Annotated in this window: 52 protein-coding genes and 1 tRNA gene (1 of these 53 cut by a window edge); 20 read left to right on the forward strand and 33 right to left on the reverse strand. The window is 66.0% G+C overall.

The window, feature by feature from the left end; translation table 11 throughout:
• The 6 genes from EAE28_RS16160 to EAE28_RS16185 all read right to left on the reverse strand — a co-directional run.
• On the reverse strand, positions 1–201 hold the beginning of the coding sequence (locus tag EAE28_RS16160; protein WP_127108118.1) for a PQQ-dependent sugar dehydrogenase. Its footprint begins 930 nt before the window's first position; 201 of the gene's 1,131 nt are visible here — the first part of the coding sequence; it begins with the start codon at positions 199–201; the stop codon falls past the left edge of the window.
• A gap of 207 nt (positions 202–408) precedes the next feature.
• The gene (locus tag EAE28_RS16165; RefSeq protein ID WP_127108235.1) at positions 409–2,289 is read right to left on the reverse strand and encodes a bifunctional sugar phosphate isomerase/epimerase/4-hydroxyphenylpyruvate dioxygenase family protein; all 1,881 of its coding nucleotides are present in this window, start codon (positions 2,287–2,289) and stop codon (positions 409–411) included.
• A gap of 6 nt (positions 2,290–2,295) precedes the next feature.
• Positions 2,296–3,591 (reverse strand): TRAP transporter large permease, encoded by a 1,296-nt coding sequence (locus EAE28_RS16170; protein WP_127108120.1) that lies wholly within the window; start codon positions 3,589–3,591, stop codon positions 2,296–2,298.
• Positions 3,584–4,114 carry a TRAP transporter small permease gene (locus tag EAE28_RS16175; RefSeq protein ID WP_127108122.1) on the reverse strand — a complete coding sequence of 177 codons (531 nt, stop codon included), beginning with the start codon at positions 4,112–4,114 and terminating at the stop codon, positions 3,584–3,586. Before EAE28_RS16175 ends, EAE28_RS16170 begins: the two co-directional genes overlap by 8 nt.
• Positions 4,115–4,189: 75 nt before the next feature.
• The gene (dctP, locus tag EAE28_RS16180) at positions 4,190–5,173 is read right to left on the reverse strand and encodes a TRAP transporter substrate-binding protein DctP (protein WP_127108124.1); all 984 of its coding nucleotides are present in this window, start codon (positions 5,171–5,173) and stop codon (positions 4,190–4,192) included.
• Positions 5,174–5,216: 43 nt separating this feature from the next.
• Positions 5,217–6,092 carry a shikimate dehydrogenase gene (locus tag EAE28_RS16185; RefSeq protein WP_127108126.1) on the reverse strand — a complete coding sequence of 292 codons (876 nt, stop codon included), beginning with the start codon at positions 6,090–6,092 and terminating at the stop codon, positions 5,217–5,219.
• Between the two features lie 111 nt (positions 6,093–6,203).
• Here EAE28_RS16185 and EAE28_RS16190 point away from each other — a divergent pair, with 111 nt between their 5' ends.
• Entirely contained in the window at positions 6,204–7,829 is a 1,626-nt protein-coding gene (locus tag EAE28_RS16190; protein ID WP_127108128.1) for an alpha/beta hydrolase fold domain-containing protein, read from the forward strand.
• A gap of 48 nt (positions 7,830–7,877) precedes the next feature.
• Here the strand turns inward: EAE28_RS16190 and EAE28_RS16195 are convergent, their stop codons facing one another.
• From EAE28_RS16195 to EAE28_RS16205, 3 genes are all read right to left on the reverse strand, one after another.
• Positions 7,878–9,851, reverse strand: coding sequence for a TRAP transporter permease (locus EAE28_RS16195; RefSeq protein ID WP_127108130.1), 1,974 nt, complete (start codon positions 9,849–9,851; stop codon positions 7,878–7,880).
• 29 nt (positions 9,852–9,880) lie between these two features.
• Positions 9,881–10,846: a TAXI family TRAP transporter solute-binding subunit gene (locus tag EAE28_RS16200; protein ID WP_127108132.1), complete on the reverse strand. Its 966-nt coding sequence runs from the start codon at positions 10,844–10,846 to the stop codon at positions 9,881–9,883.
• A gap of 179 nt (positions 10,847–11,025) precedes the next feature.
• A complete protein-coding gene (locus EAE28_RS16205) occupies positions 11,026–11,922 on the reverse strand; it encodes a LysR family transcriptional regulator (RefSeq protein WP_164736664.1) in 897 nt (298 codons plus the stop codon).
• A gap of 138 nt (positions 11,923–12,060) precedes the next feature.
• Here EAE28_RS16205 and EAE28_RS16210 point away from each other — a divergent pair, with 138 nt between their 5' ends.
• Complete coding sequence (locus EAE28_RS16210; protein ID WP_127108136.1) at positions 12,061–13,959, forward strand: AMP-binding protein; 1,899 nt, start codon at positions 12,061–12,063, stop codon at positions 13,957–13,959.
• On the opposite strand, the gene EAE28_RS23820 is transcribed toward EAE28_RS16210, so the two are convergent.
• On the reverse strand, positions 13,960–14,589 hold the full coding sequence (locus EAE28_RS23820) for a 2-hydroxychromene-2-carboxylate isomerase (protein ID WP_164736665.1): 630 nt from the start codon (positions 14,587–14,589) through the stop codon (positions 13,960–13,962).
• Between the two features lie 410 nt (positions 14,590–14,999).
• Here EAE28_RS23820 and EAE28_RS16220 point away from each other — a divergent pair, with 410 nt between their 5' ends.
• The 3 genes from EAE28_RS16220 to EAE28_RS16230 are packed head-to-tail and all read left to right on the forward strand — an operon-like array spanning position 15,000 to position 18,304.
• A complete protein-coding gene (locus EAE28_RS16220) occupies positions 15,000–16,841 on the forward strand; it encodes a beta-ketoacyl [acyl carrier protein] synthase domain-containing protein (RefSeq protein WP_127108140.1) in 1,842 nt (613 codons plus the stop codon).
• Positions 16,842–16,892: 51 nt separating this feature from the next.
• Positions 16,893–18,116, forward strand: a complete 1,224-nt coding sequence (locus EAE28_RS16225; protein ID WP_246022399.1) for a class I adenylate-forming enzyme family protein — start codon at positions 16,893–16,895, stop codon at positions 18,114–18,116.
• Positions 18,059–18,304, forward strand: a complete 246-nt coding sequence (locus EAE28_RS16230; protein ID WP_164736666.1) for an AMP-binding enzyme — start codon at positions 18,059–18,061, stop codon at positions 18,302–18,304. The genes EAE28_RS16225 and EAE28_RS16230 overlap by 58 nt, the downstream gene beginning before the upstream one ends.
• A 7-nt stretch (positions 18,305–18,311) precedes the next feature.
• Here the strand turns inward: EAE28_RS16230 and EAE28_RS16235 are convergent, their stop codons facing one another.
• From EAE28_RS16235 to EAE28_RS16250, 4 genes are all read right to left on the reverse strand, one after another.
• Positions 18,312–19,064, reverse strand: coding sequence for an SAM-dependent methyltransferase (locus EAE28_RS16235; RefSeq protein ID WP_164736667.1), 753 nt, complete (start codon positions 19,062–19,064; stop codon positions 18,312–18,314).
• 216 nt (positions 19,065–19,280) lie between these two features.
• Positions 19,281–19,356 (reverse strand) — tRNA-Thr (locus EAE28_RS16240).
• 79 nt (positions 19,357–19,435) lie between these two features.
• Positions 19,436–19,618 (reverse strand): hypothetical protein, encoded by a 183-nt coding sequence (locus EAE28_RS16245; protein WP_181954500.1) that lies wholly within the window; start codon positions 19,616–19,618, stop codon positions 19,436–19,438.
• 1 nt (position 19,619) lies between these two features.
• Positions 19,620–21,221 carry an FAD-dependent monooxygenase gene (locus EAE28_RS16250; RefSeq protein ID WP_127108146.1) on the reverse strand — a complete coding sequence of 534 codons (1,602 nt, stop codon included), beginning with the start codon at positions 21,219–21,221 and terminating at the stop codon, positions 19,620–19,622.
• A 73-nt stretch (positions 21,222–21,294) separates the two neighbouring features.
• Between EAE28_RS16250 and EAE28_RS16255 the strand changes: the two genes are divergently transcribed.
• Together EAE28_RS16255 and EAE28_RS16260 are read left to right on the forward strand one after the other, a co-directional pair.
• The gene (locus tag EAE28_RS16255; protein WP_127108148.1) at positions 21,295–21,975 is read left to right on the forward strand and encodes a helix-turn-helix transcriptional regulator; all 681 of its coding nucleotides are present in this window, start codon (positions 21,295–21,297) and stop codon (positions 21,973–21,975) included.
• Positions 21,976–21,983: 8 nt separating this feature from the next.
• Positions 21,984–22,574: a P-loop NTPase family protein gene (locus EAE28_RS16260; protein WP_220443950.1), complete on the forward strand. Its 591-nt coding sequence runs from the start codon at positions 21,984–21,986 to the stop codon at positions 22,572–22,574.
• 48 nt (positions 22,575–22,622) lie between these two features.
• Here EAE28_RS16260 and EAE28_RS16265 read toward each other — a convergent pair whose 3' ends face one another.
• The 3 genes from EAE28_RS16265 to EAE28_RS16275 all read right to left on the reverse strand — a co-directional run bounded on the left by EAE28_RS16265 (position 22,623) and on the right by EAE28_RS16275 (position 26,309).
• On the reverse strand, positions 22,623–24,185 hold the full coding sequence (locus EAE28_RS16265) for a heme biosynthesis protein HemY (RefSeq protein ID WP_127108152.1): 1,563 nt from the start codon (positions 24,183–24,185) through the stop codon (positions 22,623–22,625).
• Positions 24,186–24,188: 3 nt separating this feature from the next.
• On the reverse strand, positions 24,189–25,535 hold the full coding sequence (locus EAE28_RS16270) for a COG4223 family protein (RefSeq protein ID WP_127108154.1): 1,347 nt from the start codon (positions 25,533–25,535) through the stop codon (positions 24,189–24,191).
• Between the two features lie 72 nt (positions 25,536–25,607).
• A complete protein-coding gene (locus tag EAE28_RS16275; RefSeq protein ID WP_164736668.1) occupies positions 25,608–26,309 on the reverse strand; it encodes a uroporphyrinogen-III synthase in 702 nt (233 codons plus the stop codon).
• A gap of 91 nt (positions 26,310–26,400) precedes the next feature.
• Between EAE28_RS16275 and tsaD the strand changes: the two genes are divergently transcribed.
• The 5 genes from tsaD to EAE28_RS16300 are packed head-to-tail and all read left to right on the forward strand — an operon-like array spanning position 26,401 to position 29,101.
• Complete coding sequence (tsaD, locus tag EAE28_RS16280; protein WP_127108158.1) at positions 26,401–27,480, forward strand: tRNA (adenosine(37)-N6)-threonylcarbamoyltransferase complex transferase subunit TsaD; 1,080 nt, start codon at positions 26,401–26,403, stop codon at positions 27,478–27,480.
• 17 nt (positions 27,481–27,497) lie between these two features.
• A complete protein-coding gene (locus EAE28_RS16285; RefSeq protein ID WP_127108160.1) occupies positions 27,498–27,770 on the forward strand; it encodes a YciI family protein in 273 nt (90 codons plus the stop codon).
• Positions 27,770–28,192, forward strand: a complete 423-nt coding sequence (locus EAE28_RS16290; RefSeq protein WP_127108162.1) for an EVE domain-containing protein — start codon at positions 27,770–27,772, stop codon at positions 28,190–28,192. The genes EAE28_RS16285 and EAE28_RS16290 overlap by 1 nt, the downstream gene beginning before the upstream one ends.
• A gap of 59 nt (positions 28,193–28,251) precedes the next feature.
• A complete protein-coding gene (locus EAE28_RS16295) occupies positions 28,252–28,647 on the forward strand; it encodes a DUF1761 domain-containing protein (RefSeq protein WP_127108164.1) in 396 nt (131 codons plus the stop codon).
• A 19-nt stretch (positions 28,648–28,666) separates the two neighbouring features.
• Positions 28,667–29,101, forward strand: coding sequence for an EamA family transporter (locus tag EAE28_RS16300; protein WP_127108166.1), 435 nt, complete (start codon positions 28,667–28,669; stop codon positions 29,099–29,101).
• Here EAE28_RS16300 and EAE28_RS16305 read toward each other — a convergent pair.
• The 6 genes from EAE28_RS16305 to EAE28_RS23825 all read right to left on the reverse strand — a co-directional run bounded on the left by EAE28_RS16305 (position 29,085) and on the right by EAE28_RS23825 (position 34,532).
• Positions 29,085–29,798 (reverse strand): tryptophan-rich sensory protein, encoded by a 714-nt coding sequence (locus EAE28_RS16305; protein WP_127108168.1) that lies wholly within the window; start codon positions 29,796–29,798, stop codon positions 29,085–29,087. The genes EAE28_RS16300 and EAE28_RS16305 overlap by 17 nt on opposite strands.
• A gap of 42 nt (positions 29,799–29,840) precedes the next feature.
• A complete protein-coding gene (locus tag EAE28_RS16310; RefSeq protein WP_127108170.1) occupies positions 29,841–30,809 on the reverse strand; it encodes a ketopantoate reductase family protein in 969 nt (322 codons plus the stop codon).
• Between the two features lie 204 nt (positions 30,810–31,013).
• Positions 31,014–31,991 (reverse strand): quinone oxidoreductase family protein, encoded by a 978-nt coding sequence (locus EAE28_RS16315; protein ID WP_127108172.1) that lies wholly within the window; start codon positions 31,989–31,991, stop codon positions 31,014–31,016.
• Positions 31,992–32,040: 49 nt separating this feature from the next.
• Positions 32,041–32,613 (reverse strand): TetR/AcrR family transcriptional regulator, encoded by a 573-nt coding sequence (locus EAE28_RS16320; protein ID WP_127108174.1) that lies wholly within the window; start codon positions 32,611–32,613, stop codon positions 32,041–32,043.
• A gap of 195 nt (positions 32,614–32,808) precedes the next feature.
• On the reverse strand, positions 32,809–34,197 hold the full coding sequence (gene ahcY / locus EAE28_RS16325) for an adenosylhomocysteinase (protein ID WP_127108176.1): 1,389 nt from the start codon (positions 34,195–34,197) through the stop codon (positions 32,809–32,811).
• A gap of 158 nt (positions 34,198–34,355) precedes the next feature.
• Entirely contained in the window at positions 34,356–34,532 is a 177-nt protein-coding gene (locus tag EAE28_RS23825; protein WP_164736669.1) for a hypothetical protein, read from the reverse strand.
• Between the two features lie 103 nt (positions 34,533–34,635).
• On the opposite strand from EAE28_RS23825, the gene EAE28_RS16330 reads away from it, so the two are divergent.
• Positions 34,636–35,517 carry a LysR family transcriptional regulator gene (locus EAE28_RS16330; RefSeq protein WP_127108178.1) on the forward strand — a complete coding sequence of 294 codons (882 nt, stop codon included), beginning with the start codon at positions 34,636–34,638 and terminating at the stop codon, positions 35,515–35,517.
• Here the strand turns inward: EAE28_RS16330 and EAE28_RS16335 are convergent.
• The gene (locus EAE28_RS16335) at positions 35,514–36,734 is read right to left on the reverse strand and encodes an MFS transporter (protein WP_127108179.1); all 1,221 of its coding nucleotides are present in this window, start codon (positions 36,732–36,734) and stop codon (positions 35,514–35,516) included. The genes EAE28_RS16330 and EAE28_RS16335 overlap by 4 nt on opposite strands.
• Positions 36,735–36,994: 260 nt before the next feature.
• Between EAE28_RS16335 and EAE28_RS16340 the strand changes: the two genes are divergently transcribed.
• Entirely contained in the window at positions 36,995–38,797 is a 1,803-nt protein-coding gene (locus tag EAE28_RS16340; RefSeq protein WP_164736670.1) for an autotransporter assembly complex protein TamA, read from the forward strand.
• On the forward strand, positions 38,797–42,741 hold the full coding sequence (locus tag EAE28_RS16345) for a translocation/assembly module TamB domain-containing protein (protein ID WP_127108183.1): 3,945 nt from the start codon (positions 38,797–38,799) through the stop codon (positions 42,739–42,741). The genes EAE28_RS16340 and EAE28_RS16345 overlap by 1 nt, the downstream gene beginning before the upstream one ends.
• Here the strand turns inward: EAE28_RS16345 and EAE28_RS16350 are convergent.
• The 5 genes from EAE28_RS16350 to EAE28_RS16370 form a co-directional block, all read right to left on the reverse strand.
• Positions 42,738–43,340, reverse strand: a complete 603-nt coding sequence (locus tag EAE28_RS16350) for a glutathione S-transferase family protein (protein WP_127108185.1) — start codon at positions 43,338–43,340, stop codon at positions 42,738–42,740. The two genes, EAE28_RS16345 and EAE28_RS16350, sit on opposite strands and share 4 nt — an antisense overlap.
• 73 nt (positions 43,341–43,413) lie before the next feature.
• On the reverse strand, positions 43,414–44,439 hold the full coding sequence (gene holA / locus EAE28_RS16355; RefSeq protein WP_127108187.1) for a DNA polymerase III subunit delta: 1,026 nt from the start codon (positions 44,437–44,439) through the stop codon (positions 43,414–43,416).
• Complete coding sequence (locus tag EAE28_RS16360) at positions 44,436–44,933, reverse strand: hypothetical protein (protein ID WP_127108189.1); 498 nt, start codon at positions 44,931–44,933, stop codon at positions 44,436–44,438. Before EAE28_RS16360 ends, holA begins: the two co-directional genes overlap by 4 nt.
• Positions 44,920–47,493 (reverse strand): leucine--tRNA ligase, encoded by a 2,574-nt coding sequence (gene leuS, locus EAE28_RS16365; protein ID WP_127108191.1) that lies wholly within the window; start codon positions 47,491–47,493, stop codon positions 44,920–44,922. The genes EAE28_RS16360 and leuS overlap by 14 nt, the downstream gene beginning before the upstream one ends.
• Positions 47,494–47,618: 125 nt before the next feature.
• Complete coding sequence (locus EAE28_RS16370) at positions 47,619–48,113, reverse strand: DUF3576 domain-containing protein (RefSeq protein ID WP_127108193.1); 495 nt, start codon at positions 48,111–48,113, stop codon at positions 47,619–47,621.
• Positions 48,114–48,580: 467 nt separating this feature from the next.
• Here EAE28_RS16370 and EAE28_RS16375 point away from each other — a divergent pair, with 467 nt between their 5' ends.
• The 4 genes from EAE28_RS16375 to EAE28_RS16390 all read left to right on the forward strand — a co-directional run bounded on the left by EAE28_RS16375 (position 48,581) and on the right by EAE28_RS16390 (position 52,067).
• Positions 48,581–49,615: a porin gene (locus EAE28_RS16375; RefSeq protein ID WP_127108195.1), complete on the forward strand. Its 1,035-nt coding sequence runs from the start codon at positions 48,581–48,583 to the stop codon at positions 49,613–49,615.
• Positions 49,616–50,021: 406 nt separating this feature from the next.
• Positions 50,022–50,915, forward strand: coding sequence for a porin (locus tag EAE28_RS16380; protein ID WP_127108197.1), 894 nt, complete (start codon positions 50,022–50,024; stop codon positions 50,913–50,915).
• A 152-nt stretch (positions 50,916–51,067) separates the two neighbouring features.
• Complete coding sequence (locus EAE28_RS16385) at positions 51,068–51,355, forward strand: hypothetical protein (protein ID WP_127108199.1); 288 nt, start codon at positions 51,068–51,070, stop codon at positions 51,353–51,355.
• Between the two features lie 52 nt (positions 51,356–51,407).
• Positions 51,408–52,067, forward strand: coding sequence for a YggS family pyridoxal phosphate-dependent enzyme (locus EAE28_RS16390; RefSeq protein ID WP_127108201.1), 660 nt, complete (start codon positions 51,408–51,410; stop codon positions 52,065–52,067).
• A 108-nt stretch (positions 52,068–52,175) separates the two neighbouring features.
• On the opposite strand, the gene EAE28_RS16395 is transcribed toward EAE28_RS16390, so the two are convergent.
• From EAE28_RS16395 to ribA, 3 genes are read right to left on the reverse strand one after another with little or no spacing between them, the layout of a single operon-like run.
• Positions 52,176–52,679 (reverse strand): L,D-transpeptidase family protein, encoded by a 504-nt coding sequence (locus EAE28_RS16395; RefSeq protein ID WP_127108239.1) that lies wholly within the window; start codon positions 52,677–52,679, stop codon positions 52,176–52,178.
• The gene (locus tag EAE28_RS16400; protein ID WP_127108203.1) at positions 52,679–53,389 is read right to left on the reverse strand and encodes a hypothetical protein; all 711 of its coding nucleotides are present in this window, start codon (positions 53,387–53,389) and stop codon (positions 52,679–52,681) included. The genes EAE28_RS16395 and EAE28_RS16400 overlap by 1 nt, the downstream gene beginning before the upstream one ends.
• The gene (ribA, locus tag EAE28_RS16405; RefSeq protein WP_127108205.1) at positions 53,386–54,465 is read right to left on the reverse strand and encodes a GTP cyclohydrolase II; all 1,080 of its coding nucleotides are present in this window, start codon (positions 54,463–54,465) and stop codon (positions 53,386–53,388) included. The genes EAE28_RS16400 and ribA overlap by 4 nt, the downstream gene beginning before the upstream one ends.
• A gap of 171 nt (positions 54,466–54,636) precedes the next feature.
• Between ribA and EAE28_RS16410 the strand changes: the two genes are divergently transcribed.
• Positions 54,637–55,323, forward strand: a complete 687-nt coding sequence (locus tag EAE28_RS16410; protein WP_127108207.1) for a response regulator transcription factor — start codon at positions 54,637–54,639, stop codon at positions 55,321–55,323.
• 165 nt (positions 55,324–55,488) lie between these two features.
• Here the strand turns inward: EAE28_RS16410 and EAE28_RS16415 are convergent, their stop codons facing one another.
• Positions 55,489–55,947, reverse strand: a complete 459-nt coding sequence (locus tag EAE28_RS16415) for a hypothetical protein (RefSeq protein WP_127108209.1) — start codon at positions 55,945–55,947, stop codon at positions 55,489–55,491.
• Positions 55,948–55,960: the final 13 nt, after the last annotated feature.

Genomic DNA, 55,960 nt, shown 5'->3' on the forward strand with positions numbered 1-55,960 from the left:
TTCCGTCACCAGCATCCGCCCGTCCGGCAGCGCCGCAATCGCCCAAGGGGTGTCGAAATCGGCTACCGCCTGCACCGCGAAGGGTTGGGTCGGACTGTAGTCGCGTGCGCCGACTGTCCGGCCATTGGCGAGAATCGGCAGCACAGCAAGCGCGGTTCCGGCGATCAGGCCAGAAAGGATAAGAACGGAGCGCGGACGCATGGGGGTCTCCTGGTCAAAGGGCAGGCGCAGGGGGCCTTTGCCCTAATCTAGCGCGCAAGGGTGCCGGGGGCACGTCACCGCCCGCGCACGTTTTTGTCAGGAGCCACCGCGCGTTGCGCCCCCGGCACCCGTCCGCATCGCGCGCCGGGTTGCGCGCAACACAAAGGTGTCGGCGGGATGCGCTTGCAGGTCTGAAACGCCGGGCGGCTACAGCCGGGGCATCCCTTTGGGCCGGGACAACCGCTTTTGCGCTGCCACCCGGAACGGCGCATTCGCCGCGCCATAACCCTGATAGCCGCCGCGCCGTTCGATCAGTTCGATGAACATCGCACCGGCGAAATTGCGCGAATAGAGCTGAAAGAACTCGGCCTCGCCGTCGCGGTCATAGAGAATGTTATGCGCCTGCAAGCGGGCCAGAAACGCCGGGTCCAGCTCGAACCGGGCGGTCAAATCGGCATAGTAGTTGCCCGGCATCGGCAGCGGTTCAAAGCCCAGCACCGCCAACCGTTCGGCCGTGGCAAAGATGTCATCGCAGGCAAAGGCCACATGCTGCACGGCTGCACCAAAGCTGTCGGCCAGAAAGCCCCCGGCCAGTGTGCGGTGGTTCTCGGCCCCGTTCAGCGTCACCCGCAACCCGCCATCGGGCGAGGACAGCGCCTGACTGCGCACCAGCCCGTCGGGGTCGATGACGTCGACCATCGGCGTCTTGGTCATGCCGAACAACGAGGAATAGAACAGCGACCATGACAGCATCTCGTCATAGCTCATGGTCAGCGCAAGGTGATCAACCCGTGTCAGACCCGCGCCGGGGGCAGAGTTGCCAGTGCGCGTAAACTCCACCTGCCACACATCGCTGAACCCGTCGTCAACGAAATGCAGAACCGAGCCGCCGACGCCGCGGATGGCCGGGATCGGCAGTTCGCCGGCCTGACGCGGCTGGCTGAATGCCGCGGATCCCAGCGCGATTGCCCGGGCAACCGTGTCTGGGGCCGAGGCCACGCGCAGCCCGATATCGCAGATATTGGTGCGGTGGACGGTAAACGTGCTGCCCGCGTGGCCCTGCGTTTCGGCGTTCAGCAGAACGCGGATCGCGCCCTGTTGCCACAGGGTCAGATCCTTGGCGATGTGGCGGCCCGTCTCGGCAAAGCCCAGCGTGCGCAGCAGGGCGGCGATGCTTTCGGCCTCGGTCCCGCGGGTGGCGATCTCGATGAACTCGACCCCCTGCGCGGGCTTGGGTGCCGGGATCGGTGGCAGATCGACCGTCAGCGACGGCTCGGCCCGGCGCACGCTGTCCATCAGGTGGATCAGTGAGCGGTGGCCATCGCGGGCAATCGCGCGCGGCAAGCCGCCGCGAAACTGGTCGTTGAAGATTTCCAGACTGATCGGCCCGCTGTAGCCCGTCGCCATCACCGCGCGCATGAAGCCGGTGACGTCCAGATCGCCCTCGCCGGGCATGTTGCGAAAGTGGCGCGACCAGTAGAGCAGATCCATCGGGATCGCGGGCGCATCGGCCAGCTGGACAAAAAAGATCCGGTCGCCGGGAATGCGGCGGATGGTGTCGGGGTCGATCCCCCGGCCCAGCGTGTGAAAACTGTCCAGGATAAGTCCGACATTCGCATGATCGGCGCGGCGCACGATTTCCCACGCATCGCGGTGGTCATCGACATGCTTGCCCCATGCCAGCGCCTCGTACCCGACGCGCAACCCGCGCTTTGCCGCGCGCTCGCCCAGCTCGGCGAAATCCGCCGCTGCGCGGTCGACACCGCCCTGCGCCTGCGGATGCACGGACGAGCACACCAGCATCAGATCGCAGCCCAGTTCACCCATCAGATCGAACTTGCGCTCGGCGCGTTCAAAGGCCCGCCGCCGCAGGTCGCCCGGCAGCCCCTCGAAATCGCGGAACGGCTGGAACAGCATCAGATCAAGCCCCGCGTCCCGGATGCGGGTCGCCAGCGCGCGCGGGCTGCGGGCGTCGGCGATGAAATCCTGCTCAAAGATCTCGATCCCGTCGAATCCCGCCGCCGCGATCGCTTCGATCTTTTCTTCCAGATTTCCTGCGATGGAAACGCTGGCGATCCCGCATTTCAGCATGGCTTACCCCTGATATCCCAACACACGCGGCAGATAGAGCACGAAGTCCGGGCAGAAGGTGATCACCATCAAGGCCACGATCAGAATCGCAATGAACGGTGCCAGATCCTTGATGATCGGGATCAGCGGTTGCTTGGTGATCGCCGCGACGATGAACAACAGCAGGCCGTAAGGGGGCGTGATCAGCCCCAGCATCGCGTTGACCACCAGCACCACACCGAAATGCACCAGATCAATCCCCAGCGCCTGCGCAGCCGGGATCAGGATCGGCACCACGATCAGCAACAGCGCTCCGGCTTCCAGCACGCAGCCCAGCACCAGAAACAGGATGTTGACGGCGATCAGGAACCCGACAGGCCCCAGATCCATCGCGCTGAGCATCGCGGCGACCGAATCCGGCACATTTTCGCGCGTGACCACATAGTTGAAGGACAGCGCCCCGGCGATCAGAATGCCCACCGACGCCGTTGAGCGGGCCGAACCCAGCAGCGCCTGATACAGCCCCCGCGCGCTGACCGACCGGTACAGCACGACCGAGATCACCAGCGCATAGGCAGCGGCGACGGCGGCGGCCTCGGTCGGTGTCATCACCCCGCCATAGATACCGCCCAGCAGGATCACCGGCAGCATCAGCGCCGGGATCGCCTGCCATGTTGCGCCGGGCAGTTCGCGCAGCGGAATGCCGTCATCGACCGGGAACCCGCGCCGATGGGCGATCACGCCGTTGGTGACGGCCATCAGCAGCGCCATCAGCAGGCCGGGCAGGATACCGGCGGCGAACAGAAAGCCGACCGACTGGCCCGAGACCAGCGCATACAGCACCATCGGGATCGACGGCGGGATGATCGGGCCGACAATGGCCGTGGCGGCAGTGATCGCGGCGGCATAGCTGGGGGTGTATTTGCCGTCCTTGGTCATCATGGTGATGACGATCTTGCCCATGCCCACGGCGTCCGCCACGGCCGAGCCGGACATGCCCGAAAAGATCAGCGACGAGACCACGTTTACGTGCCCCAGCCCGCCCCGGAACCGACCCACCAATGCCTGCGCAAAGCGCAAGAGCTTGTCGGCCAGCGAGCCGATATTCATGATGTCAGCGGCCAGAATGAACAGCGGCACCGCCAGCAGCGTATAGCCGTTGAACAGACCCTGCATCATCGTCTCGGCGGCGATGGAGACGTCGTAGCCCTTGAGCATCAGGTAGACAAAACTGCCCACCAGCATCGAGATGCCGATGGACTGACCCATCAGCGCCAGCGCCGCGATCAGCACCATGGCCAGGGTGAACGGATCAGTCATAATCATGGCCCTCGGGATGGATCGGCGTCACATAGCGGCTGCCTGTCCCCCGGATCGCACCCCAGACGTTAAGCAGGCTGCGGATGATCACGGCGACGGCGAAGGCGATGTAGATCGCAAAGACATAATTGTAGGGGATGCGCAGGGCGGGCGTGCGCTCGATCCGCATGAACTGCACGTAGTCCCAGCACTTGGGCAGCGTATAGGCCAGGATCGCGGCGCAGATCAGGCCGGTGGCAACGTCGAGCACCCGGCGCGCGCCCAGCGGCAGGCCGTTGTAAACGATATCCAGACGGATGATGTCGCTGTCGCGCACGACAAAGGCATAGCCGAACAGGATGCCCCAGAGCCACGCGATCGAGACAAACTCGACCGTCCAGTTGGTGTAAGTCACCGGCAAGGCAAGGATATAGCGAAACAGGATCTGCAGCAGGAAGGTGAGAAACATCGCCGCCAGCATCAGCGCAATGAAATTCTCGGCGCGTCGCTGCAACCATCCAAGGATCGGCGCAAAGCGGGTCATGGCGTGTCTCCGTCAGGGCGGGCAGAGGCTGCGACGGCGACCGTACCGGGCCACCGTCGCGCGCTGGGCGCAGGCTTATTGGCCGACAGCGCCGATGGCATCGACCAGCCCGTCAGGCCAGTCCGCCGAATAGGGCGAGTTCATGTAAACCTCGGTCACATGCGCCTGAAACGCGGCGTTGTCAGGGACATAGACGTCGATGCCCTGCGCTTCGAATTCGGCTTGCAGGGTCGCTTCCTGATCCAGCGTGATCTGGTCAAGCGCCGCTTCGAACTGGTTGGCACACATCTGCACGCGCTCTTGCTGCTCGCCGGTCATCGCGTTCCACTTGGACATCGAGATGGTGAATTCGTTCGCCGCGATCAGGTGGTTGGTCAGCGCGATATGGGTCAGCAGCTCGTCGAAATGCATCGAGCGGGTGGCCGGAAAGCCGTTATCCTGCGCGTCGATGGCATGCGTTTGCAGCGCGGTGTAAACCTCGGTGAAGGCCACCGGCACCGGGCTTGCCCCCATCGCCTGACCGACGAACTGCCAACCCTCACCACCGGGCATCCGCAGACGGACACCGGCCAGATCCTCAGGCGTCATGTAGCGGTGGTCGCCGATATACGACAGGTGGCGCGCGCCGATATAGGGGAAGGACAGGAACTTGATGTTGGTCGCGTCCTCGACCTGCGCCCACAGATCATCCAGCACGTCGCTGTTATAGACCGCGCGCATGTGCTCATAGTCGCGGAACAGGAACGGCAGACCCAGGACCGAGGTCGCCGGGACCTGATTGTAAAAGTCAAAGATCGCCAGATTGGCCATGTCCAGATTGCCGCGCTGCATGGCGGTCAGCTCGGTGCCCTGCGCGAACAGAGTCGCGCCGTGATAGGCTTGGAAGTTGAACTCGTCGCCCAGACAATCGCCGAATTCCGTTTGCAGCAGCTGCGAGCGGATATCGGTGTCGGACACCGTGTCCGAATAGATCAGTTCGACCGTTGCCGAGGCGGCGCTGGCACTCAGGGTCGCAGCGGCGGTGCCGCAGGTCAGAAGAGTCTTCAGAGTCAAACGCATAATATCCTCCCAGTAGCGTTTGGTGCGCCCCGAAGGGTGCAGGTCAGGTGAAACTGTCGAATGTGGCGCGCATCCGCGCCGGGTCGGGCTTGCGCCCGGTGAACAGCTCGAACGCCAGAACCGCCTGAAAAACGGCCATGCCCGAGCCGTCGATGCCGTGACAGCCCTTGGCGCGGGCCTGTTGCAGGAACGCGGTTTCCAGCGGGAAGTAGACGATATCGGCAACCCAGTGGCGCGGCTCGACCAGCGCCATGTCCAGCGGCGTGCCGGGCAGTTTGGCCATGCCCACCGGCGTTGCGTTGACGATGCCGTCGGCCGCAGCGGCGGCAACGCGCAGATCAGCCGCCAGGCGCACCCGCCCGACCCCCAGCCGCGCGGTAATCGACCCGACCAGCGCCTGGGCGGCAGCGGCGTCCACGTCCTGCACGAACAGCAGCCCTACGCCCGAGTCGAGCAGCGCATTGGCCACCGCGCCCCCGGCACCGCCCGCGCCCAGCAGCAGCGCGCAACCATGCGCCTGCGCGCCGATGTCGCGGCGAAAGCCCTCGGCAAATCCGGCGTAATCGGTGTTGTGTGCCACGCGCCCGTCCGGCCCGAAAACCACGGTGTTGGTCGCGCCGACCGCCAGCGCCGAAGGCGCGATGCTGTCGACGTGGTCAAGCGCCGCGCGCTTGAACGGAAAGGTCACGTTCACCCCGGCCAGCCCGTCCGCCTGCGCCTGATCGAGCAGGGCGGCGATGTCGCGCGTCGCCAGCTGATCGGCGTCGATCAACTCATAGCCATAATCCAGCCCCAGCGCGCGGCCTTCCTCGATGTGCATGCGTGGCGTGCGCGATGCGCCGATACCGGCCCCGATCAACGCCGCACGCAAGCCCGGACCGGGCGACGCAAGGGTCACAGGTGATGGCGCTGCGGACATGCGGATCGATTCCTCCCTCGGCTCCTGCGGCTCAAATTGTACCGACAAGTTAATTGTGTCAATTGAAATGTTCCGCTAGGTTCATTTCCAACGGAAGAGGAGCACCACCCGATGGGCGAAGGCGTGATGGACGGCGGGCAGGGCCGGCAGCGATGGAAGCAAGATCCTGAGGGGGTTCGCCGCGCGATTCTGGATGCGGCGCAGGCTGAATTCGCCCGCCATGGCTATGCCTCGACACGGGTCGAGGATATCGCGGCGCAGACCGCGACCTCCAAGCGTATGATTTATTACTATTTCACCGACAAAGAGGGGCTTTACCTGCAAGCGCTTGAATCAGCCTATGCGCAGGTGCGTCAGGGCGAGGCGGCGCTGCGGCTGGACCACTTGCCGCCGGTGCAGGCGCTTAGAACATTGGTCGAATTCACCTTTGACCACCACCGCGCGCATCCTGATTTCATCCGGCTGGTGATGATCGAAAACGTCCATAACGCCGACAATCTGCGCGCTTCGGGTCTGATCGGGCGGGTCAACAAGGGGGCTATCGAGAAACTGGCCGATCTCTTGGCACGGGGGCAGGCGCAGGGCCTGTTCCGTCCCGATATCCTGCCGTTGGAACTGCACTGGCACATCTCGGCGCTGTCCTTCTTCAATGTTTCCAACCGGCCCAGCTTTACCGAAAGCTTCGGCGATTCCCTGTTCGCCGAAGCCGGTCAGGCCCGGCTCAAGGCGCAGGCGGTCGAGGCCGTCTTGCGCCTGGTTCAGGCCGGTGCCGACACCCCTACACCCACCCCGGAGCCCCCTATGCTGAACCCTGAACTCACTGGCTTTCTGACGGCATGGACCGAGAAATGGGCCGCGTTGCCCCCCGGTGCCTCGCCTGCTGACCGGCGCAAACGGTTCGAGGTGATCGCCGCCGAAATGCGCCTGCCGACGCCCGAGGATGTCGATTGCGAGACCGAGCACTGGATCGACTCCAAGGCCGGTCCGGTCCGCGTGCGGGTGTTTCGCCATCGCTCGGGCGGGACGCAGCCGTGCCTGATCTACATGCACGGCGGGGCGTGGATGCAGGGCTCGCCCGAGACGCATTGGGACATCACCAGCCGCATCGCCTCGACCAACAGGCAGACGGTGATCAGCGTCGATTACGCGCTGGCACCCGAGCATCCGTTCCCCGCCGCGCTGGATCAATGCGGGGCGGTGGCGCGCTGGGCGCATGCGACAGCGGGCAGTCTGGGCATCGATCCGGCGCGCATCGCGGTGGGCGGTGACAGCGCGGGCGGCAATCTGGCGGCAGCGCTGGCGCTGGATCTGCGCGGCTCCGAGGTGCCGCTGATCGCGCAATTGCTGATCTACCCGGCCTGCGATTTCGACAAATCCCGCCCCAGCTATAGCGAAAACGCCGAAGCGCCGCTGTTGCAGGTCAAGGGCATGGACATGGTCAACGCGATGTATTCACCCGACACCGCGCAGCTGCACACCAACCCCCGCGTCGCCCCGCTGGTGGCCGCATCGCACGCAGGCCTTCCCCCCGCGTTCATCGCCGTCGCGCAAAACGACCCGCTGCGCGATTCCGGGCTGGCCTATGCCGATGCGCTGCGCAGCGCGGGTGTGCCGGTCACGCAGGACGACGGCACCGGCCTGATCCACGGCTATCTGCGCGCGATGGAATATTGCGCCGCCAGCCGTACCGCGCTTGCGGCGATGACCGACTGGCTGGCACAGCAACAGACCGTCTGAGCCCCCAGTGGTGACCCGGCAGGCCTTTGGCTTGCCGGGTCGCCGCGCTCACTCCGGCGACTGGGCCAGCGCGTCTGCCAGCGCAATCCGCCGGGCCGCGCTGTAGCGGTGCCAGAACTCCCACCCCAGCAAGACGACGCCCAGCAGCACCCCGATGACATCGGTGTAATCCGCCCCGGCAAAGGCGTTATAGGGCACCAGCGCAAGGATGCCGGTGACAAAGAACACCAGCCGGTGCAGCGGGCCCAGCGGGCGCACCATGAACCCCACCATCCCGACCGAGCACAGGAACACCCCGAACACGGCGGTTGAGGTGGCCAGCACGATCTCAAGCGGCGCACCCTGCATCACCAGCGCTGGCGACGACACGAACAGGAACGGCACGATATACGCTGTCCATCCCAGCCGCATCGAATGCAGCGCCGTGCTCAGCGGATCGGCCTTGGCGATGGTCGCGGCGGCATAGGCGGCCACGGCGACCGGCGGCGTCAGAAAGGACAGCAGGCCGAAATACATCACATACAGATGGGCCGAAATCGGCAGGACTCCCAGCTCGACAATCGCCGGGGCAACCAGCGCGGCCAGCAACACATAGACCCCGACCGTCGGCAGACCCATGCCCAGAATGATGCACACCACCGCCGAGATCAGCAGCAGCAGGAACAGATTGCCTTCGCCGACGGAAACCAGCGTCAACGTCAGGCTGAAGCCCAGACCGGTCAGCGACAGCACGCCGATCACCATACCCGCCCCGGCGGTGATCACGATGATGTCCAGCGCGCCCAGCCCGGTGCGATAGATCGAGGCGAAAAGGTCAGCGATCTTTGGCCGCTTGCCCTTGTAGCCAAAGGCCAGCGCCGTCACCAACAGCGCGCCGATGGCGGCGACAACGGCCATCTGCGGCTGCCAGTTGAGTGAGAACAGCGCGTAGATCATCACCACGAAGGGCAGGAAGTAATGCCAGCCCGCCTTGAGCACCGCGCCCGCGCGGGGCAGCTCGGACGCCGGGATCGCCTTGATCCCGGCCTTGCCCGCGTCCAGATCAATGATGATGAACAGCGCCAGATAATACAGGATCGCCGGCACCAGCGCCGCCAGCAGCACCTGCGAGAACGGGATCTGCAGGAACTCGGCGATCAGAAAGGCCGAGGCCCCCATTACCGGCGGCATCAATTGCCCGCCGGTCGAGGCCACGGCCTCGATCCCCGCCGCGCGGGCGGGCGAATAGCCTGAGCGTTTCATCCACGGGATCGTAATCACCCCCGAGGCCACGACATTCGCCACCGCACTGCCTGACACCGAGCCGAACAGCAGCGAGGCCAGCACGGCGATCTTGGCCGGCCCGCCGCGATAGCGCCCCATCAGGGCCAGCGACAGGTCGGATAGGAACTCGGCCCCGCCGGTGGCCGACAACAGGCTGCCGAACAGCAGGAACGCGATGATCACGGTGCAGGCCACGATGATCGGCAGGCCCAGCATGCCGTTCACGTCGATTGCCAGATAGGCGGTCAGCCGCTCGATATCGGTGGCGCGGCCCTGCAACATGCCGGGCACGAAATCGCCAAACAGCCCGTAGAGCAGGAACAATACCACGATGATCGGCAGCGCCCAGCCGGTCGAGCGGCGCAGCGCCTCGATGCTCAGCACCAACAGCGCACCGCCCGCAATCACCCCGTCGCGCGGGCGCATCAGCACCAGATCCACCAGATTGGGAATCTCGACCGCCAGATAGAGGCCCGCAGCCAGACCGATGGCCGCCAGCACCCAGTCATGCGGCGGCACGTTGTTGCGCGTGCTGCCGCGCCGGAAGGGAAAATGCAGAAAGGTCAGGGCCAGACACAGCCCCAGCATGCCCGCAACGAATTGTTGGGTCAGGATATTCAGCCCGACACGGCGGAAAAGATCGGCCCCCCAAAGCAGCGCCGCAATCGTGATCGCCGAGGCGATCACGATCTTTGTATAACCCACAAAATCACGAGAGACCTGTACGTCACTGTCGCCCATGGTCGGCGTGTCCGCCATTTCGTGTCTCTCCTGACTCACCGTGTCGCTCACTCGGCTGCGGGCATGATGCCGACTTCGTTAAAGAAGCGGACGGCGCCGGGGTGGTATTCGATGGGAGAAAGCGGTCGCGCCATCATCGCCGGGTCAAAGCCGCGGAACGCCGGGAAGGTGGCAATCAGCTCGTCCCGGTGCTCGTAAATCGCCTGCGTGACATCGTGGACAATATCGTCCGAGGTGCTGGCGCTGGCGAACATGATCGCGTCGATGGCCAGAATGGTCGTCGGCTCGGTCACGCCGGGCGCGCCCGGCCGCGGGTCGAACTGGCGGAAATAGGCTTGCGGCAGGAATTCACGGATCGCGGCCAGTTCCTCGTCCGTGCCGCCAAAGGGCAGCACACGGACGCCACCGACGGCCGCGTCAACTTCGCTGACCTTGGCAGCACCAAGCGCAAAGAAGAACGCATCCACGCGCCCGGCGGCAAAATCATCCGCGCCGCCGACGGTATTGGCGACCGTGACGCTTTCCACGTCAGCCTCGGTCATGCCGACGCTGGCATAGATCGCCTCCATCATCGTCGCGGCGATCTGCTGGCTGCTGTAGCCGCCCGGTACGGTGTGGCCGCGCAGATCGGCGATCGAGTGGATGTCCGAATCCGCCCGTACGAACATGCCGAACTGCAACGGGAACATCACCCCCAGGGCGCGCAGGCCTTCTTGCGGACGGCCCTCGAAATGCTCGCGCCCCTCCAGCGCGACCCCCACTTCATGCGCGGTGCCGACGCCGAAGTCGATGTCGCCCTCACTGATCGCCGGGATATAGACATTGGCGCTGGCGAAGGGCTGCAGAATGGCCCGGATGCCCGCTTCGTCGTTGATGATCTTGGCAACCGCCGTGCCCGCCGAGTGAAACAGCGAGCCGGGTGTTGCGGTCCCGACCGTCACCATTTGTGCAGACACCTGCTGCGCCGGAAGCGCGAGCAGCAGCGCCGACAGCGCAAATACTACCGTTTTCATTGTTCCTCCTTCTCGGGTTTCCCGCGCCAGTGATCCAGCGCCCTCCAAACCCGATTTCCCTGAAGTCCCATGACCCCGAAAGGCCACCTCCAACACCCTCAAGCCTAATACAGCCAGCGTCAGGGTGACTAGCGAGGCTGGCTGAACAGGGTGTTCTTATTTTGGAACATGCCGCGCGGCTAAGCCTGGGTCTTGAGATGCTCGGTAATCCGGTCCAGCAAGGCCCGCATCTTGCGCGGCGCATAGCGGCGTTCCAGATAGGTCGCCGAGATCAACAGCGGCGGGCTTGTCCAGGCCAGCGGCAGCCGGATCAAGCGCCCCGCTGCCACGTCCTGCTTGCACATGATGTCGGGCATCAACCCGATGCCGAGGTCTTGCAGCGCCAGTTCCTGCACCAGCACGGCGTGGTTCACCACGACCCGCGGCGTCAGCGCCACTGTCGTGCCGTCCGGCAGGCGCATGTCGGGAAACACCCGGTCGCGCTGCTGGTACTGGTGCAGGATGACATCGTGGTTCACCAGATCGTCCAACGTGGCCAGTGGCCCGCGCTGCGCAAGATAGCCGGGGCTGGCGTAAAAGCTGCGCGGCAACTCGGCCAGCCTGCGCATCGGGTTGTGGGTTTCGGCGGGCAGACCAAAGTGAATCGCCACGTCAAAAGGCTCTTCCGCCACATCGACAACGCGGTTCTGTGCTTCGATCTCTAACCGCAGGCCGGGGAATTCCTTGGCGAAATCCGCCAGCGGGTGGCTGATCCAGCTGACAAAAAACACCGGCATGCTGATTCGCAGAACGCCGCTCATCTCTTCCTGCATCTTGGTCGTGTGCAGGTCGGCGTTCTCCAGCTCCTGCGCGATGCTTTCACAGCGCAGATACAGCGCGTGGCCGATTTCGGTCAGTCCCAGTGCCCGTTGACCCCGCTTCAACAGGGTCGATCCCAACTCTTGCTCAAGGGCTGTCAATTTGCGGCTGATGGTGGATTTGGGCATGCCCAACTTGAGCGCTGCCTTGTTGATGCTGCGCGCGTTCACCGTTTCATAAAACAAAAGCAACGCATTGAGATCCAGTCGTCGCGTCATGCCAGATATCCCGCAGTTCCGGCGCTCGGGCCGCATGGTGTTCCAATTCTGGAACTTAGCGTTCGCCCCCGCTGTCTAGTCAAGCGGAACCGTGTCCTTATTGTTTGCCGGAACGCTCGACTTACCAAGAAGGCCGCCATGACGTTCGGAACTGCGAGACCCCAAACCGCAACGCGCCCCGAAGTGCGCCGGCCGATCCGCAGCCTTGCTGACATCGAAGCAATCGAAGCGCAGCGCTATGACGACGTCGTGCCGGTTCACAACACGCATCAGTTGCTGCAACGCTCTGCCGCGCTGTTCCCCGAGCATACCGCGCTGACCTATCTGACCGATGGATCGCTCGACAGCGACGTGACCACGCTGACCTTCAGTGACCTGCTGGCCGATGTGAACCGCGCGGCAAACGCCCTGCGCAGGCTGGGTCTGAAGCCTGACGAAACGGTCGCGCTGTTGATGCCCTCGATGCCCGAGGCCTTCGTGTCGCTCTTTGCCGCGCAGGCCGCCGGGCGGGTCTGCCCGATCAACTACATGCTCGCGCCCGAGCATATCGCCCATCTGCTCGACAGCGTAAACGCCACGGTTCTGGTGGCGCTGGGACCGGATGCCGAGCTTGATATCTGGTCAAAACTCTCCGCGATCCGGCAGCGCTCACGGTCCCTGCGCGCGGTGGTCTGTGTCGGCGACGCGCCCGAACCCTGGGCGCATAGTTTCGCCGCCCTCATCGCTGCCGAATCCCCGGTGCTGTCCTTTGACGTCACCGCCACCCGCGACAGCATCGCCAGTTTCTTCCACACCGGCGGCACGACCGGGGTGCCCAAACTGGTGACGCATACTCATGGTAACGAGGTCCATGTCAGCTGGTTCGGCGGCATGTTTTACGACATGGGCGACGGTGATGTGATCATCAACGGCTTCCCGCTGTTCCACGTCGCGGGGGCGTTTGTGCTGGGTGGCAGCGCCATCGCCGCCGGGGCGGCAACGCTGATCCCGTCGAAACTGGGCATGCGCAACAAGGCTTTCGTGCGCGATTTCTGGCCGATCACCCGGCGGTTCGGCGTGACCTTCCTGTCCGGTGGGCCGACCTTTGTGTCGACCATCCTCAACCGCCCTGTTGGCGAGATCGACATCAGCGGCGTGAAGGCGCTGTTTGGCGGCGGCTCACCCATGCCGGTGGAAACTGCCGCCCGGTTCGAGACCGCCTTCAACGTGCCCTTGCGCAGCATCTATGGCATGACCGAGGCCTCGGGCCTTGCCAGCGTTATCCCCCGCGCCGCACAGCGGGTGCCGGGCGCGTCCGGCTGGCGGCTGCCGTTCTGCGAGGTGGCCGTGTTCGCGCTGAACGACGAGGGCGAGCCCGACCCGCAAAGCACCCTGCCGCCCGGTGTCATGGGCGCGCTTGCCCTGCGCGGCCCCAACATCAGCCCCGGCTATACCGACCCGTCGGTCACCGCCGCCGCCTTTACCGCGCAAGGCTGGCTGCTCACCGGCGACATGGGGCAGGTCGCCGAGGACGGGCAGATCGTCGTGATGGGCCGCTCGAAAGACGTCATCATCCGCAGCGGTCACAACATTGACCCGGCAGTGATCGAAGAAGCCTTGATGCAGCACCCCGATGTGCAGCTGTGTGCCGCCGTCGGCCAGCCTGACGCCTATGCCGGTGAGCTTCCGGTCGCGTTTGTTCAGGTCCGGCCCTCGCGCACGATCACCGCGCAGCAGATCCTTGAGGCAACGCGCGGGCATATCCCCGAGCCCGCAGCGGTCCCCAAGGCGCTCTATCTGATCGACGCGCTGCCGCTGACAACGACGGGCAAGATCTTCAAGCCCGCCCTGCGCCGCATGGCGGTCGAACGGGCGTTTTCGCAGCAGTTGACGGCGCTGCTGCCGGATGGCGCGTTGGAAAGCGTGACCTGCCTTGAGGAAAAGGGCGCGCGGCGGGTCGAGATCCGTCTGGCAGGTGACGCCGCGCCGGGCAGCGAGGCCACCGTCGCGCAGCACATGGCCGGGTTTGCCGTGCCCTATGCGCTGGTCAGCGACTGACTACCAGCCACCCTCGCGCAGCCATTCTTCCAGCAGTTCCATCTTTTCCAGCCCGAAGAACGGCTCACCATCGACGATGAAATACGGCGAGCCGAACACGCCCTTGGCCAGCGAGGCTTCCACCCCCGCGTTGAGCAGCGCTGAAGCCGCGCCGCTTGCATGCGCCTCGGCCAGCGCAGCGCGGTCGACGCCCTGACCGGCGGCAAGGTCCAGCAACGTGTCCAGCTCTCCAATCGCGCGGCCTTCCAGCCAGTACGCGGCCAGAATGGCCTTGGCGACCGGCTTGGCGCGCATGGGGTCGTGCTCGGTCAGCCAGTGAAACGTCCGCCCGGCGGCCAGAGGGTTGGCCGGTGGATCCGTCAGCTGCCGCCCGAACCGGATGCCATGGCGGCGGCAATAGCGCTGCGCATCCAGCCGCATATAGGGGCCTTTGAGCGGTGTCTTGGGTATGGCTTTCAACCCCATGACCTTCATCACGCTGACGCCCAGCAGCATCGAGGTCCATGTCGTCTCGCGCCCATATTTCGCCGCAAGATCATCCACCCGCAGACTGGCCAGAAAGCCAAACGGTGAAATGAAGTCGAAGTAGAACTCAACCGGGTGCTGGTCAGAAATGGTCGAACCTCCCACATGGAATCGGCTCAAAACAAGCCTATGGCGGTTTTGCGGCGATCCGGGCTGTATGTCCACGGATAACCGTACCGGAAACATCGTCCGGCGCGACCCCACAGCCGTCTGCGCCTTGGCTGCGAAAAGCCAGACTTCGTGGCAACGTTCGAGAAGCCGAAGAGCTGGGTGATCCCCGCTTGCCAGGTTCCGGGCTGTCAGGGTAACCGTTTGCTGCGGGGTTTTACAACGCCCGGTGGAACCGGTCTGCCAGAGGATCGCCGCGCAATGGGAACCCATAACCGTATGCCAGACCCTGACAAACTGCCCGCAAAGACCGTCGCGATGCCCGCGCGTCTCGCTCATGTCCCGCGCGTCACCACTCGCCTGACGTGGCGCATCGCCCGCACCCAAGCACAGTGCGAGGTCGCAGGGTGAGCGTGCCGGTCCCCGTCGCGGTGGTCGGCATGGCCTGCCGTTTTCCGGGTGCGGACTCAACCGGGGCGCTGGCAGAGCTGCTGCGCTCGGGCGGCAGCGGGATCGGGCCGGTCCCTGCCGACCGGCGTGCGCTTTGGGGGCCATCCCCGGCCCTGCCGCCCGCCGCCGGGTTACTGGACGGCATCGACCGTTTTGACCGGCATCCGTTCCGCATCTCTGCCAGCGAGGCCCCGCTGCTGGACCCGCAGCAGCGTCTGGCTCTGGAAATGGCGTGGCACGCGCTCGAGGATGCCGGGCTGTCTCCGGCGGCACTCGAGGGGATGTTCGCCGGTGTCTATATCGGTGCCGGGTCGTCAGATCACGCGATGCGCATGGCCCGCGCGGGGTTGGTGGCTGGCAATCCCCATCTGCCCAACGCGCTGCAGAACGCGGCGATCACGGGCCGGGTGAGCTATTGTCTGGGCCTGACCGGGCCGTCGCTGACCGTCGATACCGCCTGCTCATCGGCGCTGACCGCCGTGACTCTGGCCGGTGACGCGCTCCGTCTGGGGCATTGCGACATGGCGCTGGCGGGCGGGGTGACTGTGTTGCTGGCGCCCGAGGGGTTCTCGGCGCTGGAAAGCTCTCGCGTGTTGTCCGCACGCGGGCAAACCCGCTCGTTCGACGCGGCAGCAGACGGGTTTGTCCGCTCCGAAGGCTGCGGGATGCTGGTGCTCAAGCGCCTGCCCGACGCGCTTGCCGATGGTGACCGCATCCACGCCGTGCTTGCGGGCTGGGCGACTGGGCAGGACGGTCGCAGCAACGGGTTGAGCGCGCCGTCACGTGTCGCGCAGGTACAGGTGATCACCCGGGCAATGCAGGCAGCCGGGGTCACGCCCGACCAGATCGGCGCAATCGAGGCGCATGGCTCGGGCACCGTGCTGGGCGACCTGATCGAGACGCGGGCGCTGGGCGATGTCTTCGCCGGGCGGTCACAGGCTCCGGCGGCGCTGGGGTCGATCAAGGCAGCCATCGGGCATCTTGAGGCCGCGGCGGGCATTGCCGGGCTGATCAAGACGATCCTGATGGTGCGCGACGGGTTCATCCCGGTGCAGCCCTGCTTCACTGACCCATCGCCGCAGGTGGATTGGGACACCCTGCCGCTTGAGGTGCCACGCGCGACGCGCGATTGGCCTGGGCCGCACCGGGTGGCGGGGGTCAGCGGGTTTGGCATGAGCGGCCTCAACGCTCATGTGATCGTCGCGGGCGCAGACGACCATTCCGCGCCTGTTGCCAACCCTGAGGGCACGTCGGCGCTGTTCCTGCTGTCGGCGGCCAGCCCCGCCGCCTTGGCCGCGCGGGCTGGCCAGCTTCACGCGGCGCTGGACGCGCCTGAGGCCTCGCTTGCGCGCATCGCCGCCGCCGTCACGCGCCGCTGGTCGGGACTGCCCCTGCGCGCCGGTTTCACCGCGCGGACGGTGGATGAAGCCAAGGCGGCCGCGCGCCGCATCGCCGCCGACCCGCCGGGCCGAGCCGCACGCCTGATGGGAAAAATTGCGCTCGAAACGGCGCAGCCGTTGGCACCCGCGACCGTCGCGCAGCTGCGCCGGATCTGCCCGGCTCTGGTTGACGGGACGCCAGAGAGCACGGGGACTGCGCCTGTTCGGGTTGCCGCGCCAGACGGGACCGCGAGCGGCGACGAGGCCGCATCGGCGCTCCTCGCGCTGCATCTTGCCGGGGCGACGCTGGTAGCACAGCGCCTTGCACCCGCTGACCCGGCGCTGCCAACGCTTCCGGGCTACCCGTTCGACCGGCAACGCTGCTGGTATGACGACAGGCCTGCGGCAGGAAAGGGATAGATCATGACACTGTACACCCGGATGCGCGCGGAATGAACCTCGCCCTTGGCGGTGGCGCTCGACGATGGGACGACGCACCTGACCTACCACGCGCTGGATGCGGCCACCGACCGGTTCGCGCGATGCCTGCTTGGCCGGGGCCTGCGTACCGGGGACCGGATCGGACTGGCCCTGCCCAAATCGACCGGGCAGGTGGTGGCGCTTCTGGGCGCGTTGCGGGCCGGGATAGCGGTCGTGCCCCTCGATGCCGCCGCCGCTGTCCCCTATGTCACCGACGTCATCGCCCGTACCCGCCCTGCGTTGATCCTGGGCGATCATCCCGCGCGGCACGCCACACCGGCGGTGCCATGGCTGCCCGCGCTTGCCGATGACGCGCCAGAGTCAGGTCTGGCTGCGATGGGCGCGGACCAGCCCGTTCCAGCCTCGACCGAAGCCATCGTTCTGTTCACCTCGGGCAGCACCGGCAGGCCGAAGGCCGTCGCCCATACCCACCGCACCGTCCTTGCCGGGGTGCAGGCCTTGCGTCAGGCCTGGGACATTACCGCGTCGGACCGTCTGCTGCACATTCTGCCGATGACCCACGCGCATGGCCTGATCATCGCGCTGATGCCGCTTCTGATGGCCGGTGCCCGTTTGGACCTGCGCCCGCGTTTCGATCCTGCCGATGTCGTCCGGCGTCTTCCCATGGCGACCTGTTTCATGGGGGTGCCGTTTCATTACGCGCAGCTTCTGGACCATCCCGGTTTCAACGCCGGGGCCGCGACAGGCATCCGGTTGTTCACCTCGGGCTCTGCCCCGTTGCCCGACGACCTGCGCCGTAGCGTTGAAGCCCGCACGCACAAACCGTTGCTGGAACGCTACGGGATGACCGAAACGCTGATTACCACGGCCAATACCCCTGATGCCTTTCGTCCGGGCTCGGTCGGCCGGGCGCTGCCCGGAGCGGATCTGCGGATCCGCGATCTCGAAACCGGAGAGCTGGTGGCCCCCGGCGGCGAGGGCGAAGTCGAGGTCCGGGGGGATTTCGTCTTTGAAGGCTATCAGGACGATCCGTCCGAGACCGCGCTTGCCTTCGGCCCCGACGGTTTTTCCGCACCGGCGATGTCGGGCAGCTTGACGCCGAGAGCTTCCTCACCCTGTCCGGGCGGAGCAAGGATGTCGTTATCTATGCCGGTCTCAAGATCCATCCCGCCGAGGTCGAGGCGGCGCTGCGTCAGGTGGAAGGCGTCGCCGATGCCTGCGCCTTTGGCATTCCCCATCCCCGCACCGGCATGAGCCTGCTTGCCGCCATCGTGCCCAAGCCGGCGGTCGCGCTGGATCCCGCGAAGGTGCGTCTGGCCCTTGTCGCGGCCCTTGCGCCAACGAAAATTCCCAAGCGCATTCATCTGGTGGACGCGCTGCCGCGCAACGCCATGGGGAAGCTGCGCCGCGATGTGCTCTGCGCGCGATTCGCGGCAGACTGAACGCCGCTCAACCGGGATTGACCGCGCACACCAGCAGATAGGCAGACAGGGATACTTCGATCTCGCGGCCATAGGCATGCATGGCGCTGCGGTGCATGACTCCGGCGAACGGCAGGATGGTATCGGCCCTGATATCGCGGATCTCCACGGGCTCAAGCCCCGCCGCCTGCAACGAACGGGCATAGTCCGCGGGCGTTCTTTCGTCGTTGACCGACGGAATGAAGCTGGTGGGCCGGTCGGCAAGAACGTCGGTCAGGATCAGTCGCCCGCCCGGCACCAGCAGCCGGCGCGCCTCGGCGAAGAAGGCACTGCGCGGGCGGAAATGCATCGCGGCCTCGACGGCATGGATGCAATCGACGCTCTGATCGGGAAAGTCCAGCGCGGTCGCATCCATCTGGAGAAAGCGGATCCGCGCGCTGGCGTAGGTGTCGTTGGCATAGGCGATCTGGCGTGCGGAATAATTGATGCCGGTGATTGTGGCCTCGGGGTAGCCTGCCGCAAACAGCGCCGTGCAGGCCCCCAGCCCGCAGCCGACGTCCAGCACGGTGCGGGCCGTGTCACGTTGGGGATCGGTGTCGATATGCAGCGAAACAAGGCGAGTCGCCGCTTCCGGCAGGGTCTCGATCGGCTCACCGCTGGCGCTGCGCCAATAGCCGTAATTGTACAGATCGGTCGTGCCGAACAGGCGCCGAAACGCCGGGTGAAGGATTGCGAAATCGTAATCGTCGGTGTGCAATCTCAGGCGGTCGTCGCCGGGCATGGGTCTTCCTTGGGCTGCAAGGAAAGAGGGTATGCGCAATCGCAAATTCGGTGCAATCCGATTGTTGCGGGGCCGTGCAAACATTGCGGCCACCAAACGGGCAGCGTTCCGGCAGTACCGACGCGACCCCGCAGCGCGAACACCTTGTCGGGCACGCGGTATGTCCTGCGACGGCTCCTGTGTAGGGGCGCGCTGGGTTCGGGATGTTGGGGATTGTGGTGCCGATGAAGGGACTCGAACCCCCGACCCACGCATTACGAATGCGTTGCTCTACCAGCTGAGCTACATCGGCCACGTCGCCCCCTTTACTGTTCACAGGCCTCTTGCGCAAGGCTGAAACTGGCAGGGGGCGTCGTCTTTTGTGGCGGGGCTTACCGTTGGTGCGCCGGGTCGGGCCGCGCCGCCGCTTCGATGATCGCGCGCGCTCGCTCGGGGTCGTTCAGCGCCTGCGCCAGGGCCAGCGCGGCCTTGGCCAGAAACAGGGGCGCGCGCTCGACACCGACCTGATCGAGCGTGGTGGCCAGCGTGTCAAAGACGTCTTCGATATCGGGCATGTCAGGCGACCTTTGTGCTCAGGATGGTGGCGATTGCGGCCAGAACGGCCTGGGGCGTCGGCGCGCTCCACCGTGCGCCGATGTGCAGGTCGGGGCGGATCAGCAGGGCCGCGCCCTTTGCCGCGCCGAGCCGCTTTCCCGCCGCGCCGTCACAGGGCAGGGACAGCACCGTCAGATCGAGATGCGCGACCTCCAGCGCCGGGCCAAAGCACAGCAGGGTGAAGCCGGGGCCAAGGCATTCCGACAGGAACCCGTCCCCCTCGGCCGCATCCGGCAGCATCGCCCCCAGCGCAGCCGCTGGGCCAAAGCCGCCCGCACCCGCCACCACGGCAGGGCTGTCGGCGTAGGTGTAGGGCGTCATCTGGCGCGGGTTGGCCAGTTGCCCGGCCCAGTCCTGCGTCAGCGCCAGAGACAGCGCCGCGTCGCGCATCAGCCGCCAGCCCGCCGTCGGCGGCGTCATGAAGCGCGTCGATTTCTGCGCATTGGCGAAGACATCCAGCGTCGCCCCGCGCCGCTCAGGCGTGTAGCTGTCAAGCAGGCCCTCACCGGCCCGGCCCGTCACCACGCGGCCCAGCTTCCAGCCGATATTCTGCGCATCCGCCAGCCCGTTGTTCAGCCCGCGCACGCCAAAGATCGGCACGATATGCGCGCTGTCACCGATGAAGAACACCCGCCCGTCGCGGTACTCGTCCAGCGCCAGCGTGTTGGCGGAATAGACGCTCCACCACTCCAGCTCCCAGTCGCCGGTATGCCCGATCTCGGCCAGAACCGCGCTCACAGACGCCCGCACCACGTCCTCTCGGGTTGCCTCCTCGGCGCTCTCACCGTCACCCAGCTGATAGTCGATGCGCCAGATGTCCTGCGGCTGGCGGTGAATCAGCACGGTGCCACCGGGGCGGCAGCCCGGATCGAACAGCGCGCGGCGGATGGTCGGATAGTCATGCGCCATCCGCACATCTGCGATCACATAGCGGCCCTCATAATTCTCACCCTTCAGCCGCAGCCCGCGCATCCCCCGGATGGCCGAGCGCGCCCCGTCCGCCGCCAGCAGCCACGGTGCCGACACCCGGTAGTCGCCGTGTGGATCGCTCAGGGTCACCGCCACGCCGCCGTCCTGATCCTCAACCGCCGTCACCCGCGTCTGCCAGCGCGTCTCGATCAACGGCTGGGCCGCGACGGCGTCCCACAGGAACGCCTCGATATACTGCTGTTGCAGGTTGTACATCGGGCGGAAGCGGTCATCCGACCCGTCGGGCATCTGGAACTCAAGGATCTGCTGACCCCGGTACAGCGTCCGCCCCATCGTCCAAGGCAGCCCCTCGCGCAGGAAGGGGGCGACGGCACCGATCCGCTCCAGAATGTGATAGCTCGACCGCGACACACAGATCGCCCGGCTGCCGTCGTTGAACGTGCCCTTGGCCTCGACCAGCAGGCAGCGCACACCCTCGGCTGCCAGTGTCAGCGCGGCGGTCATGCCGACAGGGCCAGCGCCGACGATGATCACCGGCGCATCGGTGTCGCGCGGGGCATCCGCAGCAGGGGCCTCGAACTGCGGATAGGTGAAATAGAGCGAGTCATACTCGCCACGTCCCTCAGGGCGCATGGAATCCTCCCGTGTTGATGTGTATCTAAAACGGGATTGCGGTGCTGTATGTCCCCCGCAAAAGAGGACAGCCATGCTGGAGCTGATAGATCCCTGCCTTGCCCGACTGGGCCAGGATGATTTCGCGCCCGCGTTTCTGAAGGCCGCTCAGGCGGCGGGCGCCGATCAGGTGATGATCTTTGCCTATCGCCCCGATGCTGTCACCTGCCTGTTGTCGCGCAATTTCATCGAAGGTCGGCTGGGCACCCGTCTGGCCGAGGCCTATGTCCGCAGCGGGTTTCGCGACGATCCGCTGCACGCGCGGGTGCTGGCGCTGGAACCGCGGACCGCAGCGTTGGTCGAACTGGCACATTTGACCAGCGCGATGCCCCCCGCCTACCGCACCCGGTTCTTCGACGCGCCGGGGCTGGGCGACAAGGTGGCCGTGCTGGCGACGGGCGAGCGGCTGCATCTGGTGCTGAACCTTTACCGAACGCAACAGGCACAGGGCTGGCCCGAGGATCTGCTGCGCGTTCTGGGCCGGCTTGCCGTCCTGCATTTCGAAGCCCGCAGCGGCACAATGCCCGAAGCCCTGCTCGCCCTGTCGGACCGCGAACGCGCCGTGTGCGAAGGCATTCTTGCCGGTCAGAAGGCCGAGGTCATTGCCCATTCGCTGGGCGTTGCTGCCACCAGCGTGATCACCTACCGCAAGCGCGCCTATGCCAAACTCGGCATATCCTCGCGCGCCGGGCTGTTTGCCATCTGCCGGGGCTGAGGCACGGCTTGACAGTCGCGCGCCCAACGCCCACCCCGTGGCTCATGTCCGCCTCTCTCTCCCCCGCTCAGACCGCTTCGGCGCTGCTCACCGCACAACGCGTGCTGGTCATCGGCTGCGCGGGTGCAGGCAAGACGACCCTGGCGCGGCGGCTCTCCACCCGCTTTGATCTGCCGTTCCAGTCGCTTGACCGAGACGCGCGCTGGTTGCCCGATTGGGTCGCCCGCGATCCCGAGGAACAACGCGCGATCATCACCCGGCTGGCTGGGGCCGAGCGTTGGGTGATGGACGGCACAGATCCTGACAGTCTGGACCTGCGCCTGCCGCGCGCCGATCTGGTGCTGTGGCTGCGCGTCCCGCGCACCACGGCGGTGGCCCGTGTTTTGTGGCGCGGCCTCGTGCACTGGGGGCGGGTCCGCCCCGGCATGGCGCGCGGCTGCCCCGAGCGTCTGCCCACCGCCAGCAATCTGTCGGCCCTGTGGCAGTATGACCGCGATCAGGCCCCGGTCATCGAGCACCACCTGACCCGCTATGGTGCCGACGTGCCCGTCGTCCAGCTGCAGTCCCCGGTCGAGATCGCCCAGCTTTTCGCCACCTGATGCAAAAGGCCGCCCCAGGGGCGGCCTTTCTTTGGCGATCCGTGGGCCTTACAGCCCCATCCGCCGCGTCTGGTCCAGATCGATGACCTTCGCGCCTTGCTCGGGTTCGGGTTCCGGCTCTGGCGTGGTTTCGGCGACGTCCTCGGGTTCTTCGGCGTCCTCGATGGGCTCTTCTGCGACGGGCTCGTCGACCTCATCCTCGTCGTCGATCACCGCCGCCTCAGGCGCGGGCGAGGGCAGGGCGCCCACGATCAGCGGCAGCATCTCGGTCCCCGTCGCGCTGGGGCCCGAGCTGTTGGGCGTCTGGGTCCAGCTGAGCGTGTCGAACGCCCCGCAATTGGCGCACAGCGCGTGCCAGCCGGCGTGTTCATGGTGGCAGTTCTCGCAGACCCATTGCTGGCCGCGCGGCGCGATCAGCGCCCGTGCCAGCCAGCCGCGCACCACCTGATCCGGCGAGCCTTCGCCGCGCTCGATTGCTGCCATGATGGTCATCACGCGCTGCGTCGGGTGGGTGTCGTGCAGATCGCCCATGGCGCGGCGCGCGCCGGGGAAATCCTCGGCCGCGATGAGCAGTTCGGCGCGGGTCATCTGCGCCTCGGGACCGGGGGTCAGCGCCAGCAGCGGCTCGAACCGCTTGAGCCGGGTCGTCGCCGCCTCTTGCGGGGCAATCGCCGCGAAGGCCTGCGCCAGTTCGGGGTGCGGCTGGGTTTTCCACGTGCGTTTGAGCACTTTGGCCGCCGCCTTGGGCTTGCCGCGCGCCACCATCGCGCCCGCCGCCATCACCGCCGCAGGCACCAATTCGGGCGAGGCCTTGTTCGCCTCGATCGCCAGATCCTGCGCCAGCGCGGTGTTGCCCTTCTCGGCCTCGACCTCGGCCTGTTGCAGGGTCAGCACGGCATCACGGCGCTGATAGACCGGCTTGGGCAAGCGGCCCGAACGCGAAGTCTCAAGCAGCGTGCGCCGCGCGCCTTGCCAGTCCGAGGCATCGTTTTGCAGTTTCAGCAGGTTATCCTGCGTCGCCGCATGGCCGGGCCGCAGGCTGAGCGCCGTAGCCGCCAGTTTGCGCGCCTTGGTGGAATTGCCCGCTTCGATCTGTTGCGACAACAGGCCTTGCACGCCGACAAAGCGCGAACGGTCCTGCTCCAGCAGCCGCTTGTAATACTCCTCGGCCAGCTGGGTGTTGCCCTTGGCCTGCGCCGATTGCGCGATCAACAGGGTGGTCAGCGTCTGGTCATCCATCAGCTTCTCGGCCTTGCGCGCCTTGGTCAGCGCCTTGTCGCCCTCGCCCGAGGCCAGCGCCAGAAAGCCGTCGGTCAGCGCTTCAAGCCCGCGCCGACGGCGGCCACGCTCGAAATAGCGGCTGATCGCGGTGTCATCGCCGTTGATGAAGCGCAGCGTTGCCACCAGCAACCCGGCCAGCTTCATCAGCAGCCACAGCCCGGCCAGCAGCAGGATCGCGGCAATCGCCATCTGCACCGGGCCCAGCGTGAATTCGGTGTTCGCCACGGCGATGCGCACGCCCGCGTCTGTCTGCATCAGGGTCTCGGCGCCTATCGTCAGGCCCGCGACCACGGCAAGGAACAGGATGACCTTCAAGACTGTCCAGAACATCGCTTACTCCTCACCATCCATACGCGTCTGGACTTGCGCCAGCGCTGCCAGGGCCGCAAGCCGGGTCTCGGCCTGCGCGCGCCAGTTTGCCATCGCCTCGGCGGGGGCGCCGGTCAGCGCGTCCACCTCGTCCAGCGTCGCTTGCAGATTGCCCTGCTGCAACTGCGCCTCGGCGCGTGACAGCACGGCATCGGGGTCGTCGCCCTCGCGCGGCGCGAGCGAGCGCGCGCCGGTCTGCGCCCGCACGAACGACGCCACCCGGTCGCCCAGGCTGGCATCAGGCGCAGGCGGCACCGACGCGAGCGCCGCGCGCGCTGCCGGGGCGAAGCTGCTTTGCAACTGCGCCAGCGTCACCAGCCCCTCACCCAAGGGGGCAAGGGCGGCGGGCGCATCGGTCAACGTCGCCAGAGCGCCCGGCTGCGGATCGCCCGACTCGGACGCCGCGACCAGTTCGGCCAAAGCGGCACGCTCGGCGATGCGCTGCTGCGCCGTCGCCACATCCTCTTCGCGGGTCTCCAGCACCTGCTCTTGCGAATCCAGCGCGCTGCGGGCATCCGCCATCGCGGCCGTTACGGCCGTGTCGATCCGCCCGGCAACGCCCTCTTCCAGCTCGGCCAGCCGGGTCGCGAGCGAGCCGACAGCGGTGTTCAGCGTATCCTCGGTCACGCCGCTTGGCGCGGCCTCCAGCGTGCTCAGCCGCTCCTCGACCGGCGACAGATCCGGCGTCGCGCTTTCCAGCGCCGCTACACGGTCCGCCAGACCGGCGGTATCGGCAGGCGTCGCCGCCTCAAGCGCGGTGATGCGGGTGTCCAGCGGCTCAAGCGCAGCTTGCAAGGCCGCCGGGCTGACACTGCTTTGTGCTTCCAGCGCCGCGATCCGGTCGGTCAGAGCCGACGTGTCCGCCGTCGCCCCGCGCCAACCCTCAGGCAGCACGAACAACACCGCCGCCGCGCCAATCGCTGCGGCCAGAACGCCACCCAGCAGCATCGTGCCCGTGCCGCGCGGCGGGGCGGGCGGCGCCGGGGCCACGGGTTCGCTGACCGGGGTTTCGACCGGCTCGATCACTGGTTCGGAAAACGGGGATTGCTCAACCGCGGGCTCATCCGTTGCCATCCCCGACGGATCAATGACCGGCTCAGGCTCAGGCTCAGGGGCGGGCGCTGGTTCAGACAGGGTTTCTTCCGCAGGCGCGTCCAGAACGGGCGCTTCGACCGGCGTTGCTGACGGGCTTTCCGGCGTTTCTGCGGGAATCCCGGCAGTCTTTTCTTCGACGACCTCGGCCTCGTCGATGGCGGCCGCCTTGTCACTCGCCTTGTCGGACTTAGCGCGGCTGCGAGTTGTGCGTGCCATCGGAACCTCCACGTCACTGTGCGCCGCAAATACCGGCGCTTGATTGATACTTAGCCCGCCGCCGACAAGGTCTCAACCCGCCGGGGCGTCCTGCGACAATGCTTCCTTGACCGCGCGCAACATTGCGGCGCCGTCGGGTGCCTCCGCGATCACTGCATGGGCACGCAGCGTATCAGGCAAGGCTGCAGCACAGTTTGCACTGATCGCGATCAGCGTCAGATCCGAAACTGCGTCTATGCCAGACTGGTTGGCGAATCGTTTCGCCGCGCGCGGTGAGAACAACGCAACGACAACGCGCCGCCCGGCCAACTGTTCCGCCAGACCCGGCGGAAACTCGCACCCCTGCGCCTCGTAGACCGCGACACCCTGCAGATCGAGCTGCGGCAGCGCTGCCACCAGATCGCGCGCCAGATGCACGCCGTGGGCATGAACCAGCGGCCCCTCGGGCGCATCACGGGTCAAGGTTTCGATCAGCGCCCCGGCCTCGCCGCCGCCATCGCGCGGCTCGAACCCGGCCGCCTTGGCGGCCTGCGCCGTCGCCGGACCCACGCACCACGCGGGCATCGGCGGCAGCTTGGGCAGGAACGGCACCGCATTGGCCGAGGTCAGCACCAGCCCCCGCGCGCGGTCGAAAACGCGTGCATCAAAGGGCACCCCGACCACTTCGGACAAGGGGGCAATCACTACCTCATGAGGGGGGCACGACTCAAACGCCTCGGCCGCGAAGCGGTTGGACTGGGGCAGGGGGCGGGTCAGCAGCAAAATCGGGGGCATGAGCATTCCGTAGCGCCCATTGTCTGCGGCGCGCCCCGATGCTACCCCCGGTGCCACGCGCTCTGCAACCAGCCAGACCAATACGGCACCCATGACCCGCACGCTTACCGTCCTTGGCATCGAATCCAGCTGCGACGATACCGGCGCGGCTTTGGTGCGCCATGTGCCGGGCCAGCCGGGTGAGGTGCTGGCCAATGTGGTGGCAGGCCAGACCGATCTGCACGCGGCCTTCGGCGGCGTCGTCCCCGAAATCGCCGCCCGCGCCCATGCCGAGAAGCTGGATCTGGTGGTGGAAGAGGCGCTCGCCCGTTCAGGCCTGACCTTGCGCGACCTTGACGCGATTGCCGTCACCGCCGGGCCGGGGCTGATCGGCGGCGTGCTGTCGGGCGTGATGCTGGCCAAGGGGCTGTGCGCCGCCACCGGCCTGCCGCTGGTCGGCGTTAACCACCTTGCCGGCCATGCGCTGACCCCGCGCCTGACCGATGGCCTTGCGTTCCCCTATCTCATGCTGCTGGTCTCGGGCGGGCATTGCCAATTCCTGCGGGTGGATGGCCCCGAGGCTTTCACCCGCCTCGGCGGCACCATTGACGACGCACCCGGCGAGGCGTTTGACAAGACCGCCAAACTGCTCGGCCTGCCGCAACCCGGCGGCCCGAGCGTGGAGCAAGAGGCCAAGTCAGGCGACCCCAAACGCTTCGCCTTCCCGCGCCCGTTGCTGGACCGGCCGGGCTGTGATCTCAGCTTTTCCGGCCTGAAAACCGCCTTGATGCGCGCCCGCGATGCGCTGGTGGCCGAAAAGGGCGGGCTGACCCGTCAGGACCGCGCCGATCTGTGCGCCGGGTTTCAGGCGGCCGTCTCCGACACGCTGGCCGAAAAAGCCCGCCGCGCGCTGGCGCTTTGCCCCGACATTACCGCCTTTGCCGTGGCCGGCGGCGTCGCCGCCAACGCCACCCTGCGCAGCCGCCTGACGCAGGTGGCGGGCGACATCCCCTTCATCGCCCCGCCGCTGGCCCTGTGCACCGACAACGCCGCGATGATCGCCTGGGCCGGGATCGAGCGGTTCCGGGGCGGCCATACCGATGACATGACCCTGAGCGCCCGGCCCCGCTGGCCGCTCGACACCGCCGCCCCCGCGCTGATCGGCTCGGGCAAGCGCGGCGCCAAAGCCTGACCCAAAGAGGAAATCCCATGCCCCTGTTCGCATTGATCTGCACCGACAAGCCCGACCACGAACCCCTGCGCAAATCCACCCGCGACGCGCATCTGGCCTATCTGAACGGCACCGGCAGCACCGTGTTCGCCGGGCCGTTTCTGGACAATGGCACGATGACCGGCAGCCTTGTGGTCATCGACGTCGCCGACAAAGCCGCCGCCGAATCCTGGGCCGCGAACGACCCCTACGCGCTGGCCGGGCTCTTCGCATCGGTGCGTATCGAGGAATGGAAAAAGGTGATCGGCTGATGGCCTACTGGCTGATGAAATCCGAGCCCAACAAGTTCAGCTGGGACCAGCTGATCGCCAAGGGCGAGGCCGGTGAAGAATGGGACGGCGTGCGCAACTATCTGGCGCGCAACAACATGCGCGAGATGGCGCTTGGCGATCAGGTGTTCTTCTACCACTCGAACATCGGGCTTGAGGTCGTCGGCATCGCCGAGGTCTGCGCGCTCTCGCATCCCGACAGCACCACCGAAGACCCGCGCTGGGATTGCGTCGACATCCGCGCAGTCAAACCGCTGCCGCAGCCGGTCTCGCTCAAAGAGATCAAGGCCACGCCCGAACTGTCCGATATGTCGCTGGTCACCTCGATGCGGCTGTCGGTACAGCCGGTCAAACCCGAGGAATGGCAACTCGTCTGCCGCATGGGCGGCCTGGAACAGGACTGAAACCCCTTTCCCGCCGCCAGAGCCCGCGCTAGCCTGACCAAAACCATGGGAGGGACAGCATGGATTATCTCGCAGTGATCGTCACCGCGGCGATTGGTTTCGGCATCGGCGCGCTTTGGTACGGGGTTCTGTCAAAGCCCTGGGTCGCGGCCTCGGGCGTGCCGACCGACGCCAACGGCGCACCGCGCGGCGGGGCCAATCCGGTCACCTTCGCCGGGGCCTATCTCTGCATCCTGCTCGTCGCCGGGATGATGCGCCATGTCTTCGCCATGGGCGGGATCAACACCATGGGTCTGGGCATCATGGGCGGGTTGGGGATCGGTCTGTTCTTTATCGCGCCGTGGATCACCCTGAACGTCCTCTTTGCCCAACGCCCCAAGGTTCTGGCGCTGATCGACGGCGGCTATGCCACCATCGCCTGCGCGGTGATGGGCGGGGTGCTCACGCTGTTCTGAGCCGCGAAAGGACGCCCTCATGACCCAATGGACCACAAGCTGGCAGCTTTGGGCGCTGCTCGCCGCGGCTTTTGCCGCGATGACCGCAATCTTTGCCAAGATCGGTGTGCAGGGCGTCAATTCCGACTTTGCGACGTTCTTTCGCACCATTGTCGTGGCGCTGGTGCTCGGCACCATCCTGATCGCCACCAGGCAGATGCAATCGCCGCTGGGGCTGGGCAGCAAGAGCCTGATCTTTCTGGTGCTCTCGGGCCTCGCCACCGGCGCGTCCTGGGTCTGCTATTTTCGCGCGCTCAGCATCGGTCAGGCGTCGCAGGTCGCCCCGGTGGACAAGCTCAGCGTCGTGCTGGTGGCGATCTTCGGCGTGGTGTTTCTGGGCGAGCGCCTGTCCGGCCTCAGCTGGCTCGGCGTCGGCATGATCGCCTCAGGCGCGGTGATCATGGCGCTGGGCTGACCCGCCGCCAGATCAGCAACCCCGCCATCAGTGCTATCCCCAGCGCCGCCAGCCCGGCCACCGGCGCGTTCAGCGGGCTGGCGTTGTGCACCACCACCGCGACCAGCGCCCAGATCACCGTCAGCCCGTATTCCGGCGCACGCGGCAACCGCGCCTGAACCGTCAGTGCCAGTGCCAGAGCCACCACCAGCGCGACCAGTGCCGCAGGCGTCGCGCCCGTCCAGCCCCACCCGGCCAGCAGCAGCCCGATCGACACCGAACTCGCCGCCGTCAGCCAGCCCGCATAGATCGCCACCGGTGCCTGCTGCAACCAGCGGTCCGCCCGCGTCGTGCGCCACAGCGCCACCAGCGCCGCGATCAGCATCGCCCAGATCAGCACGGTTGCGCCAATCGGCGTGCGCTCGGCCATCGCCAGCCAGAAGGTGCCCAGCCCAAGGCTGACAAACAGCGCCGGGCGCATCGGCTGCCACGCAGGGTCTTCGGCGCGTTTCCACAGCCCGAACCCGGCGGCAATGATCAGCCACGCATAAATCAGCCCCCAGATCGAGAAGGCATAGCCCGCCGGCTGCACCGGCGGGTCATCCTGCGGGACAGGGAACAAGGCCGGATCGAACCCGGCAAAGCTGGTGACAAAGAACGGCGACACCGCAAAGGTCACCGCGACGAGCAGAACGAGGAAGGGCATGAGGCGTTTCATGCTGCCTTATGTGGCGCGCGGAACCGGCAAATCCAGCCCTGCTCAGCGGATCCCCAGCGCCGCCATCGTCTCGTCCATCGAGACAGTTCCGGGCTCAATCCCCTCGCGCAGCATCCGCACCGACAGAGCGATCATCGCGTCATTCAGCGGCGTCGGCACCCCGTGCAACCGACCCAGCATCGCGATCTCGCCGTTCAGATAGTCGGTCTCTACACTGCCCCCGCGCTGCAGGCTTTGCAGGGTTGAGTTGCTCATGCCGGGCGCATCCGGGATCGGGCCGGTTTTCATATGCACAGCCCGGCGCGGGTCGGTCTGGCTGACATCCTCGACGCGAATGCCCGCAGCGGCCAGAACCGTTTCCGCCTCGGCCCGAAGGGCGGCGCGCAGCGGTTTGTCCGCGGCCTTGGGCCCAAAGGCCGCGCCCGAGATATTGCCAAGGTTCATCAGAAGCTTGCCATATTTCGACGCCATCACATCGTCTTTGACATACGCCGCGAACGTCGCCCCGTTCAGCGCCTCGGCCAGCGCGGCGTCGGCGTCATCCGAGCCGCTAGGGAAGCGGCCAATGTCGAACATACCGAACTTGGGATAAGAGTGGGTGATCGCTTCGCCGGGGTTCAGATAGGTCGCGGGCATCATCACGGTGACGCCGTGGACATTGGGAAACAGCCGCAGCGCCATCGCCTCGTTCGCCACGCCATTCTGAACGCAGAAAATCGGCTGCTCGGTCACGCCGGCCATGCGCAGCGCGTCCAGCGCGGGCTGGGTGTCTTGCGTCTTCATGCACAGCAGGATCGCGTCATCGGGGCGAAAACTGATCTCGCCGGGCGACGCGACGCAGGTGACCGGCACCACCGCATCCACCTCGGGGCTGCGCAGGCGGATGCCTCCCGCCTGCACGGCTGCCAGCATGCGCCCGCGCGCGATGCCGATTACCTCGGTGCCCGAGCGTTGCAGCGCCGCCGCCAGCACGCCCCCGACAGCGCCAACCCCGTAAACGATGACCCGCATGGCGTTCTCCTTATCCGTTTTGCCGCGACCCTAAGGGGGATCGCCAAAGGGCGCCAGTGGGCGCAACGGGATCGTAGGGCGGGGTTTAACCCCGCCATGGTCCCGCCGCCACGGGCTATGCAGCAGGCAGACGCGGGTGCGTTGCTGGCTCAAAGGCGAGTGCCGCACGATGATCGACGGCCCGGGCACCTGCGCGCTGTGCCGTTACCGGCCCGCCGGGATCAGCAGCAGCTTTCCGGTCGTCTGCCGGCTCTCGATATCCGCCAGCGCCTGCGCGGCCTCTTGTAGCGGATAGGCGGTGGTCGCCTGCACCATCAGCTGACCGCGCGCGATCCAGTCGAACAGCTGCGCCGCGTGCTGGCGCAGCAAGGCCGGGGTCGGGATGTGATCCGAAAACACCGCATAGCCCAGCTTGATGCTGCGCGGCAGGCTCATGATCTCGATGGCATCGGGCGCTCCCAGCACCGGGCCGTACCAGCAAAACGTGCCGGACGGGCGCAGCGCATCCAGCGAGCCTTGAAACGTCACCGGCCCGCTGCCGTCATAGACCACATCAACGCCTTTGCCGCCGGTCAGCGCGCGCGCCTGCTGCGCGAACTCGCCCGCGGTGTCGATGATCACATGATCCGCCCCGGCCGCGCGCGCAACGGCGGCCTTTTCTTCGGACGACACCCGCCCGATCACCGTGCCGCCCCGCAATTTGATGATCTGCGTCAACAGCAGGCCCAGCCCGCCTGCAGCGGCATGGACCAGCGCCACATCGCCGGGCTGCACCGGATAGAAATCGGTGGCGAAATGGCTGGCGGTCAGCCCCTGCATCATCACCGAGGCCGCCGTTTTATCGTCAATCCCCTCGGGGACCGGCACCAGCGAGGCGGCGAGGATGACCAGCTGCTCGGCATAGCTGCCCGGCGCATAGACCCAGGCCACGCGGTCGCCGGGCGCGAAATCCGTCACACCCGCGCCGACCGCGCGCACGGTGCCAGCGCCTTCGACACCCATCACCTTGGGGTCGGGCGTGTCGGTCCAGGCCTTACCCTGCCGGACGCCCAGATCCATGAAATTGACCCCGGCTGCGGCCACCGTAACCAGCACCTCGCCCGGACCCGGCTGCGGGTCTGGCCACGCGACATAATCCATCACGTCCCGATCACCGGGACGGTTCATTACCACTGCTTTCATCTGTCTGACTCCGTTCTTGACAGAATGGTCCAAAATGGACCAAAAAAAATTACCGGCGGATCAGGGCGCGCATCGCCAGCCTTCTGATCGCATTTAGGCTCGCGGGAGCGGCGCCACCGCGCGCCGACAGCCGCAGGCTGGCAATCGTCGCGACCACAAAGCGCGCCGCTTCCTCGGGCACTACCCCGTCGGCCAGCGTGCCATCGGTTGCGGCGTCCTCAAGGCACGCCATCAGGGCTTGCTGCAGCACCCGGTCGGCGGCGGCGTTGATCGCGTTTACCTCGGCGTCGCGGCAGCCGAATTCGCTGATCGACCCGACGCCAAGGCACGGCTCATCCGCCCGAGCGATCACGCCGTCCAGCAGGGCCGCAATGGCGTCCAGCCCGCGTCCGCCCGTCTTGAGCGCGCTCAGATGCTTGTGCGCTTCGTCACGCGCGTAGCGTTCGAGCGCGGCGGCGTAGAGCTTCTGCTTGTCGCCGAACGTGTCGTAAAAGCTCTGCCTGCCGATGCCCATCGCGGCAAGCAACATGCCAGTCGAGCTGCCCTCGAACCCGTGGTCGCGGAACACCCCGATTGCGGCCTCAAGCGCGCTGTCACGTTCAAATTCTTTCGGTCTTGCCATGAGGGGGATATAGTGATTCTGGATCGAATAGTCCAGAACTAAGTGCGGTGCCCAACCCTTGCCCCACCGAAACGCAAAACGGGAGCCGATTGGCTCCCGTTCATAGCTTTCGCAAAGGTTAACGGCTCTGCTCAAACTATTGATTTCTATGGTGGCGGGAAAGTGTCCCATCGTGGGACACCCGCCGTTTCCAGATCAGTACCGGTAATGCTCGGGCTTGAAGGGCCCCTCGACCGTGACGCCGATATACTCGGCCTGTTCGGATTTCAGCGTGGTCAGCTTGACCCCGATCCGCGCCAGATGCAGGCGGGCGACTTTCTCGTCCAGCGCTTTGGGCAGCAGGTAGACGCCGGGCTGGTATTCCTCGCCCTTGGTCCACAGCTCGATCTGCGCCAGCACCTGGTTGGTGAAGCTGGCCGACATCACGAAGGACGGGTGGCCGGTGGCGTTGCCAAGGTTCAGCAGGCGGCCTTGCGACAGCAGGATCATGCGGTTGCCCGAGGGCATCTCGATCATGTCCACCTGATCCTTGATGTTGGTCCATTTGTGGTTGCGCAGCTGGGCGACCTGGATCTCGTTGTCGAAGTGGCCGATGTTGCCGACGATCGCCATATCCTTCATCTCGCGCATATGCTCGATGCGGATCACGTCCTTGTTGCCGGTCGTGGTGATGAAGATATCGGCGGTGGCCGCCACGTCTTCCAGCGTCACCACCTCATAGCCGTCCATCGCCGCCTGCAGCGCGCAGATCGGGTCGATTTCCGTGACTTTCACGCGGGCACCCGCCCCACTGAGCGACGCCGCCGAGCCCTTGCCCACATCGCCATAGCCGCAGACCACGGCGACCTTGCCGGCCATCATCGTGTCGGTGGCGCGGCGGATGCCGTCGACCAGCGATTCCTTGCAGCCGTATTTGTTGTCGAACTTCGACTTGGTGACGCTGTCGTTCACGTTGATCGCCGGGAAGGGCAGCTGGCCCTTCTTGTGCAGATCATAGAGACGGTGCACGCCGGTGGTGGTCTCCTCGGAGACGCCCTTGATCTGGTCGCGCACCTTGGTGAACCAGCCGGGGCTGGCCGCCATCCGCTTGGCGATCTGCGCCTTGATCACCACTTCCTCATCCGATTGCGGGACGGGGATGACGTTTTCCCCGGCCTCAGCCCGCGCGCCCAGCAGCACGTAGAGCGTCGCGTCACCGCCATCGTCGAGGATCATGTTGGGGCCGTCGGCGAACTGGAACGAGCGGTCGAGATAATCCCAATGCTCTTCCAGCGACTGGCCCTTGATCGCGAAGACCGGCGTGCCGCCCGCCGCAATCGCGGCGGCGGCGTGGTCCTGCGTCGAGTAGATGTTGCACGAGGCCCAGCGGACATCGGCGCCCAGCTCGACCAGCGTCTCGATCAGCACGGCGGTCTGGATCGTCATGTGCAGCGAGCCGACAATACGCGCGCCTTTCAGCGGCTTGGTGGTGCCGAATTCTTCACGACAGGCCATCAGGCCGGGCATTTCGGTCTCGGCGATGTCCAGTTCCTTGCGACCGTAATCCGCAAGCGCAATGTCTTTGACGATGTAATCGGCGGCCATCCGAGGCTCCTGTCTGACGCGGTATTTTTGCCCAGATAGCACTGCGCCCCCTTTACAGCAATGGCAGCGCCCAAACGCGGTTACGCAAGGGTTTCGACGTCGCCGCGCGACCTCTGTGCCCTTGCGTCCGGTTTCGGTGGTGACCGCCGCAGCTCAGCTTACGTCCGCGTGATCGCCGTCAACAGCGGATCGCGACGCTCGGTGCGCAGGCGGCTGCTGCGCTCGATCGCATCGCGGTCGCGCCAGTCAGCGGGGTGGATCATCGGCTGATAGGGCTGCGAGGGCGCGTCAGAACGGGTTGCGACGCGGATGATGGAATTCATGATGCCGAACATGGGGGCTCTCCTGCCAGTGTTTTGATGCTCCCGTTATGCCTTGAAACTGCTGCAGGACGAAGTTCGGATGGTTTTCAACCTGTAAGCTGTGCTAACATCAGGCATGGACTGGAAAGACATCCCCTCACTGGCCTCGCTGCGTGCCTTCGACGCGCTGGCGCGGCATGGCAGCCTGTCGGCGGCGGCGCGCGAGCTGAACGTGACTCATGCGGCGGTCTCGCAGCACCTGCGCGCGCTGGAGAGCGAGTTCGCCGAGCCGCTCGCCCGGCGTGAAGGGCAGGGGATGGTGTTGACCGAGGCCGGGCATGAACTGGCCGCTGCATTGGGCGAGGGTTTTGCCCGTATTGCCGAGGGCGTCACCCGGCTGCGCGACCGGCGCGTGGCGCGGCCCGTGGTGGTGGCGCTGACCCCGTCCTTTGCCGAAGCGTGGCTGATGCCGCGCATCGGCGGGTTCTGGGCGGCGCATCCCGAGATCGAGGTGCGGCTGGTGCCCGGCATCACCCTGACCGACCTGCGCCGCGACGGGGTGGATCTGGCGATCCGGTTCGGCGCGGGGCAATGGCCCGGCGTCCAGAGCGAGCCGCTGGATCTGAGCCGCTTCGCCGTCGTGGCGGCACCCGGCTATACCAAGGTGCGCTCGCTGGCCGATCTGGACAAGCTGACCGCGCATGACTGGTTCTTCTCGACCGCTTCGTCCGAACAGCGGGTCTGGGGCAAGGCCATCGGCGCCGATTTCGATAAGGTTGGCGCGCGCGAGATGGCGAACAACGGCATGGTATTGAGCGCCGTACGCGCCGGTCTGGGTATGTCCATTCAGGCGATGGCGCTGGTCCAGCCGGATCTGGCAACGGGCCAGCTGGTTTCGCTCTATGAGGGCGATGCCGAGGGGCTGGGCTATTACATCATCACGCGCAACGAGCCGCCTTCGCCCGGCGCGCGCGTATTCCTGTCGTGGCTAAGGCGCGCCGCGCGGACCGGCGCTTAGGCCGGGTCGCGGTTCAGGCGCGGCAGGAAGGCGGCAAGGATGCCGAGCGCTGGCAGGAAGCCGCAGATCTTGTAGACGAACTCGATCCCCTTGTCGTCAGCGACCAGCCCCAGCGCGGCGGCGGCAATCCCGCCGATGCCGAAAGACAGGCCAAAGAACACACCGGCAATCAGTCCGACGCGGCCCGGCACCAGCTCTTGTGCGAAGACGACGATGGCGGGAAAGGCCGAGGACAGGATCAGGCCGATGAAGACGGTCATGATCCCGGTGCCGACGAGACCGACATAGGGCAGCGCCAGCGTGAAGGGCAGAACGCCCAGAATGGACACCCAGATCACCGTGCGTGTGCCGATCTTGTCGCCGATCACCCCGCCAAAGATCACCCCGCAGGCCGAGGCCGCAAGGAAGATGAACAGCATCATCTGCGACTCTTGCGTGGTCAGGTTGAACCTCTCGATCAGGAAGAACGTGTAGTACGAGCTGATCGAGGCGATATAGGCGTTCTTGGTGAACACAAGGAAGGCCAGCAGGGTGATGGTGAGCACCACCCGGCTGCGCGGCAGCCCGTGGTCGATGATTGCACGCCTGCGTTTAGCCGCGCGGTTCTGGCGGGCCTGCCAGCGGCCGACCTGACTGAGGATCGCAATCCCGACCAGCGCCAGCGCAGCGAACCACGCCACCGACCCGCGCCCTGAGGGCACGACGATGAAGGCGGCCAGCAGCGGTCCTGCCGCATGGCCCATGTTGCCGCCGACCTGAAACATCGACTGCGCGGTGCCGAACCGGCGACCGGCGGCGGTGCGGGCGACGCGGCTTGCCTCAGGGTGGAAGACCGCCGAGCCGATACCGATCATCGCCGCACCCGCCAGCAGGTAGGGATACGAGGGCGCATTGGCCAGCAACAGCAGGCCCAGCATGGTGCTGCCCATGCCCACAGCCAGCGATTGCGGGAACGGGTAACGGTCGGTCAACGTGCCCACGATAGGCTGCAGGACCGAGGCGGTGCCCATGAAGGCCAGCGACATCAGGCCGATTTGCGTGAAGCTCAACGCAAATTCGTCATGGAGGAGGGGATAACTGGCCGAAAGGACGGACTGCATTACATCATTGATGAAATGGCAAAGCGCGATGGACAGGATCACCATGTACTGGGTTTGCACAACCGCTTCGGCAGCCGAAGGCGCCGCAGCGCCGGAAGAAACAGTGGTGTCCGCCATGATCCGATCCTACACAGGTGTAGCATGGACGTGAACGCGAGGACGCTTGCTGTCAAGGGTTTCGCTGAATTGCGGCGTATTTGCGCCAGCGCGCGCGGCTTGGCGCCTGATCACGGCATTCACTGTTGAGCGACGGGGGCCTTTGTGCGACATCTTCCAAAACGGCGGTACAGCGAGGAATGCGCGTGACAAACGCGACGGCAGGACGGCGGGCGAACCCGCGCGCCGCCAGGCATCGGGCTCGACTCGGACAGTTTGGCATGCGCGGCAGGCTGATGGCTGCGGCGTTGATGGCTGTGTTGGGTCTTGGCGCGACGACGCAGGCCGCAACAGCCCTTGAATCCATTGACTTTAACGCTGAGGGTGCCAGCGACTCGCTGATGGAAACCCTGCGCGCGAGCTCGCTTTTGCTGACCGCGCAAGAGGCCGAGCGCACGGCGCCGCTGGACCTGATGGCCGCCGCGCGCGCGGAATACGGGCGGCTGATCGGGCTGCTGTATGAGCAGGCGTATTTCGCGCCCACCATCCATGTGCGCGTCGACGGGCGCGAGGCGGCGGATATCGCGCCGCTGTCGAACCCCACCACCATTGACCGGATCGTCGTGGATATCGTCCTTGGCCCCCAATTCACCTTTGGTGAGGTGTCGGTCGAGCCGCTGATCGCCGGAACCGTCCTGCCCGAAGATTTCGCCACCGGCCAGCCTGCCCGCAGCACCACGGTGCGCGCCGCGCTCACCGCGGCGCTGGATGCGTGGCGTGCGCAGGGCTATGCGCTGGCTGCTGCTGCCGATCAGCGCGTTGTCGCCAACCACAACAGCAACCAGCTGAATGTGCGACTGACTCTGACGCCCGGCCCGCAGTTGCGTATCGGCACGGTGGTGCCGCAGGGGCAAGAACGCACGCGGCCTCAGCGGATCGTCGATATCGCCGGGCTCGAGCGGGGCGCGATTCACAATCCCGAAGACATCACCGATGCCGAAACGCGGCTGCGGCAAACGGGGGCTTTTGCCTCAGTCGTGCTGAACACCGCTGAAACGGCGAACCCGGACGGCACCGTCGATGTGACCGCGCTGGTGCAGGAGGCTCCGCCCCGGCGTATCGGGTTCGGCGCCGAGATCGACTCAGAATCTGGCGGGCGGCTCAGCGGTTTCTGGCTGCACCGCAATCTTTTGGGCGGGGCCGAGCGGCTGCGGCTGGAAGCGGCGGTTGACGGTATCGCGGCGCGGGTCGGCGGGCTGGGTTATACGCTGGATGCGCGCTATACGCGGCCAGCCACCCTGAACCGTGACACCGATCTGGAGCTGGGCCTCAACGCTGTCCGCCTGAACGAGCGCGACTACGAGGCCGACGCGTTTCAAGCGGATGCCACGCTGGTCCGCCGCTACAGCGATGCGCTGCGCGCGTCCGCCGGGCTCATCCTGCGCTTTGAAAGCGCGGATTTTGCCGGCACCAGCCGTGATTTCGGCACCTTTGGCATTCCGGTCACGGTCACGCATGACACCCGCGACGTGGCCCTGAACGCAACGGATGGCCATTACGTCTGGGCCGAGGCGATGCCCTATCTCGGCTTTGCCGAGGCGCAAAGCGGGCTGCGCCTGCGCTTTGATGCGCGGACCTATCATGACCTGGGCAGCGAGGGCCGCTTTGTGCTGGCCGGACGCGCGCAACTGGGCGCGGTGATCGGGCCGGATATCGACGCCACGCCGCGCGGCTATCTGTTCTATTCGGGCGGCGGCGGCACCGTGCGCGGCTTGCCGTATCAATCGCTGGGCGTGACCAGCGGCGGCACCGACTCTGGCGGGCGCGGTTTTGCCGGGCTGTCGGCGGAACTGCGGGTGCGGATCAACGATACCTTCTCGGTCGTCGCGTTTGCGGATGCAGGCGCGGTATCGTCCGGTGTCTTTTCCGGCGAGACCGACTGGCAGGCGGGCGGCGGTGCGGGCATTCGCTATGCCACGCCGATCGGCCCGCTGCGGCTGGATCTGGCCGTGCCGATACGGCGCAATGCCGGTGTTACGGGGAATAATGTGCAGCTTTATCTTGGTATCGGACAGGCTTTTTGATGGGCCAAACCGCAAAGCGTGATGTTGCGGTGACACGGTTCGGGCGCATCAAACACCAAATGCGCGGCTGGGTTGCCGTGCTGATGGCGATGGTGACGCTGGCCGCGACCCCGGCGATGGCCGACACGCAAGAGGATGTCGGCGTTCTGGCCGGGATGCTTCAGGACGTGCTGTCGGACGCGGGCCGCAATGTGCGCATCCGCGGCTTTCAGGGCGCGCTGTCATCGCGGGCCACGATCAGCGAGATCAGCATCTCGGACGACGAGGGCATCTGGATCACCCTGACCGATGTGGTGCTGGACTGGAACCGCTCGGCCCTGCTGAGCGGACGGGTCGAGATCAACGAACTCAGCGCCGAGCGGATCGACCTGTTCCGCGTGCCCGGCTCGACCACGCCCGATCCGGCGCTGCCGAGCTCGACCGCGCGCGAGGATTTCTCACTGCCCGAATTGCCGGTCTCGGTGAATATCGGCACGGTCCGCGCCGGGCTGGTGCATCTGGCCGCGCCGGTCATCGGGCAAGAGGCCGAGTTCACCCTGACCGGTGCGGCTCAACTGGCCGGACGGCAGGGCAACGCCAGTTTCGAGGCGCATCGCACCGACGGACAAGAGGGGGCGTTCCGCTTTCAAGGCAGCTTCGACAATGAAACGCGCATCCTGACGCTGGATCTGTCGCTGACCGAGGGGGGCGATGGCATCGTCGCCACCATGCTCAGCATTCCCGACCGTCCGGCGCTGGGCCTGTCGCTGCAAGGCGAAGGCCCGCTCAACACGTTCGAGGCCGACCTGGCGCTGGCGACGGACGGGCAAGAGCGGGTGACGGGGCGCGTGACTGTCGTGGATGCCTCGCCCGATACCAGCGTGATGGATGGCGGCGGGTTCGAGGTGGACATCACCGGCGATCTGCGCCCGTTGCTGGCCGCCGATCTGCACCCTTTCTTTGGCGCGCGCTCTGCCCTGCGGGCGACCGGCACGCGCTCGGAAGAAGGGGAACTGGACCTGTCCGAGCTGTCGGTGACCACCGGTGCGATGCAGCTCAACGGCAGTGCCGCGATCAGCCCCCAGGGGCTGCCGCGCCGCGTGCAGCTGACGGCGGGCATCGAGCGCGCCGATGGTCAGCCGGTGCTGTTGCCGGGCAGTTCGGGGTCGGCACATCTTCAGCGCGCCACGCTGGATATTCACTATGACGAAGGCATCTCTCGCGACTGGACCGTGCGGGCCGAGATCGACACGCTGGATCTGCCGACGATGATGCTGGGCGGTGCCACGCTGGACGGGCGCGGGCGGCTGAACGCCACCAGCGGCACGCCGCTGCCGGGCAGCGATCCGGTGCCAATGTTCGAGGGTGTGTTTGAATTTGACGCGCGCGGGATCGAAGCTGACGACCCGGCGATGCAACAGGCTGTAGGGAGCGAGGTGTTCGGACTGGTCAGTCTGAACTGGCTCGGCGCAGGGCAGCCGGTCGAGCTGACCGGCCTGTCCTTTGAAGGCAGCACCGTGTCGCTGACTGCCTATGGGGAATTGGACGGGCTGAACTTCACCGGTTACTCAGAGCTGGCAATCCCGGATCTGGCCGCCTTCTCGGCCCTTGCAAAACGCCCCTTGGGCGGCAGCGCACTGGCCACGGTGCAGGGCAGCGCCAACCCGTTGACCGGCGCGCTGGATCTCACGGCGGATCTGACCACCACCGATCTGTCGGTCGATATCGCCGAGGCTGACGCGCTGCTGGCCGGACAATCGGGCATCTCGGTGTCGCTGCGCCGCGATACCCAAGGCACCGAATTGCGCGGCTTCTCGGTTGTCGCGGGCACGGCCGAGGTGACGGCACAGGGCCGACTGGACCCGACCGGGACCGATCTGACCGCCTCGCTGATCGTGCGCAATCTGGCGCGGCTGGGTGAGGGCTATGGCGGACAACTGGCGCTGGAGTCGCGGTTGAGCACGACCAGCGGCACCGTGCGGGTGCGGCTGGACGGCTCGGTCGAGAACCTCGCGTTGGCGGATCTGCCGGCAGCGGGCGTGCTGGGCGGGATGTTCACCGGCACCAACCAGTTGCACGCCGATGTGGTGATGCAGGACGGCGTCACGCAGATCGTGGATCTGACGCTGATCGGCCCGCGTCTGGACCTGAGCGCCGATGGCCGCTGGTCGGCGGATGCGCCCGATGTGGCGGTGACGCTGAACCGGCTTGAGATGGCGGCGCTGAACGCGGGCGGACGCGGCCAGATTTCGGCGCGGGCGCAGTTGGCAGGTGAGGACGGCACCACGCGCTATCTGCTCTCGGTGCTGGGATCGGGGCCGCTGGCGACCGGCATCGCGCAAGTGGATTCGCTGATCGGTGACGGTCTGACGGTGCAGGCGCGCGCCACGACGACGGCGGAGGGGGGGCTGCGCATCGACGAAGCCGAGCTCGCCTCGGACGGCTTGCAGGCGACGATCAGCGGGTTGCAGCAAGCCGATGGCGCCGCGCGGTTTGCGGTCAATGCGGTGATCGACAATATCGGACGGGTGGTGCCCGGCATCGGCGGTCGCGTGACGCTGGACACCACTGTGACGCGCACGGCGGGCGACACCGGCTATGGCGTCACGGCGCAGCTGGCAGGCCCCTCGGCGCTGAATGTCAGGGCCAATGGCCGCGTGAACGACGATTTCACGGTGCAGCTGGCGATGAACGGCGGGCTGGACAGCGTGCTGCTGAACCCGTCACTGGAACCGGCCTCGGTCTCGGGGCTTATCCGCTTCGATGGCACCGTCAACGGCCCCATCGGGCTGAATGCCCTGCGGGTCACCGCAAGCCTGTCGGACGGGCGCTATTCACTGCCCGCCGTGGGCGTGGCGTTCCGCAACATCGACGCCACCGCACAGGTCAACGGGCTGTCGGCACAGATTGACCTGAGCGGCACGTCCCTGTCGGGCGGTGACGCGTCGATTTCGGGGCGTATCCGTCTGGACGGTGCGCGCGAGGCGGATCTGGCCGTGCGCGTCAACGAGCTGATCGTGCAGCAACCGCAACTGTTCGAGGCAAGCATTTCCGGCGCTGTCCGGCTGATCGGGCCGCTGGCCCGCGGTCCGTTGGTCACCGGTGAGGTCAACGTCAATCAGGCCGAGATCAGCATTCCCAACTCGCCGCTGGGACGCGCCGGGATGGGGCTGCAAGGGTTGGTGCATGTCGGAGAAGACGCTGCCAGCCGCGAGACGCGGATCAACGCGGGCATTGCCACGGGCACCCGGCTTGGCCCGGCACCCGTGCCGATGCGGCTGGATCTGAGGCTGAATGCGCCGGGCCGGGTGTTCGTGCGCGGGCGCGGGCTGGACGCAGAACTGGGCGGCACGCTGGAGCTGGGCGGCACCACCAGACGGGTGGTGCCGGCGGGCACTTTCAACCTGCTCCGGGGCCGTCTGGATCTGCTGGGCAACCGCTTTAACCTGACCGACGGGTCGGCCAGCATGGTGGGCAGCTTCATGCCCTTCATCCGCCTGACCGCGACGACCGAAAGCGACGGGGTGCTGACCTCGGTCACGCTGTCGGGGCAGGCCGATAGTCCTGAGATCACCTTCTCGTCTGTGCCCGAGCTGCCGCAGGATGAGGTGCTGGCGCGGCTGATCTTCCGGCAGGCGCTGACCTCGCTGTCACCGTTTCAGGCGGCGCAGCTGGCGATGTCGGTGGCGACGCTGACGGGCCGCTCGGACAATTCCATCATCAGCCGCACGCGGCAGGCGCTGGGACTGGACGATCTGGACTTTACCGTCAACGACGCAGGCAACACCCAGCTGCGCGCCGGGCGGCATATCGGTGAGCGGCTTTATACGGATGTGAGCGTCGACAGCACCGGCGAGGGCGAGGTGACGATCAACCTTGATCTCACCTCGAACATCACCCTGCGGGGCCGAGCCGACTCGTCGGGCGGCTCGGGCCTTGGGATCTTTTTCGAGCGCGACTATTAACCCTTGGCCATCGCGCGTTTGAACGCGGGACGCTGGGTCATGCGCTCGAAATAGCTGACAAGATAGGGCTCGTTGATCTCGAACTTGGCAGCGCGCGCCCAGACCAGACAATGCGCCAGCAGGATGTCGGTCACGGTGAACTCGTTCCCCGTGGCAAAGGGCGTATCACCCAACCGCTGCGCCAGACTGGTCTGGTTGCGGTTGAACTCCCAGCGCAGGGATTCCTTGACCCCGGCGACGCGCTGTTCGGCGGGCAGCATGAAGCTGTGGCGCGCAGCGGTCCAGAGCACGCCGTCGAACTCGTCCAGAACGCATTGCGACAGCATATCCTGCCGCGCGCGGGCGATGGTACCCGCGGGGGCGGTGAACTGGCCGTGGGCATCTGCAAGATACTGGATGATCGCGGTAGAATCGGTGATCGGCTCGCCATCGACCAGCAGCACGGGGACTTTGCCGCGCGGGTAATGCTGGGTGACCGAGGCCTCGTGCGGTTTGGCGCTGAGGTGCTCATAGGGCACGCCCAGTTCCTCAAGCATCCACAGGGCGCGACCGGCGCGCGTGCCAGCGGCACCGATCAGGGTGTAATTCGGGGTGGTCATTGGCGATCCTCCATTCGCTTTGGCGCGCATGAAGACATGGGCCGGGCGGGGCGGCAAGCCCGTCGCAGCGTAATCAGCGCCGTCCGGCCATCCGCGCCAGCCGGATCAGCGCGCGTTCGGCCAGTGCCCGCGTCGGCGCGTGGGTGGACGAGCGCAGCATCAGGTCGGTGGCGGTCAGATCGCGCAGCGCGTCCTCGACGCGCGACAGCGACCAGTTCTGCGCCTGACGCAGCAGCTTGTCTCGGCGCGGCCCAAAGACCGGCGGGCGCAGCGACTGGATCGCCTGCGACGGCCCGCCCGGCGCGCTGACCAGCGCGTGCAGCATGCGGAAATGACGCGCGGCACCGATGCAGACGGCGACCGGCTGCACACCCTGCGCCGCCAGCCGCGACAGAATCGGTGCCAGATCGGCCATGCGCCCCTCGGCCAGCGCGTCGAGGATATCGTCGATCTCGGCCTCGTTGCTTTGCGGGGCGAGCATGGCGATTTCAGCCGTGGTCAGGGGTTCGTTGTCGCTGAGCTTGTAGAGCGCGATGCGGGTCAGCGTCTGGCGAAAATCGCCCGGCTCCAGCAATTGCCCCAGCGCCACCAGATCGCGCAGCGCGTCCTGCGGCACGCTCTCCAGACCTTCGGCGCGCAGCATGCCTTCGATCTCGGCCCGGCCCGGCGGGTCATCATAGATCGCCAGCACCCGCGCGCGCTTGTCGCCCTCGAAAAGCTTGCGCAGCTTTGAGCCGGGGGTGAGCTGACCGGCAGTGATCACCAGCATGGCGTCGCCTTCGGCCCATTCATCGAGCACGGCTTTCAGGCCGGTGACGGCGTGGTCATTGGCTTCGTCAATCACCACAGCCCGTGCGCCGGGGAAAAAGCCCTGCGCCTTGGCGGCGTCGACGGCGGCAGAGGGGTCTTTGCGCAGATCGCTGCCGGGCATGCGGGTCAGCCGCATTTCGGCGTCGCCCTTGGGGCCGACAATCGTGGCAACCAGCTTGGCGCGCTTTTCGCTGACGCGCATCGCATCGGCGCCGTAGATCAGCAGGGCTGGCACGCGCGGGTCGGGACGGGCCAGAAAACCCTCCGCATCGCGGGGCGAGAGTTTCATGCCGACGGGATACCCGGCTCGGTGTAGAGCCGCGTGGCAAGCGAATCGGCCAGCATCCGCATCAGGCGCAGATCAGCGTCCTCGGCGGCGGTGGCGGTCGCCAGTTGTGTGCCGGTGGTCGAATAGACACCGGTCGCCAAGACCTGATCCTGCGCCAGAACGGTGCCGCTGGTGATGTCGGTCAGGGTGAAATCGACGGTGCCGAACAGCTGGACGCGGGTTGTGCCGAAATCGTCCACCGAGCCGCGACCAACCTCGCGCACGGCGATGGTATAGGCCAGCGCGAAACGGGGGGCCGTGGGGCGGCCAAGGGTTTCTTCCAGCGCGTGCAGGAACTGATAGTCCCTGCGGCTGACCGGATCGTCGGCCCGCACCGCGTTGCGCAGCACGCGGCCCGCGCCGCCATCGCCATAGACCGGGCGAAAGCCGCAGGCCCCGGTCAGCGCAAGCGCCCCGAGACCCGCCAGTACTTTGCGTCGGTCAGATAACGACATTCACGATCCGCCCCGGGACAACGATGATTTTCTTCGGCGTGGCACCCGCCAGAGCCTTGATCACAGCTTGGTCGGCCAGCGCGGTTTTTTCAACCTCTTCCTTGCTGGCGTCCTTGGGTACGGTGATCTCGGCCTTGCGTTTGCCGTTGAACTGCACGGGCAGGGTGATCACGTCATCGACCAGCAGCGCCGGGTCGGCCTGTGGCCATTGCGCCTGCGTCACCAGCCCGGCACCGCCCAGACGGTGCCACAGCTCTTCGGCCAGATGCGGGGTCATCGGGGCCATCAGCTGCGCCAGAACCCGGCCCGCCTGCTTTTGCGCCTTGGCCGAGGCCTTGGTGCGCGACAGGATGCTGGTCAGTTCATAGAGCTTGGCGATGGCCTTGTTGAAGGCAAAGCCCTCGATGGTCTTGGTCACGTCGTCGATGGCGCGGTGCAACGCGCGCATCAGCTCGTCGTCGCCTTCACCGGGCGCATCGGCGGGCAGGGCGGCGATCTTGTCGCCCAGCGTCCAGACGCGGTTCAGGTGCTTATAGGTCGCCTCGGCCCCTGAGGCCGTCCATTCCACGTCGCGTTCGGGCGGCGAATCGCTCATCACGAACCACCGCGCGGTATCGGCACCGAACTGGTCGATGATGGCGACCGGGTCGACGACGTTACGCTTGGACTTGGACATCTTGGCCGAGGGGATGATCTCGACCTCTTTGCCGTCCTTCAGGAAGCCCGCGCCGTCGCGCAGCTCGACTTCTTCAGGATAGTGATAGACCGCGCGGCCCTGCGCATCGCGGGTCTGGTAGATCGCGTGCGTCACCATGCCCTGCGTGAACAGCGCGTTGAACGGCTCGATGGATTTGGCCGACAGGTGGCCGGTCTTGTGCATCGCGCGGGCAAAGAAGCGCGAATAGAGCAGGTGGAGAATCGCATGCTCGATCCCGCCGATATACTGGTCGACGTTCATCCAGTAGTCGGCTTCTTCCAGATCGGTCGGCGTCGAGGCATGCGGCGCGGTGAAGCGCGCGAAGTACCACGACGAATCGACGAAGGTGTCCATCGTATCGGTTTCGCGCAGCGCGGGCTTGCCGCATTCCGGGCAGGTGCAGCTGCGCCACGCGGTGTGGCGGTCCAGCGGGTTGCCAGGTTTGTCGAACGTGACATCGTCAGGCAGGCGGACCGGCAGGTTTTCCTTGGCCTCGGGGACCAGACCGCAGGTGTCGCATTGCACGAAGGGAATCGGGCAGCCCCAATAGCGCTGGCGGCTGAAGCCCCAGTCGCGCAGGCGGTACATGGTGGTGTCCTTGCCGATGCCACGCGATTCGCACAGCTTGATCGCCGCATCGACAGCCTGATCGGCGGTTTGCTCGGGCTCCCCGGCGATGGGGCGCAGATAGCGCACTGACTCGCTGTCTTCGGGCACATAGGCCTCGGTCAGCGGGGCCTCTTCTGCACCCTTCGCCACGAACACCGGAACGATGGGCAACGCGTATTTGGTGGCAAAGTCGAAATCGCGCTGGTCATGCGCCGGGCAGCCAAAGACAGCGCCGGTGCCGTAGTCCATCTTGATGAAGTTGGCGATCCAGACCGGCATGTGCCAGTCGGGGTCCAGCGGGTGCTGCACAGTCAGCCCGGTGTCAAAGCCCAGCTTCTCGCCCGTCGCCATGGCTTCTTCGGTCGCCGCGCCCTTGCGGGCTTCGGCGCAGAAGGCAGCGACGGCGGGGTTTTGCGCTTCCAGTGCCTTGGCCAGCGGGTGATCGGGCGCGATGCCGACAAAGCTGGCGCCCTGCAGGGTATCGGGGCGGGTGGTGAAAACCTCGATCTGGGTGATGCCATCCGCCGGGGCGGTCAGATCAAAGGCGAATTGCAGGCCGCGGCTGTAACCGATCCAGTTGCGTTGCTGCAGCTTTACCTTGTTGGGCCAGTTTTCCAGCCCGTCCAGCGCCGAAAGCAGCTCGGCCGAATAGTCGGAAATCTTGAAGAACCACTGCTCTTTCTCGCGCCGCTCGACTTCCGCGCCCGAGCGCCAGCCCTTGCCGTCGATGACCTGCTCGTTGGCCAGAACGGTCATGTCGACCGGATCCCAGTTCACGATGCCGGTTTTGCGATAGATCAGCCCGGCCTTGTACATGTCCAGAAACAGCGCCTGCTGCTGGCCATAGTATTCGGGATCACAGGTGGCGAATTCGCGGCTCCAGTCGATCGACAGGCCCAGAGGCTTCATCTGCCCCTTCATCACCTTGATGTTGTTATAGGTCCAGGTGCCCGGATGCCCGCCCTCGGCCATAGCGGCGTTTTCCGCCGGCATGCCGAACGCGTCCCAGCCCATCGGATGCAGCACGCTGAAGCCCTGCGCGCGTTTGTAGCGCGCGACCACGTCGCCCATCGTGTAATTGCGCACATGCCCGATGTGGATGCGGCCCGACGGATAGGGGAACATTTCCAGCACGTAATACTTCGGACGCGCCGGATCGACCTTGGCGGCAAAGCAGCCGTCCGAATCCCAGGCCTGCTGCCAGCGGGGTTCGATTTCTTTGGGCGAATAACGGGCGTCGGACTGGGCGGACATCAGGGTTCCCTGCAGGTGAAAGGCCGGGGCTAATGAAAGGGCCGGGGCAAATGAAAAAGCCGGGCCACGGGGCCCGGCGGTGTCTTACTCTGCCCGGGCCGGGGATTCCAGCCCGGCGAATCGGCTCAGAGGCCGAGTTCGCGAATGCGGATCTGACGGGCGCGGGTCAGGATGGCGTTTTCCACAGCGCGCACGGTTTCCGCGCTGGCCGGGCCGTTACGCGTGACCAGCGCCACGTTGAGCGAGCGCGCATCAAGCGCGGCGTCGGTCACGGCGATGGTGGCGCGGTAGGGACGGCCACCGCCCGGCGGCGTGCCGAACCCGGTCGAGATCACGCCCGAGAACGGGTCGATTTGTTCAACCGGCAGGAAGTCGAGCACTTCCAGCGACGCGGTCCAGATATAGCGGTTCACGGTGAGAACGGTCGAGGGATCCTCACGGCTGGCAAACAGATCCCAGATCGAGGCAGTCGAGCCGGTCTCAGCCATCCGCTCTTCCAGCGCATAGTCGCGGGCTGTCCGTTGGTCGCCCGCGTCGCCGCGTCCGCCCAGTCCACACCCGGCCAGCGCGACCGAAAGGCCCAGTGCCGTCATCGTCAGTGCCGCCGATCTTGCCGCCATCCGTAAGTCCACCCCTTTTGAGGTTCGCGTGTTTGTCCGGCCGCATGATCCTGCGCGCTATCATCCCGCGCAAGGCAGCCCAGTCGCGGCCCTATCTATCCGAGGGGCGGCACGCGAACAAGGCATTTGCGGGCACAGGGGCCGGAACGGCCACGGCATCGGCAAACAAACGCGCCGACTGTTACAGCCGTGCGCCTGCGCGACTCATGTGTGTGGCAGACACCGGCGCGGGATCAGCGCTGGCAGACCACGTTTGCGGCGCGTTCGGGGCAAGGGGTGCACGGGGTAGGGGCTTGTAGTCACAGGCTTTGCTGGGGTCAAAACCGTGCGTGGCAAATCTGCATCACAAAACGTCAGAGTTAGAACGCCGCTGACCGCCGACTTGCAATGAAAGGTCGAAGGCGGGAAACAGGCTGTGACCCAGCTTGCTGACAAGATGGGCACGATTTTGAAAAACGAGGGAAACCATGAACAAGATTCTTCTTGCTTCGACCGCCCTGGTGCTGTCGGCCGGTCTGGCCCACGCTCAGGCTGTGACCATCACCGGCGAAGGCCGCATGGGCATTCAGTATGACGACTGGGGTGTTGCTGGCGGTGGATTTACCGCTGCAGACAGCTGGCGCCAAGAAAACCGCCTGACCCTGAACTTCAACGTTTCGGTTGAAGCTGATCATGGTCTGACCTTCGGTGCTTGGAGCCGCGCTCGCATGCAGTCCGGCGGCCTCGGCGTTGCAAACCAGGGCGTGTTCTCGGGTTCGCGCGTTTGGGTTGAGTCGAACGGTCTGAAACTGACCTTCGGTAACCAAGACGGCGCTATCCGTGGTGCTGGCACCGCGATGGGCTATGCTGGCGGTTGTGCCGTCGGTTACGAAGGCGGTCAGATCTGTGCTGACACCGCTGGCGTTCTGAACGTGTCGCAAGGCCAAAACTCGACCGGCTCTGACGACGTTCCGATGGCTCGTATCGACTACACCATGGGTTCGACGCGCGTCGCTCTGTCGCATGGCCGTAACGCCGCGACTGAGTTCGGCATCCGCAGCACCTTCGACGCGTTCACCGTCGCTCTGGGTTACTCGAACGGCAACGGCACCAACGGCACCTACGGCCTGCCGCCGATCGCAGGCGGCTCGCTGGCCGCTGCACTTGACGATGTTACGACCATTTCGGGTTCGTACAACGGTGGTTCTTGGACCGCTGCCGTCATCGTCGCTCGCATCAACGTGGACAGCGTCAGCTTCGTCCCGACGGGCCTTGCTCCGGTTGCGATCGCTGGCCCGATGTCCTGGACCAACTGGGCTCTGCAAGGCAGCGTTCAGCTGGGCGGCGGCACCATGTATGGCTACGTCGGTGACTACTTCGACGGCACTGCCTATGGCTTGAACTATGCCTACTCGCTGGGTGGTGGTGCTACCGTCACCGTCGGTGCTGAGCGCGCGACCGACCTGTTCGGCTCGGGTATCGACCACACCACCGGTTCGGTCGGCGTTGCCTTCGTGTTCTGATACGGTTTAACACCGAATCGGCAAAGAGCGGGCTTCGGCCCGCTCTTTGTTTTTGCCGCGCCGGTCCTTTTGGATCCGGCGCGATTTTCATGAAGAACGTGGCGCACGACCTCCGATTCCAAGCGCCGCTCACCAGCAGATTCCTCAACCGCGCGTGGGATTGATGTGAGTCGGGCAAAATCAGGTGTATGGCGGCCTGCCCATACAAGCGGCAGATGCGCAGGCCGAAGAGGTGCGTTGCGGCTATCGCAGGCAGTTTCAGGTCGGGCGGGCATGCGACTATTGCTGCAATGCAACATGTTTTGTCGTTTTTTCCGACCCGACAGACAAGCGCTGCCGTTCGAAGGTCAAGAGGCGTAAAACAAAGTTCAGGCAAAGAAACCAACTGTCACGAAACGAGTACATCATGAAAAAGATCCTCCTCGCCTCGACCATGCTGATCGCGACCGCTACGATCGCGAACGCTCAGGCTGTCACCATCTCCGGCGAAGGTCGCATGGGTATTCAGGCGCTGCGTGCGTTTGGCACCACCATCTGGACCCAGGAAAACCGCCTGACGCTCGATTTCAACGTTGCCGTTGAAGCCGATCACGGCCTGACCTTCGGCGCCTGGTCGCGCGCTCGCATGAGCTCGGGCTGGCCGGGCACGGCTGGTGCTGGCATCTTCTCGGGTTCGCGCGTTTGGGTCGAATCGAACGGCCTGCGCCTGACCTTCGGCAACGCTGACGGTGCTATCGCAACCTCGGGTACGTCGCATGGCTGGCTCGGCGGCTGCGGTGTCGGCTACGAAGGTGGCCAGATCTGCGGTGACACCGGTTTCCTGGACCGCGTTGCGCACGTCGAAAACTCCAACGGTGCAAACGCTGCCCCTCAGGCGATGATCACCTACAGCGCAGGTGACTATGCCGTCGCCCTGTCGAGCCAGCGTGGCGTTTCGACCGAAGTTGCGGGCCGCTACACCTTCGGCGCCATCACTGTCGCCGCAGGCTACAGCGACTCGCGCATCAGCAGCGCCAATGACTTCTGGACGATCTCGGGTCACTACGATGGCGGTTCGTGGGGCGTTGGCGCACTGGTCGCCGACATCAACAACTTCACCAACTGGTCCCTGTCGGGTACGGTCGACGTCTACGGTGGCCACGCCTACGGCTATGTTGGCGAAATCTTCGGCCTCAACACCTACGGCCTGAGCTATGGCTACGACCTGGGCGGCGGCGCGACCCTGACCGCCGGTGCCGAATACATCGACGTCTTCGGCGGTGTGACCTCGGGTTCTGTCGGCGTTGCCTTCACGTTCTGATCGGTCAGTCAACTGACAGTGCAAAAGAGCGGGCCTTGGCCCGCTCTTTCCATTTTGTGATCGGCGGATCATTGCGCAGGGCGTCACGGGTTGTTTCGCTGACGCCCGCAGATGTGGTAAACTTGACCATCAAGACAAAGAGAGCCCCGTTGATGCGTCGTCTCCTTCCCGCGATCCTGATTCTGAGCGCCGCGCCTGCAGCTGCCGAGGTGTCGCATCACATCGAAGGCCGCTTTGGCGTTGCCTATCATGCCACCGGAAACGGTACTGGCACGACGCAGCCGTTGTATGAGGGGCGCTATACCTCGACCTTCAGCCACACCGCCGATAACGGTCTGACCTTCCGGTTCGAGCTGGGCGTTGTCGTCGGCAATATCCCCGATCGGGGCGAACGTGCCAGCCGCGACTCATATAGTATCGGTCTGGGCGCGACGGACTGACGGCTTCCCTTTCACGCCTGCCTGTGGCTTGGTGTCCGAAAACGGAGACGCCATGACACTCGATGCCATCACCAGCCGCTTGCGAGACGCCGAAACCCGTGCCGGACGTGCCGAGGGGTCGGTCACGCTGATCGCTGTGTCGAAAGTGCAGCCTGCCGAGCGGATCGAATCCGTGCTTGCCCAAGGGCAACGGGTGTTTGGCGAGAATCGCGTGCAAGAGGCACAGGGCCGCTGGCCCGCGTTTCAGGAGCGGTTCGAGGGCATCTCGCTGCATCTGATCGGGCCGCTACAAACCAACAAGGCCCGCGCTGCGGTGAGCATGTTTGACGCGATCCATTCCGTGGACCGGCTGAAGCTGGCCGAGACCATCGCCCGTCTGGCCGATGAAGAGGGGCGGTGCCCCGAGCTGTTCGTTCAGGTGAACACCGGCGCTGAACCGCAGAAAGCCGGTGTTCTGCCGGACGAGCTGGAACGGTTGATCGCTTCGGTTCGTGCGCTGTCTTTGCCGCTCAAGGGTCTGATGTGCATCCCACCGGCGGATCAGGACGCGGCAGTGCATTTCCGCCTGCTGGCCGCGCTGGCGGCGCAGAACGGTCTGGAGGGGCTGTCGATGGGCATGTCGGATGATTTCGAGGTCGCCGTTGAGCTGGGCGCAACCCATGTGCGCGTGGGCTCGGCGATCTTTGGCGAGCGGGTTCCGCCAAAAGGGTGAGCGGGTGGCGCGCTTCGGGGCCATCGAGGCCCCTCAGCGCGCGTGGGGGGCGCTGCCCCCCACGGCCTTGCGGCCTCCCCCCGGGATATTTTCAGCATAAAGTTGGGGTCAGGGGCGCACGAGCAGGCGCGCGCCGGGCGTGAGGCGTCGGGCGATCCAGAGGAGGTCTGCGCGCGCGAAGGCGATGCAACCGGCGGTGGGGTAGCCGGGGCGACGCCAGGTATGCAGGAAGATGGCCGAGCCCTTGCCGGGGACAGCGGGGTGCATGTTCCAGTCGGTGATCAGGATCAGGTCATAGAGCGGGTCGGCGCGGCGCAGCGTCTCGTGGCTGGCGTTGAGTGGCGCGCGGACGGGTTGGTTGTAGGCACCGTGTGTGGGGTCGTCGCACCACAGGGCGCCAAGGCCGATCGGCGTGGCCCAGCGGGGCAGGGTGTGGGCCGGGATACGGTCGGGGCGGTAGAGCAGGCCGGTGATGCGGTGCTCGCCGGCAGGGGTCGCCAGGTCGCCCTCAACCTTGTCGCGGGTGATGCCGCTGCGCCCGATGGTACAGGGCAGGGTGCGCCCGGCAAAGCGCAGGCCGGTAGGGGTGAGGACAAGATCGGTGGTGGTCATCATGGGGCGGCTTTGAGTGTTGAGAACCAGAGCTGATCGAGGGCATCGACGGCGGCGGGATCGAAACGGGATTCTTCTTTCCAGTATTTGCCCGACGCGACGATGTAGCCCAGCCGCGCCTCTTCCGCGAGCGCGGCGGTGAGGGGTGGGGGCGTGATCGGGCGCAGAGTGGCCACTGTGTCCAGCGTGGCGCGGGGAAAGACGAGGCGGCTTTCGTCGTCCGAGAGGTTCACGCAGGCGCAGCCCTGCGCGGCGGCGAGGAGCATGAGGCGGGCGGATTTGGCCTCGAGGCTGCGCAGCGAGATGTCCTTGCGCAGCGGGTCGGGCGTACCGGTGCCGTAAAAATGTGTGGGGCCGGTGTCAGGATAGACCATGTCGCAGCCGAAATAGGCCAGCACGCGCGGTTTGAGCGCGCCAAGCGCCCAGTAACCGGCGGTGAAGCTCATCGTGCCGCCGGCATAGACGAAACCGCCATAGCCGTTCTGGATCGGCACATAGGCGTCGGAGCGGATGATGCTCTGGCTCGCGCTCGGCGTTGCGGGCTGTTGCTCGGGCGGGAAATCGTCGGGGTGGATCAGGAAATCCCAATCCGGGCGCACCCGCCAGGCGTTGTTGATCGCCACAATCTGTGTGAAGGGCGCGCGGGGCCAGTCAGCGGCGCGGTTTGCGCTGGGGCCACTGCCGAGCACCAGCACCACGCCGCAGCTCACAGCAGGTGCCCGGATTTCGCGGCTTTGGTCGCGAGATAGGCGGCGTTCTCGTCTGTCTGGCCGACCTTGAGCGGAACGCGCTGGGTCACGTCGATGCCGCCCTTCTGCAGCATCGCCACCTTGCGCGGGTTGTTGGTCAGCAGGCGGACCTGTGAGAAACCCATCTTCTTGAGCAACTCGGCACCCAGGCGGAAGTCGCGCTCGTCATCCTCGAACCCCAGCCGGTGATTCGCCTCGACGGTATCAAAGCCCTGATCCTGCAAGGAATAGGCGCGCATCTTGTTGGCCAGACCGATGCCGCGTCCCTCCTGATTGAGGTACAAGAGCACGCCCGAGCCCGCTTCGTGCATCGCGATCAAGGCGGCATGCAGCTGCGGGCCGCAGTCGCATTTCAGCGAGCCGAGCACATCGCCGGTAAAGCAGGCCGAGTGCAGCCGGGCCAGCACCGGGGCGTCGCGCATCGGGCGGCCTACCTCGACCGCGTAATGCTCGACCCCGCCGTCCTGCGGGCGAAAGACATGCAGCCGTCCGGCCCCGGCCAGACGCATCGGCAGGCGGGCGGCGATGACGGGGGAGAGGCGGGTCTCAGGGGTGTTGGTTTCCTCGGCGCTGAGCGTGGTCAGGCTGTGGCTGCTGGCCAGATCGGCAGCGGCGGGCGCAACCACCACGACGGCGGCGGGCAGCAACTGTGCCGATTTCACCAGCCGGATGGCAGCGCGATGCAGCGCCGCCGGCCCGTCGCGCTGGGACAAGAGCGGGCCTTTCATCGGGTGGGTCAGGTCGTCGGCGGGATCGGCCAGCGCCTCGATCCACGCGACGCCCACATCCCCCGGCAGCACGATCCGCGCCACATCGCCGTCATAGGCGCGCGCCTTCAGCGTCGCGGCGCGGTGGGCGGTCAGCGCGACAACCGGCTGCCCGATCGCGCGCAGATCGGCGAGGCGGGCGGCGTCAAGCGTCTCGGCGGCACCAACGAGCGCCGAGGACGCGCCATCAGTCAGCACGACGGGCAAGCCCATACGCAGGTCGGCGCGGGCACGGTTGAGCCGTTCGAGCGGGCTGGGGGTCAGCGACATGAGGGGCCTTGCTGAAACATTTGCCCCTAGGATGTAAGACAGGACGGGGGAAATTGAAACATTCCCCGGTAAACCGACACGACCGCGTGACAAATCGTGGCTTTGCTTGAACAAACCCGCCCGCGCCCACAGTTTAATCCGTGAATGACCTGTGAATTTGAGGCCAAAGCAATGTCGAAACTGAACAAGATCCTGCTCGTCGACGACGACGATGACCTGCGCGAGGCGCTGGCGGAACAGCTGGTCGCAACCGAAGACTTCGATACGTTCGAGGCGGGCGATGGCGCCGCCGCGATGGAACGTGTGCGCGATGAGCAGTATGATCTGGTCATTCTGGACGTGGGCCTGCCCGATACCGACGGGCGCGAGCTGTGCAAGCGGATGCGCAAGGCGGGGGTGAAATGCCCGATCCTGATGCTGACCGGGCAGGACTCGGATGCCGACATGATCCTGGGGCTGGACAGCGGCGCCAATGATTACATCACCAAGCCGTTCAAGTTCCCCGTGCTGCTGGCCCGCATCCGCGCGCAGCTGCGTCAGCATGAGCAGTCCGAGAACGCGGTGTTCCAGCTGGGCGACTATCAGTTCAAGCCCGCGCAGAAGATGCTGGTCGATGCCAAAGAGCGCAAGATCCGGCTGACCGAGAAAGAGACCAACATCCTGAAATTCCTCTACCGCGCGCCGGACGGACTGGCCCCGCGTGAGGTGCTGCTGCATGAGGTCTGGGGCTATAACGCCGGTGTCACCACGCACACGCTGGAGACCCACATCTACCGCCTGCGCCAGAAGATCGAGACGGACCCGTCGAACGCGCGCCTGTTGGTGACCGAACCCGGTGGATATCGGCTGGTGCCGTAAAAAAAAATTAGGTCGGGCGTCGTTTTGTTGCCCGATTCACCCCAGATTAATGTCTGTCAGCGAGACTTGATCTCAGGGTGTTCCTCCCTCCCTCCCTCGCGTGTTGGGGTTATGACACGAACCTCCCTGTTGGACTGGCCCGGGCTCCCTCGCCCGGGCCTTCTTTTATTTGGCCGGTTGGGGTGTGGGGCCGGGGGTTGGCGCGAAGTCGATATGCGGCAGGGTCAGCGCGAACTCGATACGCAGGCCGGTGGCGGGGTCGCTGACAGACCCGGCCAGATCCAGATCATTGCCCTGCACCCGCGCGCGCTGGACGGCGATCTGTACATCGGACACGGCATGGGCCGCGCCTGCAGGCGGGATCATCGTGCCGTCGCGCCCCTGACCGTTCTCCACGGCCAGCCCGATGATCCAGTCGCCCTCGGGCCCTGACGCAAGGAAATGCACGCTGAGCACGCCGTCGTAGGAATTCCACGACGAGCGATTACCGAGCGTGGCGGGGTCGATGGACAGCGAAAGCCGCTGGCCGTCGCGGATCAGCGTCACCGTGGCGGGTGTGTCGGCTTGCGCAGGCAGCGCAAGCGCGAGGCTGGCGGCGAGCAGAAAACGGCGGGTCACGGGCATGGCGGCCTCTCAA

It is taken from the genome of Pararhodobacter zhoushanensis (assembly GCF_003990445.1).
GTDB lineage: Bacteria > Pseudomonadota > Alphaproteobacteria > Rhodobacterales > Rhodobacteraceae > Pararhodobacter > Pararhodobacter zhoushanensis.

What these genes read in the sequence shown, in the direction of transcription:
- EAE28_RS16170 (WP_127108120.1), bottom strand. Translation starts at nt 3,591, where the DNA reads ATGACTGATCCGTTCACCCTGGCCATGGTGCTGATCGCGGCGCTGGCG.
- EAE28_RS16380 (WP_127108197.1), top strand. Translation starts at nt 50,022, where the DNA reads ATGAAAAAGATCCTCCTCGCCTCGACCATGCTGATCGCGACCGCTACG.
- EAE28_RS16245 (WP_181954500.1), bottom strand. Translation starts at nt 19,618, where the DNA reads ATGCCCGATATCGAAGACGTCTTTGACACGCTGGCCACCACGCTCGAT.
- EAE28_RS16300 (WP_127108166.1), top strand. Translation starts at nt 28,667, where the DNA reads ATGACCCAATGGACCACAAGCTGGCAGCTTTGGGCGCTGCTCGCCGCG.
- EAE28_RS16350 (WP_127108185.1), bottom strand. Translation starts at nt 43,340, where the DNA reads ATGACCACCCCGAATTACACCCTGATCGGTGCCGCTGGCACGCGCGCC.
- EAE28_RS16290 (WP_127108162.1), top strand. Translation starts at nt 27,770, where the DNA reads ATGGCCTACTGGCTGATGAAATCCGAGCCCAACAAGTTCAGCTGGGAC.
- dctP (WP_127108124.1), bottom strand. Translation starts at nt 5,173, where the DNA reads ATGCGTTTGACTCTGAAGACTCTTCTGACCTGCGGCACCGCCGCTGCG.
- EAE28_RS16210 (WP_127108136.1), top strand. Translation starts at nt 12,061, where the DNA reads ATGACGTTCGGAACTGCGAGACCCCAAACCGCAACGCGCCCCGAAGTG.
- EAE28_RS16390 (WP_127108201.1), top strand. Translation starts at nt 51,408, where the DNA reads ATGACACTCGATGCCATCACCAGCCGCTTGCGAGACGCCGAAACCCGT.
- EAE28_RS16250 (WP_127108146.1), bottom strand. Translation starts at nt 21,221, where the DNA reads ATGCGCCCTGAGGGACGTGGCGAGTATGACTCGCTCTATTTCACCTAT.
- EAE28_RS16305 (WP_127108168.1), bottom strand. Translation starts at nt 29,798, where the DNA reads ATGAAACGCCTCATGCCCTTCCTCGTTCTGCTCGTCGCGGTGACCTTT.
- leuS (WP_127108191.1), bottom strand. Translation starts at nt 47,493, where the DNA reads ATGTCCGCCCAGTCCGACGCCCGTTATTCGCCCAAAGAAATCGAACCC.
- EAE28_RS16370 (WP_127108193.1), bottom strand. Translation starts at nt 48,113, where the DNA reads ATGGCGGCAAGATCGGCGGCACTGACGATGACGGCACTGGGCCTTTCG.
- EAE28_RS16345 (WP_127108183.1), top strand. Translation starts at nt 38,797, where the DNA reads ATGGGCCAAACCGCAAAGCGTGATGTTGCGGTGACACGGTTCGGGCGC.
- EAE28_RS16205 (WP_164736664.1), bottom strand. Translation starts at nt 11,922, where the DNA reads ATGACGCGACGACTGGATCTCAATGCGTTGCTTTTGTTTTATGAAACG.
- EAE28_RS16320 (WP_127108174.1), bottom strand. Translation starts at nt 32,613, where the DNA reads ATGGCAAGACCGAAAGAATTTGAACGTGACAGCGCGCTTGAGGCCGCA.
- EAE28_RS16340 (WP_164736670.1), top strand. Translation starts at nt 36,995, where the DNA reads ATGCGCGGCAGGCTGATGGCTGCGGCGTTGATGGCTGTGTTGGGTCTT.
- EAE28_RS16285 (WP_127108160.1), top strand. Translation starts at nt 27,498, where the DNA reads ATGCCCCTGTTCGCATTGATCTGCACCGACAAGCCCGACCACGAACCC.
- EAE28_RS16395 (WP_127108239.1), bottom strand. Translation starts at nt 52,679, where the DNA reads ATGACCACCACCGATCTTGTCCTCACCCCTACCGGCCTGCGCTTTGCC.
- EAE28_RS16295 (WP_127108164.1), top strand. Translation starts at nt 28,252, where the DNA reads ATGGATTATCTCGCAGTGATCGTCACCGCGGCGATTGGTTTCGGCATC.
- EAE28_RS16175 (WP_127108122.1), bottom strand. Translation starts at nt 4,114, where the DNA reads ATGACCCGCTTTGCGCCGATCCTTGGATGGTTGCAGCGACGCGCCGAG.
- EAE28_RS16410 (WP_127108207.1), top strand. Translation starts at nt 54,637, where the DNA reads ATGTCGAAACTGAACAAGATCCTGCTCGTCGACGACGACGATGACCTG.
- EAE28_RS16275 (WP_164736668.1), bottom strand. Translation starts at nt 26,309, where the DNA reads ATGCCCCCGATTTTGCTGCTGACCCGCCCCCTGCCCCAGTCCAACCGC.
- EAE28_RS16195 (WP_127108130.1), bottom strand. Translation starts at nt 9,851, where the DNA reads ATGGCGGACACGCCGACCATGGGCGACAGTGACGTACAGGTCTCTCGT.
- EAE28_RS16330 (WP_127108178.1), top strand. Translation starts at nt 34,636, where the DNA reads ATGGACTGGAAAGACATCCCCTCACTGGCCTCGCTGCGTGCCTTCGAC.
- EAE28_RS16235 (WP_164736667.1), bottom strand. Translation starts at nt 19,064, where the DNA reads ATGCCCGGCGACGACCGCCTGAGATTGCACACCGACGATTACGATTTC.
- EAE28_RS16185 (WP_127108126.1), bottom strand. Translation starts at nt 6,092, where the DNA reads ATGTCCGCAGCGCCATCACCTGTGACCCTTGCGTCGCCCGGTCCGGGC.
- EAE28_RS16335 (WP_127108179.1), bottom strand. Translation starts at nt 36,734, where the DNA reads ATGGCGGACACCACTGTTTCTTCCGGCGCTGCGGCGCCTTCGGCTGCC.
- EAE28_RS16375 (WP_127108195.1), top strand. Translation starts at nt 48,581, where the DNA reads ATGAACAAGATTCTTCTTGCTTCGACCGCCCTGGTGCTGTCGGCCGGT.
- ribA (WP_127108205.1), bottom strand. Translation starts at nt 54,465, where the DNA reads ATGTCGCTGACCCCCAGCCCGCTCGAACGGCTCAACCGTGCCCGCGCC.
- EAE28_RS16360 (WP_127108189.1), bottom strand. Translation starts at nt 44,933, where the DNA reads ATGTCGTTATCTGACCGACGCAAAGTACTGGCGGGTCTCGGGGCGCTT.
- tsaD (WP_127108158.1), top strand. Translation starts at nt 26,401, where the DNA reads ATGACCCGCACGCTTACCGTCCTTGGCATCGAATCCAGCTGCGACGAT.
- EAE28_RS16255 (WP_127108148.1), top strand. Translation starts at nt 21,295, where the DNA reads ATGCTGGAGCTGATAGATCCCTGCCTTGCCCGACTGGGCCAGGATGAT.
- EAE28_RS16415 (WP_127108209.1), bottom strand. Translation starts at nt 55,947, where the DNA reads ATGCCCGTGACCCGCCGTTTTCTGCTCGCCGCCAGCCTCGCGCTTGCG.
- EAE28_RS16385 (WP_127108199.1), top strand. Translation starts at nt 51,068, where the DNA reads ATGCGTCGTCTCCTTCCCGCGATCCTGATTCTGAGCGCCGCGCCTGCA.
- EAE28_RS16200 (WP_127108132.1), bottom strand. Translation starts at nt 10,846, where the DNA reads ATGAAAACGGTAGTATTTGCGCTGTCGGCGCTGCTGCTCGCGCTTCCG.
- EAE28_RS16310 (WP_127108170.1), bottom strand. Translation starts at nt 30,809, where the DNA reads ATGCGGGTCATCGTTTACGGGGTTGGCGCTGTCGGGGGCGTGCTGGCG.
- EAE28_RS16265 (WP_127108152.1), bottom strand. Translation starts at nt 24,185, where the DNA reads ATGTTCTGGACAGTCTTGAAGGTCATCCTGTTCCTTGCCGTGGTCGCG.
- holA (WP_127108187.1), bottom strand. Translation starts at nt 44,439, where the DNA reads ATGAAACTCTCGCCCCGCGATGCGGAGGGTTTTCTGGCCCGTCCCGAC.
- EAE28_RS16190 (WP_127108128.1), top strand. Translation starts at nt 6,204, where the DNA reads ATGGGCGAAGGCGTGATGGACGGCGGGCAGGGCCGGCAGCGATGGAAG.
- EAE28_RS16315 (WP_127108172.1), bottom strand. Translation starts at nt 31,991, where the DNA reads ATGAAAGCAGTGGTAATGAACCGTCCCGGTGATCGGGACGTGATGGAT.
- EAE28_RS23825 (WP_164736669.1), bottom strand. Translation starts at nt 34,532, where the DNA reads ATGTTCGGCATCATGAATTCCATCATCCGCGTCGCAACCCGTTCTGAC.
- EAE28_RS16270 (WP_127108154.1), bottom strand. Translation starts at nt 25,535, where the DNA reads ATGGCACGCACAACTCGCAGCCGCGCTAAGTCCGACAAGGCGAGTGAC.
- ahcY (WP_127108176.1), bottom strand. Translation starts at nt 34,197, where the DNA reads ATGGCCGCCGATTACATCGTCAAAGACATTGCGCTTGCGGATTACGGT.